This is a genomic window from Rhodococcus sp. FG69, from assembly GCF_057808915.1.
This window is the reverse complement of the sequence record NZ_JBMDIX010000022.1, coordinates 1-57671: the sequence shown is the minus strand read 5'-3', so window position 1 is coordinate 57671 and position 57671 is coordinate 1. Positions and strand designations below refer to the sequence as shown.

Sequence of the window (57671 nt, the reverse complement as noted above, 5' to 3'; positions counted from 1 at the left end):
ACCATCGTTGCGGCGATCGGGTTGTACGCCTTCTCCCTCGTCCAGTGGCCGGCGTTCAACTCGTCCAACGTCACTCGCGCACTGACGTCGCTCGGGCAGGTCGTCTGTGCGGTCGCGTTCGCAGTGGCAATCGTTCTGTATCGCCGCGGGACCTTGGAATGGCTCGCGAAGGGCCTGACGTGGCTGGGGTTGTCCGGATTCGTCACGGTCACACTCGGTTTGCCGTTGGCTGCGACCAAGTTGTACCTGTTCGGAATATCGGTCGACCAAGAGTTTCGCACCGAATACCTGACGCGACTGACGGATTCGGCCGCACTGCGCGACATGACGTACGCCGACATCCCACCGTTCTACCCAGCAGGCTGGTTCTGGATCGGCGGACGCGTCGGGAACCTACTCGGCATGGACGGCTGGGAAGTGTTCAAGCCCTTCGCAATCGGATTCCTCACAGTCACGGCGGTTGTGGCGTTCACGCTATGGAAGCAACTCGTTCGGACAGATTTGGCCGTCGCTGTCAGCGCCGTGACCACCGCACTGGTCGTCGCGTACGCATCTCCGGAGGCATACAGCGCCGTCATCGCCCTGCTCGTCGCGCCGGCTCTTCTGCTGGCGTGGGGTGCGCTGAATCGGCCGGTGTCCGTTCACCCCGATCGCTTGAATGGACCATCCAGGCCATCTGATCGTATGGATGGACCATTCAAGCAGTCTGGGGGTGCGGTCGGCGGCGAACCCCAGCGAACCACCAGCTGGGGCTGGGGCGCTGTCGTCGGTACCGGATTGTTCCTCGGACTCGCCGCGACGTTCTACACCCTGTACCTGGGGATGGCAGCGTTCGCTGTCACCCTCATGGCCGTCGTATCGGCCGTACTCTCCGTCCGCGCGCACGGGACATGGCGGGCCGCGATCCCCGTCGTCGTCCGACTCGTCGCCATCGCTGCTATCTCGGCGGTCATTGCGCTCACGGTGTGGCTTCCATACCTCGTCGACTTCGTGACAGGCACCCCGTCGACCTCCGGAACCGCACTGCACTATCTTCCCGAAGCCGGAGCAGAACTTCCCTTCCCGATGCTCGAGTTCTCACTCCTCGGCGCCCTGTGCATGGTCGGCATGCTGTGGCTTGCGGTCCGCTCCGCGACCTCGAGGCGAGCACAGGCTCTCGGACTTGGCGTCGTCGCCGTGTATCTGTGGACGCTGTTGTCGATGGCGGCCACTGTCGCCGGCACCACGCTGCTGTCGTTCCGGCTCGAAGCGGTACTGATCGTATTGTTGGGCGCGGCAGGAGTTTTCGGGTTCGTCGAGGGCTCGAAAGCCATCTACCAGGCGATCAACGAACCTGCGCGGTTCAAGGTCGCCGCAGTCGTCGTCGCAACCGTCGGCGCACTGGCGTTCGCGCAGAACATCCCTCAGGTGCTGCAAACGGAGATCACCGTCGCGTACTCGGACACAGACGGTGACGGGGTACGCGCCGACATGCGCCCACCCAGCGCCGTGTCGTACTACCGCGAAGTGGACCAGGCGATCACCGAGCAACTGGGCCGAGAACGCGACGAGACCATTGTGCTCACTGCGGACACGTCGTTCCTGAGCTACTACCCCTACTTCGGCTTCCAGGGTTTGACGTCGCACTACGCCAATCCACTCGCTCAGTTCGACCAGCGGTCGGCAGCTATCGCCGACTGGGCAGCCCTCGAAACTCCGGACGAATTGATCGAGGCACTCGACGCCAGCCAATGGCCGGCTCCCGACGCCTTCCTGTTCCGCCGCGGTGCCGATGGCTACACCCTGAGGCTGGCCGAGGACGTGTACCCGAACGATCCCAACGTGCGGCGATACACCGTCACCTTCGACGAGTCGCTGTTCGAAGATCCACGGTTCGAGGTCACCGACATTGGGCCTTTTGCGCTGGTCACCCGTCCTGCATAGGCAAATCACATAACGTTCACGTAACGTTCAACCCGATGATCACTACCGACCAGACTATTCTCGAGCAGCCGGGGACGGCCCCCTCGTCGAAAATCGGGTCCATTGCAGCACGCGTGCGCGGGGTCAACCGCGCCGACGCTGCGGCAGCCTCGGCCTTCACCGTCCTCGCCCTGTTCGTCCTGCAGGGACAGTGGCGGAACCTGTCGAACGGCTACCTCTACAACAGTGGCCAGGACCAGGCGATGTGGGAGTGGTTCTTCGCCGTTGCCGCGCATTCGGTCGTGCACCTCGAGAACCCACTGTGGAGCGATCTGCAGAACTACCCACTCGGCGTGAATCTCATGGCCAACACGGCCATGTTCGGGCTGTCGATTCCGTTGGCGCCCGTCACGCTGCTGTTCGGCCCCACCGTCACGTGGGCAATCGCGCTGACCATCGGACTCGCCGGCACCGCCTATGCCTGGTACTGGCTGTTTTCTCGGACCGTGGGCGCATCGCGCGGCGCATCCGCACTGGGCGGCGCACTGTGCGGCTTCGCGCCGGGCATGATCTCCCATGCAAACGGACACCCGAACTTCGTCGTTCTGTTCCTGCTGCCCGTCATCGCCTCGTTGGTCGTCGCCATCGCGCGCACAGGTCCGACTACCAAGAAGACCATTGCCCTCGGTCTCGTCGTCGCGCTGCAGATCATGCTCGGCGAGGAACCGCTGCTGATCTTCGCGATGGCCTTCGGGCTGTTCGCCCTCGTCTACTACGTGGGAACACCGCGAAGCTTCTGGCCCGCCGTGAAGAACTCCTGGAAGAGCCTCCCGACAGCCGCCGTTCTGGCGCTGGTTCTCGTTGCATTCCCGCTGTACTGGCAGTTCTTCGGGCCGCAAAGCTATTCGTTCCTCGAACACGGCGCAATGGGCAACGACGCCAAAGCACTCACGCAGTTCCCGACGCAATCGGTCGGCGGCGTCACGACGCCCGGCGAGAACGTCCGCATCAACGCCACCGAGGAGAACGCATACTTCGGATGGCCACTCCTGGTGCTCGCGCTCGTGGCGGCCGTGTGGCTCTGGCGCGTGGCATGCGCGCGGGCCGCCGCAGCAACGGCCGTCGCCGTCATCGTGATTTCGCTCGGATCCGAGCTGATCATCGGCAAGAAGAACACCGAGATCGAACTGCCCTGGCAATGGCTCGCCGATACGCCACTCGTCGAGTCGGTCCTGGAAACCCGTTTTGCCCTCGCCGCAGTACCAGCCCTTGCCCTACTGCTGGTGCTGGCGACAGACGCAGCGTTCAAGCGCGGGCTGCGACCGATCCCGGCAGTCTGGTCCATCGCTTTGGCCTTGGCACTCGTCCCGCTGCTTCCGACACCCCTGCAGGTAGTGGAGAGAACCGCGACGCCACAGTTCTTCGCGAGCGGTGACTGGAAGAACTACGTCGACGACGGTTCAGTGGTCACTGTTCCGTTGCCTCGCCCAGAGGATGCGCGGCCGCTGCGATGGCAAATCGAAGCCGACATGAGCTTCCCGCTCGCAGGTGGCTACTTCGTCGGACCGAGCGACACCGAGGAAAAGACAGCCAAGTACGGCGCAGTGGACCGCCCGACCGCGTTGCTCCTCGGATCCGTCCGTAACTCGGGAACAGTTCCGGAGATCACAGCCGAGCAGCAAGCCGACGCCCGCGCCGATCTCCAGTTCTGGTCCGCCGACGTCGTGGTGCTTCAACCGGGGCGCAACAGCGTCGCACTGCGCAACACCGTCAACGCCCTACTCGGCTTCGAGGCCGAGTACCACGAAGGCGTCTGGATCTGGGACGTCCGCACCCTCGTTCCCTGAACGCCTCTCAAGGGTCATTCCGCAGGCTCCACTCCCGCCCCCAAGGGTCATTCCGCAGGCTCCACTCCCGCCTCCCCTAACATGATCGAGTGCGTTCCAAACCCGAGTTGAAGACTGCTCGCATCGGTACAGCCAAGACAGTTGCCATCCTCGCCGGGTTGATCGGAGTGATCCTCGCCCTCGCGACGCCGCTTCTTCCCGTCGAGGAATCGGCCGCGACCATCTCGTGGCCGGCGGAGAGCTTCGGCAGCGTCGAGTCACCGCTGGTGTCCTACACGCCGCTGAGCCTCGAGGCGTCGATCCCGTGCACCGACGCACCGGACACCCTCGTGTCCACGCTGCCGTCCGGCGCACCGGGCGTCGAAAGCCGCGGACTCGTCGTCAAGGTCACCGACGAGCAGAACCTCCAGGTGATTCTCCGGGATCGGGTTCTGGCCGAGGCCCCTGTAACCGCTGGGTGCGTGGTCACGGTGGACAGCAATTCTGCACGCACGGTGGTGAGCGTCGACGGCGAATCCACCACCGTCGACGGCGACGTCAGGCCACAGATGGTGGGTATCTTCACCGACCTGCAGCAGGCCACCCCAGGCCTGAGCGTCACCGCCTCGATCGACTCCCGGTTCTCGTCCAGCCCAACCCTGTTCAAACTTCTCGCGATGATCGTCGGCGCCCTCGCCATCGTCATGTCGCTGTTCGCGCTGCACCGGCTCGACGGACTCGACGGTCGTCGCGCACGCGGTTTCCTTCCCGCCCGCTGGTGGAAGATCACCGGCGTCGACGCCGTCGTCCTCGGGACACTGCTGCTCTGGCACATCATCGGTGCCAACACCTCCGACGACGGCTACCTGCTCAACATGGCCAGGGTGTCCGAGAACGCCGGATACATGGCCAACTACTTCCGCTGGTTCGGAGTCCCCGAAGCACCGTTCGGAATGCCGTACTACGACATGCTCGCCGCACTGGCGAAGGTCTCCACTGCGAGCGTCTGGATGCGACTACCTGCCCTGCTCGCCGGAATCCTGTGCTGGATGGTGATCAGCCGTGAGGTCGTCCCGCGCCTCGGCCGTGCCGTCCGTTCGTCGAAGGTCGCCCTGTGGACCGGCGGCCTCGTCTTCCTCGCATTCTGGCTGCCCTACGACAACGGCCTTCGCCCGGAACCGGTCATCGCCCTCGGCGCGCTGCTGACTTGGTGCTCCATCGAGCGAGCCATCGCTACCGGCCGCCTGCTCCCCGCGGCCATCGCGCTGCTGATCGCCGCGTTCTCCCTCGCCGCCGGTCCGACCGGACTCATCAGTATCGCCGCGCTGCTGGCAGGCGCACGACCGCTCGTGCAGATCCTGATTCGACGCGCACAAACCGTCGGGTTCGCCGCCCTGATCGCACCGCTGTTGGCGTCGGGAACCGCTGTTCTGATCGCGATCTTCGCCGACCAAACCGTCGCCACCGTCCTCGAAGCGACCCGGGTGCGGTCGGCAGTCGGCCCGAACGTGGCGTGGTTCGACGAGCGAATCCGTTGGGATTCACTGATGATGATCACTCCCGACGGCTCCCTCGCCCGACGGTTCGGCGTGTTCGTGATGCTGCTGTCCGTCGCGGTATCGGTCTTCGTGATGCTGCGCAAGAACGGACGGATTCCCGGCACAGCGATCGGACCGTCCCGCCGCATTCTCGGTATCATCATCGGCGCACTGGCTTTGATGATGTTCACTCCCACCAAGTGGACGCACCACTTCGGGGTCTACGCCGGTCTCGCGGGGTCGGTCGCAGCATTGGCCGCCGTCAGCGTCACGGCCGCGACCATCCGTTCGCCGCGCAATCGGACACTGTTCACCGCTGCTGTGTTGTTCCTGACGGCGCTGGCCTTCACCGGCTCCAACGGCTGGTGGTACGTCTCCAGCTACGGCGTTCCGTGGTTCGACAAACCGCCGTCCATCGCAGGGAAGGGTTTCTCGACGCTCTTCCTCGGACTGACCGTCCTGACGCTGATGTACGCTGCGTACCAACATATTCGGATGCCGTACGTAACACCGGCCACCAAGAAGCGTAGAAGATTTGCACCCTCGGCGTTGACCATCGTCGCAGGCGGTGTCGTGCTGTTCGAGGTGCTTTCGTTGCTCAAGGGCGCGGTGGCGCAGTACCCGGCATACTCGATCGCACGCTCGAACATCGACTCCCTCACCGGAAACGCGTGCGGGCTCGCGAACGATGTACTGGTGGAGACCGATCCGAATACTTCTTTGCTGCAACCACTTTCGGGAGGCTCGGATCCCCTGGGCGCCGGCGGAAACGTCGGGTTCACACCCAACGGTGTCGCCTCCGATCTGACCGCAGACGCCGAGGAATCGACCCAGGGCGCAGCCAACTCGGTCACGCCCACCGACGGCAGCACCACCGTCTCGACAAACAACTCGGGAACCGCGGGCGGCACCGAGCCGAACGCCGGCATCAACGGCAGCACCGTGACGCTGCCGTTCGGTCTCGACCCGGCCACCACGCCCGTTCTCGGCAGCTTCGGCAGCGAAGAGCCTTCGTCGCTGACGACCGACTGGTACGGCCTCCCGGGAGACGGCGACCTGATCGCCATCGCCGCCGCAGGCCGGATCCGCTCGATCGATTCGGACGGGATCGTCACCCCCGGCCAGAGCGTCGAGGTCGAGTACGGCATCCGAGAGGGCGCCGACGTACGGGCGTTGGGACGCGTCATGCCGTCGGACATCGGTCCCGCACCGTCATGGCGGAATCTGCGCGTTCCTCTCGCGGACCTCCCAGCGGAGGCCGACGCCATTCGCATCGTCGTCGACGATTCCGATCTCGCAGGCAATCAGTGGGCCGCCGTCACGCCTCCGCGCGTTCCGAAAACAGAATCGCTGAACGACGTCGTCGGCTCGGACGCACCCGTGCTGCTCGACTGGGCCGTCGGACTCGCCTTCCCCTGCCAGCGCCCGTTCGATCACCGGTACGGCGTCGCCGAGGTGCCCGAGTACCGCATCCTCCCGGACCGCACCGGCGCCGAGTCGACCAACGCGTGGCAGGACTGGATCGGAGGTGGACCGCTCGGCTGGACCGAGCAGCTACTCGGAGCTCAGACGTTGCCGTCGTATCTGAAGAACGACTACGACCGCGATTGGGGCTCGATCGAGAGATACACACCACTCGACCCGGACGCGACGCCCGCAGAAGTGACCGTCACCGAGGAGACGCGATCGGGATTGTTCACCCCTGGACCGATCAGAAACGACTGAGCGCCCGGTTTTCATGCCTGGTTCGGTCCGACGGTCTGGACCAGGCATGTGTGCTCTTCTGATCACGCTCGCATAACATCGACAATCGTGCCCGACGCCGTGACAGATTCATCCGCCGTGCCCTCCGTTCCTCCGACGAAGGGTTCACCGGTCGATCTGCGCTCTCAGGTGCGCACGACACGACTGATCGCGATCGTCACGGGCCTTCTCGGCGCCCTGCTGGCGATCCTCACGCCGTTCCTCCCGGTCGTGCAGACCACCTCGACCATTCAGTGGCCCGAAGCCGGAGTCATCGAGGACGTCGACGCCCCTCTCGTGTCGCAGGCAGCCGTCGACTTCTCTGCGACGATCCCGTGTTCGGCCGTCGCGCAGCTGCCGCCACAGGGTGGACTGCTGCTCGCGACCGCCCCGCCCCAGGGTGAGGGTGCTGCACTCAACAGCCTGTTCGTACGCGTCGGCGAAGGCTCGGTCGACGTCCTGGACCGCAACGTGGTCGTGGCCTCCGCACCTCGGGCCGATGTCGAGGGCGCCGGGTGTAGCTCCATCGAGATCGTCTCCAACAGCGACTACACCACCGCCGAGTTCACTGGCTTGACCGACGAACAGGGCGCTGAGCGCGTCGGCCGGCTCGACGGTGACCTCCGGCCCCAGATCGTCGGACTCTTCACCGACCTCACCGGCGCGGCCCCGTCCGGCATGTCGGTCACGATCGACGTCGACTCGCGGTTCTCCTCGAGCCCGACGATTCTCAAACTGCTCGCGATGATCCTCGCGATCGTCTGCACCATCATCGCGATGGGTGCGCTCGGGCGACTCGACGGCATCGACGGTCGCGGTCACCGACGTTTCTTCCCGTCGCACTGGTGGAAGTTCACCGGCGTCGATTTCACCGTCGTCGGTGCCCTGATCGGCTGGCACTTCGTCGGAGCGAACACGTCCGACGACGGCTACCTGCTCACGATGGCACGGGCCTCCGATCAATCCGGCTACATGGCCAACTACTTCCGCTGGTTCGGCGTCCCTGAGGCCCCGTTCGGCTGGTACTACGACGTGCTGGCCGTGTTCGCGAAGATCTCCACCGCGAGCCCGTGGATGAGACTGCCCGCGCTGATCGCCGGCGTGCTCTGCTGGATGGTGATCAGCCGTGAGGTCGTCCCACGACTCGGCCGTGCCGTCCGCAAGTCGAATGTCGCCCTCTGGACGGGCGGACTGGTCTTCCTTGCGTTCTGGCTTCCGTACAACAACGGGCTTCGTCCCGAACCGATCGTGGCTCTCGGCGCGCTGCTGACCTGGTGCTCGATCGAACGCGCAATCGCAACCGGCAGGCTGCTTCCCGCAGCGTCGGCATTCTTGATCGGCGCCTTCACTCTCGCGTCTGCGCCGACGGGCCTGATGTGTGTCGCTGCGCTCCTGGCAGGTGCACGACCGATGGCACGCATAGTCGTTCGCCGCCACCGCCTCGTCGGCACCCTCCCGTTGCTGGCGCCGTTGGCTGCCGCAGGATTCCTGGTTCTGGTCGTGGTGTTCGCCGATCAGACCTACGCCACCGTCATCGAGTCGACGCGTGTGCGGACGGCAATCGGACCGAGCGAAGCGTGGTACCAAGACTTCCTGCGCTACTACTACCTCTTCGTCCAAACTGTCGACGGTTCCGTCGCGCGTCGTTTCGCGTTCCTCGTGATGCTCCTGTGCCTGTTCTCGACCCTGTTCATCCTGTTGCGTCGCAGGCGCGTCCCCGGCATTGCCAACGGACCAGCATGGCGTCTCATCGGCGTCGTGTTCGGAACGATCTTCTTCATGATGTTCAACCCGACCAAGTGGACTCACCACTTCGGGTCGTACGCAGGGATCGCGGGCGGTCTCGCAGCCCTCACCGCCGTCGCGATCTCGGCGAGCGCGCTGAGGTCGCGGCGAAACAGGACGGTATTCCTCGCCGGGCTGATGTTCGTTCTCGCACTGGCATTCTCAGGCATCAACGGATACTGGTACGTCTCCAGCTACGGCGTTCCGTGGTTCGACAAGACGGTGTCCTTGAGTGGAAATCAATCCAACACACTGTTCCTCATCCTGTTCGGCGCTGCTCTGGCGCTGGCCGGATGGCAGTACCTGCGTGAGGGCTATGCGCCTCCACAGCCTCGCGCCGGAACCGAACGCGGCAGGCGCATCAAGAAATTCGCGGCCGCTCCCCTGACCGTCATCGCCGGACTGATGGTGCTGTTCGAAATACTGTCGCTGGTCAAGGGCGCTGTGTCGCAATACCCGGCCTACTCACTCGCGCGGTCCAATATTCAATCCCTGACCGGCAATTCGTGCGGGCTCGCGAACGATGTTCTGGTGGAAGCGAATCCGAACGCAGGCGTACTCGATCCGATTCCCGCGGCCTTCGACCCCGAGACCGGCCCACTCGGTGGCGAAGACCCATCGAACTTCACCCCGAACGGCATCCCCACCGACCTCAGCGCAGACGCGGTGGAAGTCAAACCGGGACAGGGCAATACCGATCAGCAAAGCGTCGGTCCGGCATTCGAGGAAGGCCAGAGTTCGGGCACCGGCGGTGGCATCGGCGCCCAGGGCGTCAACGGCTCGACCGCGGCACTGCCCTTCGGACTCGATCCGGCCACCACCCCGGTTCTCGGCTCCTACCAGCCCGGGATCCAGGAACCGGCGTCGGCGACGTCGAGCTGGTACTCCCTTCCTGAGCGCTCGGACGACGCCCCGCTCATCGTGGTTTCGGCCGCCGGCCGCATCCTCTCGTACGACGACACCGGAGCGCTGACCTACGGACAGTCACTCCTCGTCGAGTACGGAACGCGTCAGCCCAACGGATCGGTCGACGTCAAGGGCACCTACCTGCCCCGCGACATCGGCCCGGCACCGTCATGGCGAAACCTGCGCATCCCGATCGCGGACCTGCCTGACGACGCCGACGCCGTCCGTATAGTCGCCAACGACCCGAACCTCACCGGCGACCAGTGGTTCGCATTCACGCCGCCACGAGTTCCGCAGTTGGAGAAACTGAACGATCTGATCGGCAGCGAGCAGCCAGTTCTACTGGACTGGGCTGTGGGGCTGCAGTTCCCGTGCCAGCGTCCGTTCGACCACGAGTACGGCGTCGCCGAGGTGCCGGGCTACCGCATCCTCCCCGACCGTCCCCTGGCCGTCAGCTCCACCGACACCTGGCAGGCCGGCGACAACGGTGGCCCCCTCGGCTGGAGCGAACTCCTCGCCAAGCCGGTGACGGTGCCGACGTACCTGAACCTGGACTGGGCACGCGACTGGGGCTCCCTCGAGCGCTACGACCCGTACTACCCCCAGGCCGTACCCGCGACGGTCGAGACCGGCGAAGTCACCAGGTCGGGCTTCTGGACGCCCGGGAACTTGAGGGTGTTCGACCAGTAGGTCGGTGGGTCGGCCCCCTGATCGCTTGGGTCCGCCGGCCCCTGATCGCTTGGGTCCGCCGGCCCCCTGATCGCTTGAATGGTCCATCCATACGAACAGATAGCGTGGGTGGCCCATCCAAGCGGTGGGTCGCCGGGCCGTCCGTGCTTTCGCCCTATCACCCAGCACCGACATCGCTGAACCCGTCGCGCGGCTTTCACGAGAGTTGTCCACAGCCTCAGCCGTTGTACACAGGCATTCTGTTTCCCTTGGTGGACGCCGTCGGATCGACGACACAGCGTGACACCGTCTGCCCATGAAACGAGGACAATGGGCAACACAGCGGGAGATACTCGACGGCGCGTCCATGAACGGGGTGATCACCCGGAAGGCGCTCCGGGAGTGCGGAGTATCCGACGGGTCGATCACAGCCAGGACTACCGACGACGGCAAGTGGCGTCGAATACTCCCTGGAGTCGTTCTACTGCAGAACGGTAATCCGAATGTAGTACAACAGCTTTCAGCGGCGCTCCAGTACGGGGGTGAGCAGAGCATGCTGACCGGCGGCACGGCAGTGATGCAGCATGGCTTCGATAGGGTCGGCAGCGATGTACACATTCTTGTGCCATCGACGATGCGTCGGGCATCCACGTCGTTCGTTCGCGTCGAACGGACGACACGTGTGCCCGAACCAGAGCGCCGGGCGAGGTTGCTCGTCGCACCTCTGCCTCGTGCACTCGTGGACACCGCGCGGTCATTGCGGTCGACCGAAAGTTGCATTCGCCTCTTCGCTCAGGCGATTCAGCGCGGATCGACAACTCTCGACGCAATCGTTCGCGAACTGAACGAAGGGCCGAGACAGTACGGTGCCGTCGGATGGATGGCTGCACGGCAACTCGCCGACGACGCGCACTCCGTTGCCGAAGTTCAAGCCCAGAAGCTCTATGCAACATCAGGTTTGCCCAAGATGGTGCACAATCGCGATGTGTTCGCCGCCGACGGCACCTTCCTCGCACGGCCCGACGGCTGGGTCGATCTGGTTGCGTACGGGTGGCAGATCGACTCGTTCGCATACCATCTGAGTCCGCCCGATCACGCCAAGACGATGAAATGTCGAGCGAACATGGAGCGCGCGGGAGCGGTCATGGTCTCGCACCTACCGCAGCAAATCCGGGACGACCCTCAGGGGGTGCTGGCCGACCTTCGCGCCGGCTACGAGCGCGCACTCGCCCGACCGCGCCCCAACCTGCGACTCGGGCCCGCTTGAAAGGCACACCCATGCTATCTGACCGTATGAATGGACCATTCAAGCGATCATCGGGGCCAGCGACCCACCGCTTGAAAGGCACACCCACGCTATCTGACCGTATGAATGGACCATTCAAGCGATAAGGGGCGGGCGGGCGGACAGTCAAGCGACAAGGGCGGCGGGCCTAGATCGGAAACAGGTGATGCTTCCGAGGATTCTTGAACACCTCTTTGTCCTTCAGCAGCTTCAGCGCCTTACGGAGCTCCAAGCGGGTGGACGACGGCTCGATGACGGCGTCGATGTATCCACGCTCGGCGGCGACCCAGGGGGTCGCAACGTGCTCGTTGTAGAAGTTGATGAGCTGCTGACGGACGGCGGGTGCGTTTTCGCCTGCTTCGGCCATCTGCTTGCGGCCGATGATGTTGACGGCACCTTCGGCACCCATGACCGCGATTCGTGCTGTGGGCCAAGCGAAGTTGATGTCTGCGCCGAGCTGCTTGCAACCCATGACCGCGTAACCGCCGCCGTAGGCCTTGCGGACGACGATGGTGACCTTGGGGACCGATGCCTCGATGTACGAGAACAGGAATCGGCCGCCGCGCTTGATGACGCCGACCTTCTCCTGGTCGACGCCCGGGAGGAACCCAGGAGTATCGACGAGGAACACCAGCGGAATGCTGTACGCGTCGCAGATGCGCACGAAACGCGCTGCCTTGTCGGCACTGTCGGCATCGAGTGCGCCCGAGAGGAACATCGGTTGATTGGCGACGACGCCCACTGAGGTGCCGTCGATTCGCGTCAGACCGGTGATGACGTTCGGCGCGATCTCCGACGACAGTTCGAGGAAGTCCCCGTCGTCGAACAGCCGCAGAATGATGTCGTGCATGTCGTAGCCGGCGTTGTCGGCGTCGGGCATGATCTTGTCGAGTGTCAGGTCCGACTCGGTCACCTCGGGTTCGAGCCCCGGGTTGACGATGGGCGGATCTTCCTGGCAGCTCGACGGCATGTAGCTCAGGTAGTTGCGCACCCAGTCGAACGCGGCCTTCTCGTCGACCGCAACGTGGTGCACATTGCCGTACTGGGCTTGCTTGCGTGCACTACCGAGGTCTTCGAGGCTGACTTCTTCGCCGGTGACGGACTTGATGATGTCCGGCCCGGTGACGAACATGTACGCCTCTTCGGTGGCAACGACGACATCGGTGTTGATCGGCGCGTACACCGCTCCACCCGCGCACTTGCCGAGGATCACCGAGATCTGCGGGCAGAAGCCGGACAGTGGTTCGTGGCGACGCCCGAGCTCCGCGTACCAGGCGAGTGAGGTCACCGCGTCCTGCACCCGGGCACCGCCCGAATCGTTGATACCGATGACCGGGCACCCGACCTTGATGGCGAAGTCCATGATTCCGGCGACCTTGCGCCCGAACATTTCACCGACAGTGCCACCGAACACGGTCTGGTCGTGCGAGAAGACCGCGACCGGCCGGCCGTCGACTGTTCCGTGACCGGTGACCACGCCGTCGCTGTACAACGCCGAAGCATCGTTCGGTGCACGTACCAAAGCACCGATCTCGACGAAGCTGCCCGGATCGAGCAACATATCGACACGCTCGCGGGCGCTCGGTATGCCCTTCTTGGCGCGTTTGGCGACGCCGATCTCACCCGCCGGTTCCTTGGCAAGTTCGAGGTTGGTCCGCAGGTCGGCCAACTTTTCGGCGGTGGTACCAGTCAAGATCTACTCTCCGGTTCTCAGCGACTCGATCTGATCGAGCTTTTTCGTCATGTGTGCCGCAATCCGTCCAATGTACGGCTCATCCACCACAGCGAGATGATCGCCTCCGATTTGCACGATCTCGAGATCTTTCACAACGGGCGCCCATCCGCCGTGCTCCTCGCGCGAGTCGTAGGCAGGCTCGAGTGCGATCGCGTCATCGTGGTACTTGTCGGCCATATACAACGTCACATGTCCGCCGTAGGGCTTGAGCTCCGCAGTCTGGATCGCGCGGTTGTCGAGCCACGACGTCCGCTGATGCTCGATGATGCCGCCGGGAATCTTGGCGCCACTGAGCTTGACCAGATCGGTGATGATGCGGATCTGCCCCTCGTCGTCGGCTTCGACGAGCTTGTCGTACGGAATCGGGTAGTCGACGTTGTAGGTCTTCTTGGCGAACTGCGCGTACCGCTCCCACCGGCGTCGCACTTCTTCCTTGGTGTCCGGAATCTCGACACCCGGCATGACTGTGTCCAGCAGTCCGACGTATGCCACCTCGATTCCTTCCTCCTCCATCTGCCGCGCGACCTCGTACGCCAGAATGCCGCCGAGCGACCAGCCGACGAACACATACGGCCCTTCGGGCTGAATTGCCTTGATCAGCGGAACGTACTCGGCAGCTCTGACAGAAATTGGACCCTCGACACGCTCGAGTCCGTACATCGGCGTTCCAGCCGGCAACTTACGCAGCAGCGGCTCGTACGCGACGGTCGAGCTTCCGGCCGAGTGGAAGGCGAAGACCGGCGTCGCGCTCGAACCTTCCGGTCGCGGACGCAGATTGCGCACCACACCGTCGATCTCCCCGCCTTCGAGGTGCGGACGTACCTTGTCGGCCAATTGCTCGATGGTCTCCGAGTCGAGCACGTCGTCCAAAGTGATCTCGCCGCCGGCCCGCTCGGTCAGCCGTGCAGCCAACTTCTCGGCGGTCTCGTCGTCGAGGATCGGCAGGATGTTGAAGATGCCCTTCGCCGACTCCTTGGTCACCACGGCCCACGTCGCGAACGTCATGCGCTCGGCATTGTCACGGGGTGGAACATCCGAGCCGGCGGCCTCGGCGAACGCTTCCTTGCCGCCGAGATCGGTCTGTTCGGCGACGGGTGCGGCCGACGGTACCGGCTGATACTCCGCGCTGGGCGTCGTAACCTCGGGCGATTCAACGGCTGTGTCGATCGCTTGGTCACGTGCCTGCGCACCGGCCTCGGCAGCCTGCTCGGCCGCCTTCTCGGCAGCCTGCTTGTCGGCAAGTGCCTGAACTTCGTCGCGGTTGTCGAGGGCATACCGCAGGTACTTCTCGACCTCCAACAGGTTGGCATCTCGAACGGCCTGCAACTGCACCGTGGGGATGTCGAACTCGTACTCGACGCGGTTCTTGATGCGCACGGCGCTCAACGAGTCGAGTCCCAGCTCGATCAGCGGAATCTCGGGCGGCAGATCCTCGGGCGCATAGCCCATGGACTCGGCGACGATGATCGCCAACCGGTCTTCGAGCCTCTGATTGCCATTCGGGTCCCAGCGATCGCCGAAGTCCTCGACGACGTCGGGCAACTCTGAATCCGAACCGAACTGGTCACTCCGCAGGCTCCGCTCCTGCGGCGAGCTGGACGGCTCCACCACTGCCACAACCGGTTCCGGCAACGGCTCACCCGAGGTGACCACTGCGTCGTGGAGCAGCGTGAACGACGAACCCGCATGCGCATGGATCTGGACCGACGCACCGCCGAGGTGTGAGGTCAACGTCGTCACCAAGGTGCCGGAGGCGGGAATCACGGCGTGCGTGACGGATGCACCGAGCTCGACACCGGAGAATACCTGTGCAGCAGCCGCTTTCACCAGAACATCGAGCGACTCCACGGCGGACGCGTCGACTTCCCAGACGTGACGACCGTCGGGCAACGCGACGCGAGCGCCGGGGATCCGGCCGGACCCGCTTGAACTGACCCGCGATTCGAGCCAGAACTTCTTGCGCAGGTACGCAGTTCGCGGAATCGACGCATAGTCACCGTCGTCGAACAGGGTGGTCAGATCGAGCGCGTGACCGTGAACGTACAGCTGAGCCAGCGCCGCCAGGAACGTCTCGGCCTCGTCTTCCTTACGCTTGAGCGTCGGAATCAGCGTGGAATCTGCAACACCCGCCGCCCATGCGGTTGCCGCGACCGACATCAGTGCCACCGGGTTCGGCGCAAGTTCGACGAACGTCGTATGACCATCTCCGACAGCGACATTGACAGCCTGGGTGAACCAGACCGGGTGACGCATGCCCTTGGTCCAGTAGTCGACCCCGTGGATCGCCGCATGCCCGACGCGATAGTGCGCCTCGCGATCGACCGACGAGTAGACCCCCGCAGTGAGCTTGCCCGGTTCGATACCGGCCAGTTCGGCGGCCAGCTCGCCGAGCAGCACGTCGACCGCCGCGGTGTGGCCGGCTCCCTTGACGTCGAGCAGACGAGCCATCTTGCCTGCGGCCTCGGCCATCTCGACGAGAGCCTCGACCTCAGCACGTGGCCCACCGACGGTGGTGTGCGTCGGCGCGGCATAGACGCACGGCTCGACGTTGGGGAACTGATCGGTAAGAGTCTTGACCTCGTCCGCCGTGTACTCCACGAGAGCCATCGCACCCACCGTAGCCTCGGTGACGCCCTCCTGACCCTCGGCCAGCAGTCGCGAGCGGGCGTAGATGATCCGGACTGCATCTTCCAGGTTCAGTCCGCCGGCGACGTACGCCGCGGCCACCTCACCCATCGAATGCCCGATGACCGCTGCGGGCTCGGCCCCGTGCGCGCGAAGCGTTGCAGCCAAAGCGATCTGAATGACGAAGATGCCGACCTGAGAGTTCTCGAACTCGTACGTCTGCGAGTCGTCCAGGATGATCTCCTTGATGGAGTATCCCGCCTCGTCGATCAGCAGTTCATCGACCTCGTCGACAGCAGCAGCGAAGACCTTGTTGGTCCGGTACAGCGTCGACGCCATCTTGCGGTGCTGGCTACCGAAGCCGGAGAAGACCCACACTGCACCGTTCGACGCGGGTGAGTCGGCGGAGAAGACTCCCTGGCCTGGCTTACCAGCCGCGATGGCACGCAACCCGGTGATCGCCTCGGCCCTCGTCGACGCGAGAACCACAGCGCGCGAACGACCGTGGTTGCGCTTGGCGAGCGCGCGACCGACATCCACGAGCGGCGTCGTGCTGCCTTCTTCGGTCTCCAACCAGTCGGCGAGATCCGATGCAGCGCGCTTGCGACGCGACGGAAGCGCAGCGGACACCGCCAGAACGACAGTCTCCGGTGCGGCGGGCTCCTCCTGGAGGATCGCTTCGGCCTCCGCAACCGGATCCGTCGTCTCGACCTCGGGAACGATGTGCTCCGACGAAGCCTCCGAAATACCTGCCACCAGTTCCGCAGGCTCCACGCCTGTCTGATCCGGTCGTTCCGCAGGCTCCACTCCTGCCACCTCGTCGGCGACGTACTCACGGACCACGACGTGGGCGTTGGTGCCACCGAAACCGAAACCGGACACCCCGGCCACAGCCTTTCCGGTGTAGCGCGGCCACTCGGCGCCCTCGGACACGACCTTCAGGTGCGCCTTGTCGAAGTCGATGTACGGGTTGGGGCCCACGTAGTTCAACGACGCCGGCAGTCGATTCTGCTGCATCGCCAGCACAACCTTGATCAAACCTGCTGCGCCAGCAGCAGATTCGAGGTGGCCGAAGTTGGTCTTCGCCGAACCGAGCAGCGCAGGCTTGTCCGCGTCACGGCCACGACCGACGACCCGTCCCAGCGCGTCCGCCTCGATCGGATCGCCGAGAATGGTTCCGGTGCCGTGCGCCTCGATGTAGTCCACGCCCGAGGGTGCAATGCCCGCGTCGCGGTAGGCAAACCGCAACGCCTCGGCCTGCGCATCTGGGCTGGGCGCGAGAAGTCCGTTGGACCGTCCGTCCTGGTTGACGGCAGAGCCGGCGACCACGGCGAGGATGTTGTCGCCGTCGCGCTCGGCGTCCTCGAGGCGCTTGAGCACTACGAGACCGCCGCCCTCGGAACGAATCATGCCGTCGGCGTCCGAAGAGAACGCCTTGATCTTGCCGTCGGGCGCGAGCACACCGGTCTGACCGAATCCGACAGTGATCGGCGGTGCGAGCAGCATGTTGACGCCACCGGCCACGGCGAGGTCGGATTCACCGGTGCGCAGGCTGCGCACAGCCTGATGCACGGCGACCAACGACGACGAGCATGCCGTGTCTACAGCGATGGACGGCCCGCGAAAGTCGTAGAAGTAGGAGACGCGGTTGGCGACGATGGCTGTCGACGTTCCGGTCAGTGCATACGGATGCGCATTGGGGTCGCTGACGGCGAGGAGTTGGTAGTCGTTGGACGAACTACCGATGAACACACCAACCTGGGCACCCTTGACGGAACTGGCGGGGATGCGAGCATGCTCGAGTGCCTCCCAGGTGAGCTCGAGCGCGAGCCGCTGCTGCGGGTCGACGTTGACGACCTCGTTGGGCGACATTGCGAAGAATTCGGCGTCGAACGTCTTGACGTCGTCGAGGTAGCCACCCTTGGTGACCGTTGCGTCGACGGCTGCCTTGATCGCGGGATCGGAGGTGAACTCCTCCCAACGTCCCTCGGGCAGATCGACGATGCCGTCGCGGCCCTCGCTGAGCAGGGCCCACATCTCTTCGGGAGTCGAGCCTGCGCCCGGGAAGCGGGTGGACACACCGACGATGGCGATATCGTGCGATTCGGCGTGCGCGTTTCCACGCAGGTAGAAGGCGTCGTCGACGTCGTCGGCCGGGGTGTCGGGCTCGCCTTCGATGATGATCTTCGCAAGCGAGGCAATGGTCGGGTGCTGATATACGACCGTCGCGGTCAGTGTGACACCGACGAGTTCCTCGATCTCACCGCTGAGAGCCACGGCGTCGCGGGAAGAGAGTCCGAACTCTTCCATCGGACGATCGTCGGAAATCAGATCGGCCGATTGACCCGTCGCCTCCGCCACCCAGTTCCGCAGCCAGTCACGGAGCTGGGCGACGGTCATGTCCGCGCCCTCGGCTTCGACAGGTTCGATGTTGTCAGTTTCTTGTTCAGCCATCACTCACCAAGTTACGTGTCGAAGGAGTACGGGACGCGCAGACGTCAGTCGGGCAGTTCCGCGTCAGGGAACGCGGTCTGCTGGTAGCCGCCACGGAGGGTGCCCTCGATGTAGGCGGCCTTGCACGCGCGGCGCGCGATCTTGCCGCTGGAGGTACGGGGGATCGAACCGGCCGGGACGAGCAGGACATCGCGGACCGTGACGCCGTGTCGGGCGGAGATGGCGGTGCGGACCACGTCGGCGATGGGCTGCGGATCGGCCTTGCCTGCTCCGGGCGCACGCTCGGCGACGATGACCAATTGTTCGGAGCTGTCCTCGGGATCCTTGGTCAATGCGGCTCCACTGAACTCGAAGACGATGTCGGGGAGCTGGTTGAGCGGGACGGCAAACGCAGCGACGAAGCCTGGGCGCAGGGCTTTGCTCGACTCCTGTGCCGAGAACTCCAAGTCCTGCGGGTAGTGGTTGCGGCCGTCGACGATCACGAGGTCCTTGACGCGTCCGGTGATGTAGAGCTCGCCGTCGTGGTAGACGCCGAAGTCGCCGGTACGCATCCAGTTGCCGCCCTCGGGAGCGCCTTCGGCATGCGAACCCTCGGGGTTGCGGTGTACGAGCTTGTTGTGGAAGGTCTCGGAGGTCTCGGTCTCACGACCCCAGTAGCCCTTGCCGATGTTCTCGCCGTGCAACCAGATCTCGCCGACGTGCTCGTCTGCAACCTCGGTGGCGGTCTCGGAATCGACAATGGCGGCCCACTGGCTACGCGCGACGGTTCCGGTGGACACCTGAGGGATGGCACCGGGGGCGTCGGGAGCGACAACCACGAAGTTGCCTTCGTTCAGCTCGACACGGTCGACGTAGACCACCTTGGCCTCGTCGGCGTGCTTGCTGGTCGAGACGAACAGTGTTGCCTCGGCCATGCCGTAGGACGGCTTGATGGCGGACTTCGGCAGACCGTACGGGCCGAAGGCGTCGTTGAACTTCTTCATGGATGTCGTGGTGACCGGTTCACTGCCATTGATGAGACCGATGACGTTCGACAGATCCAGGCTCTCGCCGCTCTTCGGCAAACCGCGCTGGGCGGCATGCTCGAAGGCGAAGTTCGGGGCCGCAGCGAAGGTGCCTGCTCCGTCGGAGACTGCGGCGAGTTCCTTGATCCAGCGCCACGGACGCTGCACGAACGCGCGCGGGCTCATGATGGTGATGTACTTGCCGCCGAGCGCCGGGAGGATGACGGTGAGCAGGCCCATGTCATGAAACATCGGCAACCAGGTGACGCCGCGAGAGTCATGGTTGATCTCCATGCTGTCGACCATCTGCAGGGCGTTGACGCCCACCGCGCGGTGGGTGATCTCGACACCGGCGGGCGTGCGCGTCGAACCGGAGGTGTACTGCAAGTACGCGATGTCGTCGAGGTCGGCCTTCGGCTCGACCCAGGTCTCGCCGACGCTGTCGGGAATCGCATCGACAGCGATGACACGAGGGCGCTGTGCCGCGGGGAGCGCGCGGAAGAAGTTGCGGACGCCTGCAGCGGAGCTGGTTGCGGTGAGGATGGCCGTGGGCTGGCAATCGCCGAGCACCGCGTGCAGGCGGTCGGTGTGGCCGGGCTCGTCGGGATCGAACAGCGGAACGGCGATGGTGCCTGCGTAGATCGCACCGAAGAACGCGACGACGTAATCCAGGCCCTGAGGCGCCAGTATTGCCACCCGATCACCGGGCTTCGTCACCTGCTGCAGCCGCGCTGCAACAGCACGGAGGCGCGTGCCGAACTGGGCCCACGTCAGCTCGTGTGCCTCGCCGTCGCGTTCGCGGGAGTAATCCATGAACCGATATGCCAGCGTGTCGGCATTCTTGGCAACGTTCACCTCGACGTGGCGTACGAGAGTCTTGCCCTCGCCAATGGTGATGTGGCCGTTCTCATCGATGTAGTCATCGAATGTGTGGCTCATTGTGTTCAATCTCCTCCGACGGTGTGCGTCTTGCCGCGCTCCGAAAGCTGGCACCCCGGATCAGCGAACTCGCGCACCGACATCTCTTCGACTCACGTTCGCGCCGAGCGGGGTGAATATTACTAGCTGGTAGCTATCCAAATGATCAGTTCGAGCTGTCCCCACCATGCTCCACCGTGCTCCGGCGAAACTTTGCGGCGACACGTACTTCGGTCACTCGCCTTTCAACAGCTCGATGACCGGAGCGAACGCTTCCATCTGTGTGGGGAAAACCCCGACATAGGACATCGTCGTTTTCGCGCGAACGTTACGGATCTGATCGGCGATTTCGTCGTATGTCCCGAATGCCAGATATGGGGACGTCAGAATATCCTCGACGCTCAACTTCACGTCGACGTCGACATTGGGCGGATATCCGTTGTCGAGCGCTGCAAGTGCCATTTCCGCCATCTGCTCGCGGTCGTCGGTGACGACGATGGTGGTGATGGCCCAGTTCAGCTCGATCTCGTCGAAACGATCGCCTGCAGCCTTCCGGATGAGCTCGACACGTTCGAGGGTCTTCTCCAGTGTCATTCCCGACAGCTGAAGCTTGCCCTCCTTCGTGGTGCTCGGTACGACGGAGATGATGTCCGCGTACTTGGCGGCGAGCGCCAACATGCGCGGACCGCCACCGCCGACGCAGATCGGCGGACGCGGACCCTGCCGCGGGCGTGGGCTGCCCTTGAGTCCGGTGATGGTGAAGTGCTTACCCTGGAAATTGCATTCCTTGCCACGCAGCAACGTGTCGAGGATTTCCAGACTCTCCGCCAACTTCTCGATGCGTATACCTGGCCGGTCGTACACGATCCCGGCTTTGTCGTACTCGTCGCGCATCCAGCCCGCGCCGAGTCCGAGTTCCAACCGGCCACCGGACAGTACGTCGATGGTCGCAGCGTCTTTGGCCAGAATCGCCGGGTGCCGGAAACCGTTGGCGAGAACTGCGGTACCGAGCCGAATCTTGTCGGTCGCCACTGCCAACGCACCGAGCGCCGCGATGGGACCGACCTGGTTACCCAGATGATCCGGAATCATGAAGCTGTCGTAGCCGAGTTCTTCTGCCTGCTGCGCCAGCTTGATGAACTTACGCGCTCCGCCCTCTTCTGCGTTGCCCTCCCCGCCTGCGGCGAAACGGAACTTACGCAGCGCCGTCACATGCCCTTCAGCGGGCAGATCGGGGGCCTGGGCGGAACTCATGAATAGGTCTCCTCGGTGCAGGTGCGACTGGTTTCCAGCGCCTTTCGAGCCTGGGTCAAGGCGCCACTCTATCTGCTCGCCACGTGGGAATACACTTTGCGGGGTCCACTGACAGCACCTTTGTGGCCAATACCCAGTTGCCCCGAGGGGGCCTTGTGAGAACTACATGGGTGTTCTCTAGGGGTGCGCAATCTCCGGCGCCGACGAAATCAGCCCCGCCGCCCAACCTGCGGTCCATTGGGTCGTGGTGGTCCCTGCGTCGTCGACCACGAACGTGTTGTACGACGCGTGCACCGGATTCCCCGCCGCACCGGCGAGTATCCCGATGCTCTGCGGGATGTTCCGCAGCGACAGTCCTTCCGATGGTGCCGCACAGATCAGATCGCCTGCGGCACATATCTGATTGACCTTCTCGTCGAGCGATCCGAAGCCACCCTGCCGCGGTCCGGTCATGGTGATTCCGGGCAGATCGAGACCACCCAGAGCAACCTCGGCACCGACGCCGTCCACCGGCGGTCCGATGTCGACGCCGGACGTACCGTCGCGACGTCCGTCGGCGATCAGCGTGACACCGAGGACCCTCTCCGCAGCCACCGGTCCGTTGCCCGAACCGATCTCTGCGGCGATGTCGCCCGCGATCACTGCGCCCTGCGAGAAACCGACGAGGACGTAGTTGGTCAGCGGGCAGTGATCGCTGACGCGAGCCAGCTCTGCCTTGGCGACCGCCGCGCCCTCGGTTCGACTGTTGTTGTACGACTGCTGACCGTCGGGCGGGAGCGCAATGGGGTTGGAGAACTGCGCAACGTACGGAACGGTGTACACGCTGGCCCGGCTCGGGTCGAACTGCGCCTGCAGCGGCTGGGTCACGTTCAACAGCAGAGACACCGGGTTGGCGGTCGGGTTGTATGGATCGTCTCCGGCAGCCGACTCCCAGGTGCCGGGAATCGCGATGACGGAAACATCGGCACAATCGGCGGGCTGCGACTGCGGCTGGTCGGGACCCGGCCCCGGCGGCGGGGACGGAATCTGCTGCGGTAGGCGCCCTGCCAGCAGGTACCACAGCGCGACGATGATCAGCCCGAGTACGACTACAACCGCAAGGAGTTTCGGTAGTAGTCGCCGCTTGCGCTTGGTGGAGTTGGCCATATCAGAGAACCATCAAGCCTTGCACAGTGTGTTCTGAGCCGCCGTGATGTAGACCTGTGCGGCCTCTCCTGCCTGCTCAGCGGTCATCTGAGTGCCGGAGGCGCTGGCTTCGACGCCGACATTTGCCGTCACGAACGTCGAGATCTCGTCCGCCGGAACACCCTGCGACTGTGCCGAGCAGATGTACGTAGCTGTGGAGATCGCAATCTCACCGTTGCCTGCAACGGTGACACCGTTCCTGTCCAACTCGTCGAGGAATGCCTGGCCACGATCGTCTACGGGAGCTTCGGTCGGTCCAGGGAAGCCCTCTGGAACCGGCTGTGGCTGCTCGGGCGGCGCAGTGGCCGCATCCCCCGGGCTCGTCGTCGCCGCCGCCGAGGTGGCCGACGTCTCCGTCGTCGGCTCGGCCGTCGTCGTTGCCGCGGCAGTGGTGCTCGACGTCGTCGACGGCGATCCTGTGGCTGTCGAGTCGTCGCTGCCGCACGCGACCAGAAGGCCACCGGCGGCGACGCTCAGTACTGCCAGGGACAGCGTCCGGGCAAGAGAAGTTCGCATCATCAGTCCAGTCGTTCGGCGTCGAAGGTCATCGGGGACGGTACAGCGACCCGCTGAGAACAATCTGAGCAGACTCCCAGCGGGCTTTCACGATCACGGCGCGATGGTGACCTTCCCGTCCTTCACCGTGATGATGCCGAACTGGAAGTTCTGCTGGATTCCGCCGCCGTCCATGTCGAACTGATCGCTCGTGATGTAGCCGAGTCGGCCACCTTCGTAACCCACGCTCTTCCACGCGTCGAAGATCTCACCGTTGCGGATCGCCCACGCGCCCGTCAGCGGACTCCAGTAGATATTGCCGCCCTCGAACTCGTTGAACCGGCCGCCGTCCCTGATGGGTCCGATTTCACTCGTCTTCGGGAAGCCAAGTGAACCGTTCTCCCAACCGAGTTGGCCGTACTTACCGAGAATCATTCCCTGCACCGAGTGGGTTCCGAGGTCCGGGCTGTGATACATCGCGCCGATCTCGAAGCCCTGCACCGCGCCGGGCTTGGACGGCGTGGGTACCTCGTCGAGGACCGGGTATCCGAGCGGACCACCCTCGTATCCCTGCCGTGCCCACTCGTCGAGAATTGCACCCCGAACTGCGTGCGCCCCGGTCTGCGGGGTGAAGTAGATCATTCCGTTCTGGAAAGCGTTGCCACGTCCACGACCGTCCGGAGTTCCGAACTCACCGGTCGTCGGGAAACCGAGCGCCCCTGCCGGTCCACCGGAGCCTTGGTAGTTGCCACCGATTGCGCCCGCGACGACCTGTGCACCGACGTCCGCGTTGAAGAACACGCGACCGAAGCGGAAGTCCTGGGCGCGGCCGCCGGCGACGTTGTACTCCGCCGTCAAGCAGTCGCCGAGCCACGAGTTGGCACCCGAGGCGTTGCCGATCGCGCCGGAAACGCTGCACGACGGCTTGTCCGCCTCGACACCGAGCGAGCTCGCGAGCTGCGGCCAGAGCTGCTTCAGCTCGAACTGCCAGTACTCCCACGTGTGCAGTCCCGACGGGCGGTACACGACCTGCGCGGGTATACCGAGCTTGTTGAGCTTGGTGGCAAAGGTCTGCGAGGTGAGACGAGAGAGAATTTCCAGACCCATGCCCGCGTAGTTGGAGCTGACGCCGGGGATGCCCGACGGCGGATCGTACGGTCCGGCGACGCCGTTGCCGCTCGATACGTAGAGGCTGACGCCCCGCAGCTTCTCGGCGAGTAGATAGGGGTCGTGCTGTGCCCACAGATCGTTGGTCGGCGCACCCCACATTGCCTTGGAGTTGTATCCGCCTGCATCGGCCATCGCGTACTGAATGGCCTGCGGCATACCGAGGGTGGTGGTCGTCAGCATGCCCGACAACGAACCGGCGAACTTGAAGAAACCCTCGTTGCGTGCGGCAAGGAACATGGCCGCGGTGCCGCCCATCGACAGTCCGACGACTCCGCGGGTCTGGTTGGTGCGCCAGCTCGTCTCGAGGATGGGGGGCAGTTCCTTGGTCAGGAACGTCTCCCACTGGTAGTTCTTGCCGTTGTCCTGGTCGACCCAGTCGGAGTAGAAGCTGGACTGCCCGCCGACAGGAAGAACGACGTTGACGTTCTTGTCCGCGAAGTAGGACTCGGCGTCGGTCTCGGCCGTCCACCCGTTCTCCTGGTCGGTCGCACGCAGACCGTCGAGCATCCACACGGACGGGAACACCGCCGCGGGGTTGATGTTCCAGTCGCGGGCGAGCAGGAGCTGGACCTGGATGGGAGTGCCCATCGACGGAGATTCGATCCACAGCGCGACGCGACGATCCGACAGCCAGTCCACCGCAGTGACTGTGGCCGCGGACGGTGCCTGCGTCTGAGTCGGCGCCGCGAGCGCTACCGGTGCAGCCTGAGCGACACCCGCCGCGCCGAAGGGTGAGATCAGTGCAGCGGCGATCACTGCGGCCGTTGCCGTCCGCCTGGCGGCTGCTCCAGCCGTAGAGCGCCGGCCGAATCGAGCAAGCCCAGTGCGCATGATGGTGACTCTCTTTCTTTTACTGCGTGTTCTCTCGCCAAGTGAAGATGTTTCGCAGACCTCTGTAGATGTCTTTCTACACGGCGACAACGTCGTATCGGCCAAGGCTCGCTGTGACAGGTGATGCAATTGTGAAAGAAAGCGGCTCACGCTAGTCGTTTTCCACGACCCACGCCCGAAATGCACCGATGCCGCCCTGCACAAGAGCAGAGCGGCATCGGTGAGTCTGGCAGGTTCCGGTGAAGATCAGGCGTTCAGAGCCTCGAGGATCTGACCGCGAGCCTTGAACAGCTCGGCCGACCAGTACGCCCAGCTGTGCGTTCCGTTGCTCGGGAAGCTGAAGGTCGCCGGGATTCCGAGCGTCGCCAGGCGAACCTGGAATGCGCGGCTGTTGGCAAGAGCCAACGCTTCGAGCGCCATGCCGTTGGCGGTGTTGTAGAAATCGATCGGCGCGCGCGGCTTGTCGTACTGACCGGGCAGGCCGGACGCAGCGGACACGTACAGCGACAGACCGCGAAGTTCAGGTGCGAAGACGAACGGGTCGTTGCGCAACCATGCCGGGCTCCACGGAGGTCCCCACATGGAATCGACGTTGAACCACGACTGCGACAGCATCGCGACACGAATGGCCTCACGCATGCCGGGTGCCGAGATGTTCAGGTAGCCCGAGAAAGAACCAGCGAACTTGAACTGATCGCGGTGGTACGCGGCCAGCGTCAGCGCAGCGGAGCCGCCCATCGAAATTCCGAGAACGGCATTGTTGGAGCGCGAGACGCCGTAGCCCTCGAGGAAGGCGGGCAGATCCTGGGTCAGGAACGTCTCCCACTTGTAGGTGACTTCCTGGCCGTTCAGGTTCGACGCGGCGTACCAGTCGCTGTAGAAGCTGGCCTGGCCACCGACCGGCATGACGAGCGTGACGTCGTCGCCGGCGAATTGGTCCTGGGCGTTGGTCTCGAACGTCCACGCGTTGCGATCGTCGCGAGCACGCAGTCCGTCGAGTAGGTACAGCGCAGCATTGCCGCCGCGAGCTGCCCACTGGACTTGGACCTTGATCGGACCCATCTCGGACGGGACGAACAGGTCCTCGCGTCCACCGGCGGGAGCCTTGTGCACGATCGCAGTGGGGGCTGCTACCGCTACCGCGCCACCGACGACACCGGCTGCGATGGGAACGACGAGTGCGGCTGCACCGACGCCGAGGAGGCGCTGCCGCCATCGCTGGGACAGTGTCGGCTTGCTCTTGAGGCCGGCAAATCGCATGAAATCGTGCTCTCTCTCGTCATTCTGCGGTCTCCGCGATTCGCGGCCCCCGGCATTCCAACAGGGCTGTCTTCGGCCCCGTCGGGCCGTAGTGAAGTGTGTTCGGTTTTCCCACGCCGACCGAAGAGCCGAGAGACTCTGCAGAGACGCGCACAAGGGAGGCTATTGCAACCGACTACTCCGAAGCAAAACTGTGATCTAGATCTTAGGCTTGCTTCAGGGGTGATACCAGACTGTGACCTTATCCTGCGAACCCCCCGCAGACCACCCTGTCAAACCAGTGAGTTCTCACAACCAGAGCGGAAAGCGGGGGATCTGCTGGATCTGTCAGCCGATGTTGGCGCTCAGGTCAGGCGCCATGATGTGCGCCTGCTCCTGCCAGTAGCCCCACTGATGCGTTCCGACGCTCGGGAACGCGTATGTGACATTGTTCGCACCGATACTCGCCATGCGGATCTGGAAGGCGCGGCTGTTCGCCAGCGCGATCGCCTCGAGACCCATTCCATTGGCGGTGTTGTAATAGTCGATGAAGCTACGCGGCTGATCGAGGCCACCGGGCAATCCGCTGCCTGCGAAGACCCACACACGAGTGCCGTTGTCGCGAAGGCGGGGTGCGAACACGAACGGGTCGTTGCGCAACCACGCGGAGTTCCACGGCGGCCCCCACATGGCGTCGATGTTGTAGCGGCCCGAGTCGAGGAGTGCGAGGCGCATCGCCTCACGCATACCCGGTGCCGAGATGTTCAGGTAGCCCGAGAGCGAGCCCGCATACGAGAACTGTTCCGGGTGGTAGGCAGCCAGAGTCAGTGCGGCGCTGCCGCCCATCGAGATACCGACGACGCCGTTGCGGTTCGGGTTGAAACCGAGCCTGTTCTGCAGGTTGTTGCGCAGGTCCTGGGTTAGGAATGTTTCCCACTTGTACGTCGTCTGCTGGCCGTTGAAGTTCGACGGTGCGTACCAGTCCGAGTAGAAGCTCGACATTCCGCCGACAGGCTGGACGACATTGATGTTCCACGATGCGAGGTACGCACCGGCATCGGTCTCGTGCTCCCAGCCGGAGATGTCGTTGGTGGCACGCAGGCCGTCGAGCAGGTACACGACGCGATTGGTGTTGCCGTCGGCCGCGCGCCAGATCCGGCTCTTGATCGGACCCATGCTCGAGTCGGTCCAGAAGTCCTGAGCACCCGGATCGAACGCCGCATTGGCCGTCGCACCCGTCCCGACCACTGCAAGACCGAGCGGCAGAGCCACAGCCATCACCAGAGACGTGAGTATCCGGCGGAAGCGCCCCCTGGCACTCTTGTTCGTTCTACCCAGCATGCATTTGACCTCTCAGCAGTGTCGGTGTGCCACAGAACCTGCAGCGCACCCGTTTCAGCGGTATGAACCCGGCGCGAGAGCCAGAGCAGTCACACATATCTTTCGCATACATCGACCCGAAGGCGACTTCCGTTACAGAAACGAGATATCCCATCTTGGAGACAGAACGGTATCGACGCAACTTCATGCGGAACGCCAGCGTTTCGAAACAGCAGCGATCAATTATCACCCTTCAGGATCGGCGGCTCGAGACCACATCTCTGTAATTCGTATTCGGGCACACGGTCGAAACGATATCCCGCGTAGAAAAGCGACCGCTTGATGTTTCTGATGAACAATTCCTTCGTCAGCGGCGCGCGGTACGAGGCGATCAATTCCTGCGTGTCGGGACACGAGAGCGCAACTCGCGCCTGCGTCACCCAGTCCTCGTCCATGTACCAGGGCAGGTACGGGTGCTCCCCGACCAAGCCGAGATCGGCCACCACCCAGTCCGGATACAGGTTCTTGTCGTGCCCGATTCGCCCGTTCTCGAGGCGCTCGGTGTGCGAAGCGAGCGGATAAGCCAGACCCATCTGATCGATGACTCGTACGTCGAGGCCCACGTTCATGCTCGTCATTCCCAGATTCAGGAAAAATACTGTGTGACCTGCACCGCCGGGGGGAATGGGCAACGGTGGCGGCACGACATCCCAGTAGGTGAACTGAGCGCTCGGCAACAACAGACCACCGTCCGGAGTGTTTGCGATCGTCTCCACCATCGGACGAATCCGCGGATAGTCGAGGTAGTCCGACGCCAGAATCGGATGGGCATGACCGGTATTGAGCGCATAGAACGCTCGCTCGTCGACAATTCCCGTTTTGCCGACGATCGAGCCCTCCGGCATACCCGTGGTGTTCGCAGCGAAGAACGCCCAGATCACCGTCGCGAACCACACGAAAGTCCCCACCGCGAACGCAACAATCTGCCGGATATCGGAATTCTTGGACGGAACTGTCAGCGGAATGACAGCAACGGGAAGCAACAGTGTGAACAGTGCGGGCAGAAGCGTCCTGCCGTGCATGAAATCGCCGCCGACGCGCACGGCGTACAGGAGGGACAGAATTCCGCTGACCAGTACGAAGACGACGACCGCGCTCGGGGTGCGCAACCAACGCTGCAGGTCGCCCACGGTCCGCGGCACCGGTCGAATCGTCGGACGAGCTGTCCTTCCGAGAGTGATGGCGATGCCGGCGATCAGCAGCAATACCAGCGGAAGCCACAGCATGTACGGGCCGAGCAGGTTCCAGAGGTAGTTCAGTCCCTGGGACCACTTGGCGCCACCGGCATCCTTCGACACGGCCGTGTTGGGGTACGGCAGCCCGTAGTAGCCCATTCGCCAGATCTGATAGAGAACCGGCGTGACGCCTGCGACGGCGAACACCGCCACGCGGCTGGGCCACGTCTGCGGAGCCAGAAAGATGACGACGAGCGCGAGACCGCCGATGATGACCAGTTCCGGACGGACCAGCGGCCCCAGGCCGCCCCAGAACGCCAGCAGCAACAGTTCGGGTGTGCGGACTTTCCGAGTGGCCCAGCGGACCATCAGCAGCCAGAGCGCCGCGATCCAGAAGATGACCAGGCAGGTCTCGAGCCCCGACGTCGCGAAGTCCCTGGCCGGTGGGACGGCGATGTAGACCAGCACACCGGCAGGGAGGTAGATGGCTGCGCGTCCGGTGCGGGCGCCGTTTCGGCCGAGTGCGATCCCGCGCTCTCGGGCTTCGAGGAGGGCAAATGTCCCGAACATCGCGACAACGATCGCAGCGGTCGACAGCACGAGCGCGATCGTGAGAACGACGTACTCGAGCCGGGCCTCGCTGAGCCAGCTGCCCGCGTAGACCAGGTAGGTCCAGATCGTGCTGGTGTTCGCCTCCACGCGCTCGCCGGCGTTGAACACCGGGCCGTTGCCGGCGAGGAGGTTACGGACCGTCCGCAGCACGATGAGACCGTCGTCGGCGATCCACCGGCGTTCCCACGCGCCGTATAGAAACAGCAGTGCCGATACGACGACACCGACGCCGAAGATCGATGCCGAGACTCGACTGCCGGTCAGCTCCCGCCGAGGCTCGTCCGCGATGTCATCCCGCGTCCCATGTTCACTACCCGGCGACGTAAACAGCGACACCGACTACTCCGATCCACGCGAGGGCAAGCACCTGCAACACCCTGTCGCCGAGCGCGATCTCTTCGGGTTCACCTGCTTCTCCACCATCGACGTCCACCGCGTAGCGAAGGATCGCGACCGTGAACGGGATCATCGAGATGGCGAACCAGTTGGAACCGGTCCCCGCGTCTTCTTGGAAAGCCCACAGCCCATAGCAAATCACGACGGCGGTCGCCGAGAGCGTCCAGACGAATCGGAGGTATGTCGTGGTGTAGTTCTCGAGCGACTTCCTGATCTTCGCGCCGGTCCGTTCGGCCAGCTGCAGCTCTGCGTACCGCTTGCCTGCAGCCATGAACAGCGAGCCGAATGCCATGATCAGCAAGAACCACTGCGACAGCGGAATCGACGCTGCCACGCCACCGGCGATCGCGCGAAGCAGAAATCCGGACGAGACGATGCAGATGTCCAGCACAGCCTGGTGCTTGAGACCGAAGCAGTACGCCAACTGAATTGCGATGTACACGCCGATGACCAGCGCGAGCTTCCAGTTGGCGAGGAACGAGAGTCCTATCGCCAACGCGATGCAGACGACGGCCATCGCGTAGGCGAGCTTGACCGGCAGCACCCCCGCGGCGATCGGACGGAATCGCTTGGTGGGATGAGCGCGATCGGCGTCGACGTCCAGGGCATCGTTGACGAGGTAGACGCCCGACGCGGCGAAGCAGAAGACCACGAATGCCAGACCGACCGACAGCAGCACATCGGGATCGGTCACCGAACCGGCAGCGAGCGGGGCCGCGAGCACGAGTACGTTCTTGACCCACTGACGCGGACGAAGCGCCTTGATCACACCGTCGAACAGGTTCTTCGGTGGTGCTCCGGCTGGGGGGGCTTCCTCGCTCATTTGTCTCCTTCGAACTTGCACACGGCGGCTGCGGACAGGGCGCCGAGCGCGGATCCTGCGAGTACATCTGTCGGATAGTGCACTCCGAGAACGAGCCGCGACAGCAGCATCGGAGGTACCAGGACCGCAGGCAAGGGTAGCCCGGTCAGTCGGCCGAGCAGTACGGCGGCTGCCGTCGTGGACGTGGCGTGCGAGGACGGGAAGCTCAGCTTGCTCGGGGTCGACACGTTGATCCGAACCGACGGATCGTTCGGACGCGGCCGACGCACCACCCGCTTGATGACGATCGACGCGGCATGCGAACCCACTGCGCCGACCGCGACGCCTGCCCACTGCCGCCTACGCGGGGCGTCGAGCGCTGCCCCGATACCCGCGATCGCAACCCAGCCGAGCGCGTGCTCACCGAAGTGCGACATGCCCCGCGCGATCGCTACTGCACCTGGTTGCGCACCGACCGTCGACTGGATCTTCGACAGGATGCGAACCTCGGCAGCCGATTCGGTTTGGTTCTTACGCCTCGTAACGAAAGACACGTTCCCAGGTTTCCTTACTGGTCAGGTGAGGGACGGCGTCGCGGTAGCGACCCTTGAGCTCGGGAAAACGGCGCGATAGCTCGGCGCGCAGCGCCATGGCTTCCTTGAGCAACGCGGCAGCTTTGTCGCGGTCACGTTGGCGGTAGACGACGCCTCGACCGTCGGCGGTGGTGACGGTGACGCCGTCCACCTGTGACAGCAGGAACCAGCGCGCATCGAGCGTCGGAACGTTGAGCTGCGGGCGCTCGTGATGACGGTTGTGCGCTGGCTTCGCGTTGTGAATCAGGCCGCTGGCGAGACGCTTGATCTTCGACAGCGGGTTCGTCGGCAGTCCGACGGCTCCCACTTCCTCACCCGACGGATGCGGCAGCTCGGTGGAGGAACTGACGACGACAGCGTCGGGGTAGGTCTTGCGCAATGCGTGAACCTCGCCGAGCGACGTCGGGAGGATCTCGAGGATGTGCTCGGGTCCTTCGAGGAAGTCGCGGATCGCCTTGTTCTGGATGGCGACGGTCGAGTACTCCAGGCACAGCAGGTGCTTGACGGTCGCCTTGACGGTGTCGAGCACGAGACCGCGCCCGTTGCCCGGCATGTGAAGCGCCGCAACGACGAGACGGTTACGCAGGTGGAAGTACGCCTGCCAGTCGATGGCATCGTCCTTGTCACTCCATGCCATGTGCCAGATCGCGGCACCGGGCAGCGTGACCGTCGGGTAGCCGGCTTCTCGTGCGCGCAAACCGTATTCGGCATCGTCCCACTTGATGAACAGCGGAAGTGGCTGACCGAGATCCTCCGCGACGACGCGCGGAATCATGCACATCCACCAGCCGTTGTAGTCGACGTCGATGCGCCGGTGCAACAGCTTGCTCGAACGCAACGGGTACTCGGCGAAGTCGTGGTCGTACTCGACGTTCCGAGCAGCGGTCCACATGAAGTTGCTTCGGTCGATCACTTCGCCCATGACGTGCAGGTGGCTGCGCGCTTGCAGGTTCAGCATCTGACCGCCGACGAGCGTGGGAACCTTCGCGAATCGCGACATCGCGAGCGCACGGAGAATCGAGTCCGGCTCGATCTCGATGTCGTCGTCCATGAAGAGAATGTGCTGGCACTCGGTGTTGTTCAGCGCCTCGTACATGATTCGGCTGTAGCCACCGGAGCCACCGAGGTTCGCCTGGTCGTGGATTGCGAGTATGCCCCCGAGACCTGCTTCGGCCTCGGCGAAGCCCGGCTCGTCTCGGACCTTGCGGGTGCCCTGGTCGGGCATGATGACTGCCTTGATCACGTCGAGCACGAGAGGATCCGAGCTCAGTGCGACAAGTGCCTTGACCGCGTCGGTCGGCCGGTTGAACGTCGGGATTCCGACGGCAACCGTCGCCTCACCCGGGGCCTCGACAGGTGCGTACCAACCCGCGCTCTCGAGCACCACCTCGGAGTCGGAGGTGATGTCGAACCAGATCCAGCCGCCGTCCTCGAACGGTCCGAGATCGATGTCGAACTCCTGTGCGGCGTCGCCGTCGACGGCTTCGCGGCCCTCGACGTGGATGCGCGAGCTGTCGGCTTTGGACCGATACACGTCGATGCGGCAGTGTCCGGAGACCTCGACGCGAAGGACGACCGACGTCAGGACGCTGTAGCGGCGCCAGTAACTCGCGGGGAACGCGCCGAAGTACGTGCAGAACGACACCTCGGACTCGGCACCGATGGCGAGCGATGTACGAGACAGCGAGTGTGCGCGTCGCGCATTGGTCTTCGCTTCTTCGAGGTACAGCGTTCGTACGTCGAGCGGCTCACCCGAGCGCGGCAGCAGCACACGCTGCAGCAGCGACTTACCGAGTACGGGCGCAAGGTCGGCGACACCGTCGTCGAGCAAGTGTTTGGCTGTCATTTGTCTCCCGCCAGCGAAGCGCCGGTCTCGAAATGCGGTGCGAGCGTGTTCTCGTACAGGTTCAGCGCACTGGCGATGGCCATATGCATGTCCAGGTACTGGTAGGTACCGAGACGTCCACCGAAAAGAACTCCGTTGGAGGCTGTTTCGGCCTTGGCGCGGCCGCGGTACGCCTCGAGCTTCGTGCGATCGTCCGGGGTGTTGATCGGGTAGTACGGCTCGTCGCCGCTCTTCGCGAAGCGCGAGAACTCCCGCATGATGACCGTCTTGTCGGTCGGGTACTCGCGCTCGGGGTGGAAGTGACGGAACTCGTGGATACGAATGAACGGAACGTCGCCGTCGTTGTAGTTCATCACCGGGGTGCCCTGGAAATCACCTGTCGGCAGCACCTCGGTCTCGAAATCGATTGTCCGCCAGCCCAGTTCGCCCTCGGAGTAGTCGAAGTAGCGGTCCAACGGGCCGGTGTAGACGATGGGAGCGTCGGGGCTTTCGACAACGAGCTCGGCCTTGACGTCGAACCAGTCCGTATTCAAGCGGACCTCGATGTTCTCGTTCGACGCCATCTTCTCGAGCCAGGCGGTGTAGCCGTCGACCGGCAGTCCCTCGTAGGTGTCGTTGAAATAGCGGTTGTCGAACGTGTACCGCACCGGCAGCCGGGTGATGTTGCCCGCGGGCAGGTTCTTGGGATCGGTCTGCCACTGCTTGGCGGTGTAGTCCCGGATGAACGCCTCGTACAGCGGACGGCCGATCAGCGAGATCGCCTTCTCCTCGAAATTCTGCGCATCCTTCGAGTCGAATTCGCTGGACTGCTCTTCGATGAGCGCCCGCGCCTCGGCAGGCGAGAAGTACTTGCCGAAGAACTGTGAGATCAGGCCCAGGCCCATCGGGAACTGATACGACTGGCCCTTGTGCAGCGCGAAGACGCGGTGCTGGTAGCTCGTGAAGTCGGTGAACTGGTTGACGTAGTCCCAGACCCGCTGGTTCGACGTATGGAACAGATGAGCGCCGTACTTGTGGATCTCGATGCCGGTTTCCGGCTCTGCCTCGGAATAGGCGTTTCCGCCCAGGTGGTGGCGGCGGTCGAGCACCAGGACTCGCTTACCCAGCTGGGACGCCGCGCGCTCGGCCACGGTCAGGCCGAAGAACCCCGAACCGACCACGATCAGGTCGTATCGGCCGGTCGCGGAGGGGTCGGAAGAAGCAGTCGGTTCAGTTACGGCAGTCACGGGCAACCAGGGTATACGGTGCGCGCGACCCACCCGTGCGTGGACAGTTGCCGCACGGCGTATCTACCCACTCACGACGAGGTGTCGCAACAGGTACGTGTCCATCACCCAGCCGTGCTTCGACTTGAGCGCCGCACGCACGCGTTCGATCTCGCCGATGCAGTCGTCCAGCGCCCCCGACACCAACTGTTCATCGCTTGTTCCCAGGTTGGCGCCCCAGTGGATGCCCCACGCACCGGTCCCCACCAGCTCGCGGCACGTCACGCTCCCGTCGAGCATCACCACGATGTTGTCCGCACCTGCCTCGACATCCTTCAGAAGAGCTCGACCGGTCGTGATCACGATCGGCCCACCGATCCGATTGAGCACGATCCGGTGCGCCGCCGCGAGCATCGACACACTGCTGATGCCCGGCGTGACGTCGAAGTCGATGTCGAGATTCCCGAAATCGCGGACACGCTCGACCACGCGGATGGTGCTGTCGTAGAGAGCAGGATCACCCCAGACCAGGAATCCGACGGTGGTGTCGGGCTCCAGACCCAGCAGGACGTCTTCGTACGCGCGCGCCCTGGCGTCGTGCCAGTCCAAGACTGCGGCTTCGTAGTCGGCGGGTCGTCGATCACGCTCGGGGTCGGGGACCTGGATCACCCTGGGCACACCCGGGACGTGACGACGCAGGATCTCGGCCCGCGCCTCGGCCAGGTCACCGACATCCCCGCCCTTGTCCGCGACGAGAAAGACATCGACGTCACGGAGTGTGGCGACGGCCTGGACCGTGATCTGATCCGGATGCCCACCACCGACCCCCACCAAGTGAATCTTCATCCCTGGGTGCCCCTGGGTCGTTCTGCGTCGTACAGATGCGATTCCGCTCCCGGAGTTCGGCCGACCGCAGGCCCGACGAGGATGACCGCTGCCTGACGCAGACCAGCCGACTCGACCTGGTCGGCGATATCGCGGAGGGTTCCCGTCAACACGAGCTGATCCGGCTTGCTCGCGTGGAATACGACAGCCGCCGGGCAGTCGGCGCCGTAGTGAGTCGTCAGCTCGTCGGCCAGAACCCGGACGCGGGTGATCGCGAGGTGCAGCACCAGCGTCGACCCGGTTGCTGCGAATGCCGACAGCGACTCGCCGTCAGGCATCACCGTGGAGCGCGCCTGAGTGCGCGTCAGGACGACGGACTGCGCGACCTCGGGGACGGTCAGTTCGACGCGCAGGGTGGCGGCAGCGGCTGCGTAGGCGGGCACGCCGGGCGTCACGTCCCAGGGAACACCTGCCGCGTCGAGGCGGGCGGACTGCTCCGCGAGTGCCGAATAGAGAGATGGGTCACCCGAGCACAGACGCGCGGCGTCGTCACCGCGCTCGTGGGCGCCGACGAGTTCTGCAGTGATGGCGTCGAGGTCGAGCTGTGCGGTATCGACCAGCCGAGCATTCGGAGGGCAGTGCGCCAGGATCGCCCCGTCGATGTATGTACCTGCATAGACGCAGACCGGACTACTGCGGAGGTGCTCGACGGCACGCAGCGTGAGGAGGTCGGCGGCACCCGGGCCGGCCCCGATGAAGTGGACAGTCACGAAAACGAAGCCTATGCCTCCCCCGCGACGCGCCGCACTCACAGGCAATCCCCGGTATGGCTAACTCTCAAGCTAAGGTTTAGCCTTGTGCCGGATGGGGTTGGTGTTGCTGGTGTGACTCGAATGCAGTCTCGATAGTCACATACGTCACAACAGCATCACAACTCAACGACACACAGAACTGAACGGAAGCAATTCGCGTCGCACAGTCGCAGGATGCTTCGCGGGGCGGCCGGTTACCAACAGGCAGACCCGCACCTACTACCAGGGAGTACCGCCTTGCACCGTCGAACGAAGCCGTCGATCGTTCTCGGCGCTGTCGCCTTGCTGGCCGTCGCGAGTCCCGTGGCGGTCTACAGCATCTCCGGCGACTCCGCGTCCACCGATGTTCGATCGGCCAACGAGACCACCCCTGTGACAGTGCCGACCAAGATCGTCGAGACAGCGCTGAGCTCTGCACCGGACATCGTCATTCCGCTCCAGGAATTGACGGGTCTGCCGCTGCCGGACCTGCGTCTGTCCGATCTGAAGTACCTGCCACTTCCGGACAACATCACCATTCCGCCCTTCGAGATCCCCGAGATTCCGGGCGTCACCGTGCCGTCACCGACGAGCCCGTCGGCGCAGGCACCGGTGCCCGGCCTCGAACCCACCGACGTGGCCGCCCCGGTTGCCCCGCCCGCCGGTGACGACCCGGGTGCGCCCCTCGGCGCCGTCGTCAAGGAGCTGAAGCAGGACGACCCGTTCAGCATGGTCGCCCTGACGTCGACGACCCTCGACGGAGCTGTCGCTCAGGTTCGCCGTCAGCTCGACGACGGATCCTGGGGCCCATGGATCGCGACGGAACCCATCGACACCGGTGCGAGCGACGCAGCGCCGACGGCGGAGAAGCAGGGCACCGAGCCGATCTTCGTCGGCGCCACCAAGGCCGTTCAACTGCTCCTGACGCCGCGCACGGTGGCAGCACCTGCGGTTGCCCCTGCACCTGAGGTTGCCCCGGCACCTGAGGCGGCACCGGCCCCCGCTCCGGAGCAGGAGCTCGGCTACACGCCGGCCTCCGTCTCCAAGCCGCTGCGCCAGCAGGAAACCCCTCTCGCCGAGGCAGTGTTGGACATCAGCGCTGTGCTGATCCAGCCAGGCAGCTCCCCCGCCGACTCCGTACTGTCCGACCTCGCGACTCCGGTCGCAGGCGACGCCGGACCCAAGGTCATCTCCCGCGCACAGTGGGGAGCCGACGAGTCCATCCGGTGTGCCACCCCGACATACGACGACTTCCTCGGTGGCGCAACGGTTCACCACACCGCTGGAAGCAACGACTACTCCAAGTCCGAGTCCGCCGAGATCGTGCGTGCCATCTACGCCTACCACGCTCAGACCCTCGGTTGGTGCGACGTCGGGTACAACGTGCTCGTCGACAAGTACGGCCAGATCTTCGAAGGCCGTGCAGGCGGACTCGACCGCGCCGTGCAGGGTGCTCACGCCGGCGGGTTCAACGAAAACACCATGGGCATCGCGATGATGGGTGACTACTCGTCGGAGTCCCCGTCGGACGAGACACTCGAGTCCGTCGGCAAGTTCCTAGGATGGCGTTTGGGCAAAGCAGGTCTCGACCCCGAGGGCGAAACGACCATGACGTCCGAAGGCACCGACTTCACCTTCGTCGGCCAAGGACAGAGCGTCGACCTTCCCGTGATCTTCGCGCACCGCGACGTCGGAAACACCGCATGCCCGGGAGACGGGGCATACGCGAAGATGGACGAGATCCGCGAAATCGCGGCAGCCAACCTCGGTGGCGGCAGCGTCGACACAGCACCATCGCCGAGCGAGGACACAACAGGCGAGGACCTGACGAGCGATGCAACTCCGTCGTCACCCCGCACCGATGCGAGCAACACTCCGGGACAGAACATTCCGAGCCTCGTCGACGAACTCGTGCGTCTCGCCGGCTCGAACCCGGTGGCGCAGAAGTGGTTGGCGTCCGGCGGCGAAACCGGAATACTGGGCACACCCGTCAGCGGGCTCGTTCAGGTCAAGGGCGGCGGCGAAGCCGCACAGTTCGCGAACGGCTCGATCTTCACTTCACTTGCCGGACAGGCAGTTGCGGTGATCGGCAAGATCTTCGAGCAGTTCATGGCACTCGGCGGAGAGAACGGTGAACTCGGCCTCCCCACCACTGACGAGTACCCGGTACCCGAGGGTCTGCGAACCGACTTCGAGAACGGATCGTTGATCTTCAACGAGCTCACCGGCATCGTCACCACGGTCATCAAGACCTACAACGACACCTACGAGCAGCAGATGCAGAACGGCGCAGTGGCAGCTCCCGTCGAAGCAGCTCCGGCACCGGAAGCTGCACCCGCACCTGAGCCCGCTCCGGCACCGTAACGTCTCGATTCGTCTTTTCAGGAAATGTCGCTCTGCGCGAGACGAATTCGATCGACGGGGATGATTCCTGGGCGATAGTAGAACCCCTCGGGCGAGACGGTGAGCTCGTGGTCCTCCACTCCGCTGACCTCCCACACGTCGACCGGGCCACCGGTGTTGTTCATCCGGACGAACCAGTCTCGCTCCTCGGGATCGCTCGCGAGAAAGCAACCCTGCTGCTCGGCCCGTCGGCTACCGGCGATTCCGCGGGCAGCGCCCATCTTTCGGTAGTCGAGGCCGTGCATCTGGATCGACTCACGATTGGCCACGGACGTGACATGAAAGCGGATAGGCATTCCGCAAAATTAGTTGTGTCCGGTGTGGCAGCGCCAGCGATTTACCACCAGCGTTCGAGGACCCGAGCCACTCCGTCGTCGGCGTTGGTCGTCGTGACTTCGTTCGCGGCGGCGATAGCGGCAGGGTGCGCATTGCCCATCGCGACGCCGAGGCCTGCCATCTTCAGCATCGGCACGTCGTTCGGCATGTCGCCGAAAGCGACGATATCGGCGGGGACCACGTTCAACCGTTCGGCGACGATGGCGAGTCCCGACGCCTTGCTCACGCCAGGCGCAGACAGCTCGATCAGACCGTTGTCGGTGGAGAACGTCAAATCCGCTCGGCCACCGATGAGCGGTTCCAAAGCGGCCACCATGTCGCCGCTCGACGCGCTCGCGAGCCTGATCAACAACTTGACGGCCGGAACGTCGAGCACCTCGTCCTGCGAGAGCTCGGTGTTGTCCGGGTTGAGCCACGCGTGCTCGTATCCGGGTGAGCTGACGAACTGCGGCGTCGCCGCGTCGTGAGCGCTGGCACCGACCCGCTCGGCGGCCAGTCCGCACCCGGGGAGCGCGTCGTACGCGATCTCGGCGAGCCAGTGCAGCGTCTCGCTCGACAGTGTCTGCGCATCCAGGATTCGGTCGGAGTTGCTGTCGTAGATGACCGCACCGTTGGCGCAGACACACATCGGTGCGTGACCGAGTTGATCGACGACGGGTGAGATCCACCGCGGCGGGCGTCCGGTGGACAGGACGAACGGGGTGCCATCGGCGACCAGCGACGTCACGACGCGACGGGTTCGCTCGGTGACCCTCTCGTGCACGTCGAGAAGAGTGCCGTCGACGTCGCTGGCGACAAGGCGGGGTTGGGTACGAGCGGTGTCAGACATCGTCGCCATTCTGCCTTAGGTGGAGTGCACCCCAGGAGCAGAGTGCCTCGGCGGCAGGTGCAACTCCTGCGCACACCACCCCAGGGTGGGCAACCCCTCACCCCGGGGAGACGCAGGATCACCTCGAGGGTGCCTGTCTGCACAGGCCTCGACGGACGAACGTCATACGCATGAACTTCTCCCCCTCCACAGCCGCCGTGTTCCCCCTCTCGGCCGCCCAGCGCGGGATCTTGTTCGCACAGCACCTGGCAGGCGACGTTCCGATCTCCATCGCCCAGTTCGTGGAAATCCACGGCAATCTGGACACGCGACGCCTGGTCGACGCGGCCATGACGGCCGGCCACGAATTCGGCACCGGGTACCTCCGACTCGTCGAGGTCGACGGCGTGCCCATGCAGACCGTGGACCCCGACGTCGACGAATCGATGCCGACGGTGGATCTGCGCGACGAGCCTGATCCGATCGCTGCAGCCCACGCCTGGATGCGAGCGGAGTACAGCGCGCCGATCGATCTCTTCACCGACCGTCTGGTCACGATGGCGGTGCTGCGGGTCGGCGACGAGCACGTCTACTGGTACTCGCGCATCCACCACATCGCGCTCGACGGCTACGGCGCGATGACGCTGCTGAAGCGGTGCGCGGAGCTCTACACCGGCGGCGCCGACGCATCGGCGTCCACGGCGGAACCGCTGCACGCGATCGTCGACGCCGATCGGCAGTACCGCAGCTCGGACCGGTTCAGCGCAGACCGCAACTACTGGATCGACCACCTCGCCGGATTGTCGGACCCCGTCAGCCTCGCCGGGCGTTCGGCGCCGGCCGAGGCGCATCCGCTGCTACAGCGCGGCGAACTCGACGCCATCACCGCAGCACGGCTCGAGCAGATCGCGAATGAGTTGAATTCCGGCGTCGCACCGGTGACGGTCGCTGCGTTCGGCGCCTACCTCGCGCGAGCCACCGGCAGTGTCGAGGTAACCCTGAGCCTGCCCGTCTCGGCACGTACGACGGCATCGCTGCGGAGGTCCGGCGGCATGGTCGCCAACGTGGTCCCGCTCCGCCTGCGCTGCGACGGGCACACCTCGGTTGCCGACCTCGTGCGCGACGCACAACTCGAACTCACCGGCGCCCTGCGGCGTCAACGATACCGCCAGGAGGACATCGCCCGCGACCTCGGGGTCGACGCGTCCGGTTTCGGACCGTCGGTCAACATGATGCTGTTCGACACCCGAATCATGCTCGGACCCTTCGCCGGTCGGCTCCACGTGCTGACCTCGGGGATCATCGACGACCTGTTCGTCAACGTCTACCCCGGCATCGGTGGCAGCACGATGCACATCGACTTCCAAGCAAACTCTGCCCTGTACTCCAGCACCGAACTGGCCGCGCACCACGCTGCGTTCCTGACGTTCCTGGATCGCTTTCTCACCGACCCGCACACTCCGGTCTCCCGGTTGGCGATGACCGACGGCATCCCAGTCCACCGCGGCCCCGCAGCTAGCCCGCCTCGTCTGCTGCCACAGATTCTCACCGACGCCGCGGCACTGCGACCGGACGGGATCGCCGTCGTCTCGAACTCGGGCAGCTACACCTACCGTGAACTCGACGAGCATTCGAACCGGCTCGCACGAGCACTGATCGAGCAGGGTGTTCGACCGGAAAGCGCGGTAGCGGTATCGATATCACGGTCCTACGAGTCCATCCTCGCGATGTGGGCGGTCGCCAAGACCGGGGCAGCGTTCGTGCCGATCGACCCGACCTACCCACGTGAGCGGATCGACTACCTGCTGGCGGACTCGGGCGCACGAACGATCGTCGATACCGAATACGTGAACCGGGATCTCCCCTACACGTCGGATCCAGTGACGGACTCCGATCGACACAGCACCATCGACCCCCGCAGCGCGGCCTACGTCATCTACACATCCGGGTCGACCGGAGCGCCGAAGGGCGTCGTCGTCACGCACGCCGGTATCGCCGATCTGATCTCCGACGGCATCGAACGGCTCGCACTGTCCTCGACATCCCGGATGACACATGGCTATTCACCCAGCTTCGACGCATCGCTGTCGGAACTGCTCCTGACGTTCGGTGCCGCTGCCACTGCCGTCGTGGTTCCACCCGGAGTGTTCGGCGGCGACGACCTGACGGAACTACTTCGCCGACACAGCGTCACGCATATCGACGTCACCCCTGCAGTTCTCGGCACGCTCGCGCCCACAGACCTACCCGACCTGACCCATGTAGTCGTCGGTGGCGACGCCTGCCCGCCGGAGCTTCGCGCCCGGTGGGCAGGCGACCGGCAGATGTTCAACGGGTACGGCCCCACCGAGATGACCGTCACCTCGACCTTCAGTACACCGATGACGGCCGAGAAGCCGGTCAGCATCGGTGGCCCCATTCGCGGCACCTCCGCGCTCGTCCTCGATCGGTGGCTGCAGCCCGTCCCTGCAGGCGCAACGGGCGAGTTGTATCTCTCGGGCGCGGGCATCGCACGCGGCTACCATGACCGTCCTGCAGCGACGTCGAGCCGTTTCGTCGCCAATCCCGCCGACCCCGGGGCCCGGCTGTATCGCACCGGCGACCTCGTGCGATGGGTCGGCGAGGAACTGGAATACGTCGGTCGCAGCGACTTCCAGGTCAAGATCCGCGGGTTCCGCATCGAACTGGGCGAAGTCGACGCCGCCCTGTCGAGCGCTGCCGAGTCCGAAGGTGCACCACTGGACTTCGTCATGACGGTCGGGCACACGACCGACTCCGGCGCAACAGTTCTCGTGTCGTACGTCGTACCCACTATCCGTGGTCCCCTCGTCACGTCCCGGCTGACCGCCCGCCTCACCGGCGCACTACCGGCATACATGGTTCCGTCCTCGATCATGGTTCTCGACGCGGTTCCACTGACACCCGTCGGCAAGGTCGACCGAAAGGCTTTGCCAACACCGGTCTTCGCAACACACGCGCCCTCGCGCGCACCGTCGACAGATCGCGAACGCACACTCGCGAACTTGTTCCAGCAGGTCCTCGGTGTCGACGAGGTCGGCGCGGAAGACAGCTTCTTCGCGCTCGGCGGGGACAGCATCATATCCATTCAGCTCGTCTCCCGCGGCCGGGCTGCAGGGCTGGTCTTCACTGCACGCGACGTCTTCGAGCGGAAGACTGTCGCTGGACTCGCAGAGGTTGCCGCCGATGCGGTATCGGCACCGGCACTCACCGAGCTCCCCGGGGGTGGAACAGGCACCGTCCCTACCACTCCCATCGTTGCGGACATGCTGCGCTCCGGGAACTTCCGGACCTACAGCCAGGCGGTGTTGATCACACTTCCCGAGAACATCACCGACGAGACCGTGATCGCGGCGGCTGCTCAGGTGATCGACCACCACGATGCCCTGCGGTCTCGAATCTGCGAATCCCACGAGATTTTGCCGGTCGGATCGGTCGACGCCACGACCGTGTACACGGTCGATTTCGACAGGGGTGACCTCGATGCTGCACTCGACCGCGCCGCAGACCGTCTCGACCCTGCGGCGGGCAATGTAGTCCAGTTCGTGCGGATAGGCAACAAGATGTGGATCGTCCTGCATCACGTAGCGGTGGACGGTGTGTCGTGGCGAATCCTGCTGCCGGACTTCGCTACTGCGGCCAGCGGCGGTTCCCTCCAGGAAACTGGCACGTCGCTGCGACGGTGGGCACACGGTCTCGTCGAGCACGCGCCGACCCGCATGCCGGAAGCCGAGATGTGGTCCACCATCGCCCAGATTCCCGATCCCTTGCTCGGCTCCCGTGCACTCGACCGCGAACTCGATGTCACCACAACTCGAGCAGACATCTCGGTGAACGTGCCCGCCGAGGTGACCGAAACCCTGCTGACCGTTCTCCCCGACCGATTCAACTGCGGCCCCAACGAGGGGCTGCTCACTGCGCTCGCGATGGCCGTCAGCGCCTGGCGCCAGCGGCCCACGACCGTCGTCACGCTGGAAGGCCACGGCCGGGAGCAGCAGGTCGTTCCGGGCGCTGACCTCGCTCGCACGGTCGGCTGGTTCACCACCGTCTTCCCGGTGGCATTCGACCTCATCGACATCGACATCGACGACGCGTTCGCCGGAGGGTCGGCCGCCGGCGCCGCGCTGAAAGCCGTCAAGGAAACGCTGGCGTCCATCCCGGACCACGGAATCGGTCACGGGATCCTGCGCTACCTTGCGGGCGTCGACGATATCGACATCGCGCCGCAGGTGTCGTTCAACTACCTCGGCCGGGTTCGGACCGACTCCGACTCACCCTGGATGCCGGAACGATTCAGCTCGCGCCAGGACGAGGCCATGCCGCTCCCCGCTGCGATCGACATCAACGTCATAGCCGAGATGAACGGCACGTCTTCCGAACTTGTGGCCAACTTCGCTTATGCTACAGGGCTTTTCAATTCGAACGATATCGACCAGTTCGCGTTGCTGTGGCTGCGTGCAGTGTCCGCACTTGCATCCCATGCGGCCACCGAGAACTCGGTTCGGCACTCGCCGTCGGACTTCGCCCTGGTCTCGACCACTCAGCACCAGATCGAGTCCTGGGAGAGCGAATTCCCGACTCTGACAGACATCTGGCCTCTCTCACCGCTGCAGGAGGGCCTGCTGTTCCACGCGATGTTCGACGCGGAAGGTCCGGACAGCTACGTCGTCCAGTCCGTCCTCACGCTCGCAGGCGTCGTCGATGCTTCCCGGCTGCACGACGCTGCGCAGGCACTCGTCGATCGCCACGAGAATCTCAGAGTTGCGTTCCGTGACTCCGATTCGGGACCTCGGCAACTCGTCCTCGACGGACTCGAGATCAGCTGGACGGAAACCGATCTCCGAAGCGTACCCAACGCAGAACACGCTGTAGCGGAGATCCTCGAACTCGACCGCTCGATGCGCTTCGACATGACAGATCCCCCGTTGATTCGGTTCGCGTTGATCCGCACCGCCGACGACGGCTACCGACTGTTGATGACCAACCACCACATCCTGCTCGACGGGTGGTCGACGCCGCTGCTGGTGCAGGAACTCCTGAGCCTGTATGCCGCGTTCGACGGAGTCGGCGGCCTACGCCCAGCCCGGTCGTACAGTGAATACCTGGGCTGGCTGGCCGACCAGGACCGGGCCGCCTCGAGACTGGCCTGGCGGACCGCACTCACCGGGGTGGAGTCGGCGACCTTGATCGCGCCGACCGGCCGACTGGCCGCCGACGCAGCGGCCGGTGAGAAGTCAAGACTTTTGGGAGTCGAGGTGACGGCTGCTCTGCATGGCCTCGCCCGATCGCACGGGATCACGATCAACACGGCCATCCAGACTGTGTGGGCCGTCCTGTTGGCGTCGATGACCGGCAGTACCGACGTCGTGTTCGGTGGGACGGTGTCGGGTCGCCCGCCTGCCCTACCGGGCGTGGAGGAGATGGTCGGGTTGTTCATCAACACCGTGCCCGTGCGCATCCGCCTGGACCCGCGAGAGACTCTGGCAGATCTGATGATTCGCGTGCAGCAGGAACAATCGGCCCTCCTCGACCACCAGTACATCGGACTCAGTGAAATCCACGAAGTGGCCGGGCTGCCGGAATTGTTCGACACCATCACCGTGTTCGAGTCCTACCCGGTGGACCGCGCCGCGCTGGCCCAGTCCCTCGATCTCGCCGGTATGCGGGTTCTCGACGCCGAGGGAACCGACGCCACCCCATATCCGCTGAGCCTGTTGATCATTCCAGGTGACTCCATCCAGATCACGCTCAAATATCTACTCGACGTAATCGACGACGAAAGGGCGCACACACTCGTCGACCAGTGCGTGTCACTGTTGACCCGCATCTCGGCCGAACCGGATCTACCGGTAACCGCGCTGGACGCTGCCACGTCCACCGCCATCGTGCACGGTGGGCACGGCGTGCTCCCGCGGACCCTCCCCGAGATTCTCCGCGCCACGACACAGCGCCACCCGGACCGGACGGCCGTGACGTTCCAGGGTGCCACGATGACGTATCGGGAGCTCGACGACGCATCGAACCGGTTGGCGCACGTTCTCCTCGAGCACGGGGCCGATCCGGAAGTGATTGTGGCAATTGCGATCCCGCGTTCGACCGAGTCCATCGTCGCGACGTGGGCGGTCGCCAAGACCGGTGCTGCTTTCGTGCCGATCGATCCTTCATTGCCCGCCGATCGCATCGACCGTATGCTCGTCGACTGTGGCGCCCGTATCGGTCTGACGGTGGACGGCGTTCTCCCGACCCTCGTGACCGACACGACCTGGATCGACGCCGCTGCGGTTCGGCCCGCCGTCGACTCGTCGGTGGTGGCAGTGCCGCACCTTGACAACCTGGCGTACCTGATCTTCACGTCCGGTTCGACCGGCGTCCCCAAGGCTGTCGAAGTGTCGCATCGAGGTCTGGCGAACTTCGTTGCCGCACAGACGGAAGAGTTCAGGGTCGAGGCCGACTCACGTGTGCTCCATTTCGCGTCACCGAGCTTCGACGCCTCCGTCTCGGAGGCGATGATGGCCTTCGGCAACGGCGCTGCCCTCGTCATCGCGCCCCCGACGGTGATGGCGGGCGACGACCTCACCGCACTCGTCGTCGACGAGCAGGTCTCGCACATGGTGATCACTCCGGCAGCACTGGCCACCGTCGAACCAGCCGACTGCGTGCGGGTTCTCGCGGTCGCAGGTGAGGCGGTGAGCCACGACGTCGTCGATCGGTGGTCCGAGGGACGAATCATGCTCAATCACTATGGACCGACCGAATTCACGATCTGGGCGACGGGTTCGGCTCCCCTGCATCCGAATTCACGTCCAGACATCGGAGTACCGATACTCGGTGCGTCGATCCTCGTACTCGACAGCTGGCTGCGTCCGGTCGCCGAGGGTGTTGCCGGCGAGCTGTATCTCGCGGGGCCTGCTGTGGCGCGGGGATATCGCAACCGAAGCGAGCTGACTGCGTCACGCTTCGTGGCCCACCCCAGTGAACCGGGAGCACGGATGTACCGGACCGGTGACGTCGTACGGTGGGACCAAGACACGCTGCACTACCTCGGTCGCGCCGACTTCCAGGTCAAGATCCGCGGGTTTCGCGTCGAACTCGGAGAAGTCGACGCGGTGCTCACCGAGGTACCCGGCGTCGAGTTCGCCGTTACCGTGGGCGTCCGTGGACCCTCCGGCACAACGGTTCTCGTATCCTATGTGCTACCGTCTTCCAGTACCTTCGACACAGAGATCGTGCGCGGGCACGCCACCGAACGGCTGCCCGGCTACATGGTCCCGACGCTCGTCCAGGTCCTCGACGCCATCCCTCTCACGCCGGTCGGCAAGATCGACACACGCGCGCTGCCCGCACCGGACTTCTCCGGTCGGCAACGTCGCTACCGCGCACCGCGGACATCGTTGGAATCCGTCGTCGTCGACGCCTTCGTCGACGTGCTGGCGATCAAAACGATCGGCATCGACGATTCGTTCTTCGACCTGGGGGGCAATTCGCTCATCGCCACTCGCGTCGTGTCTCGAATCAATTGCTCATCGGAATCCATTGTCGCGCTGCGTGATCTGTTCGAAGCTCCGACACCCGCCGGACTGGCAGCGAGGATCACGTCTCGCGGCGCGGACGAGAGCGATAACTCGGCGCATCCGTTCGACATGATCGTTCCACTTCGGGTGGGCTCCGACGCGTCGCCGCTGTTCTGCATACATCCGACGTCCGGCCTTGCCTGGTGCTATGCGGGTCTTGCAGCCTCGCTCGGGGACGGCAGCAGCGTGTACGGAGTTCAGTCTCCGGATCTGACGGATTCGACGAATACTCCAGCAACGCTCGACGAGATGGCGGAACTGTACGTTCGAGCGATCCGATCGGTGCAACCCCACGGGCCGTACAACCTGCTGGGGTGGTCCTTCGGTGGCTTCGTGGCGCACGGCGTCGCCGCCAGGCTGCGCGAGCAAGGCGAGGAAGTGTCGATGCTGGCGATGCTCGATTCCACCATCGAATTCACCGAACTAGCTCCGCCGCCGACGCTCGATACCGTCGAGTTCTTTCGAGAGTTCGCCCCGATGCTCGGCATCGACGACGTGCACGAAGACATCTCGATAGACGCAGCGGCACAGCTGGTCCGGGACACGATGGGAACCGACGCCGTACAGCCCGAGCACATCGAACGCCTCGCCCGGTCGTACGACAACGCGCTGCGGCTGCTGAGTGGCTACCGACCGCCCATCTACGACGGCGACGTGCTGTTCTTCAGCGCCTCGAGCGAAGACGGATCTTCCACGGCGGCAGCGAGTTGGACCCCGTTCGTCACCGGCCGCATCGACGACCATCCGGTCGACACAGTGCACGATCGAATGATGGAACCTGCTGCGGTGCAGATAATTTCATCGACTCTGCAGGAACAGCTCTCGCCCACCGACGAACGGAGAATCGCATGACCACCGAACTGTCCATCGAAGTAGCAGGGCTCCGCAAGTCGTTCGGCCCTGTCGAGGCCCTGCGCGGCATCGACTTCGCCGCCGAACGAGGGGAAGTGCTGGCCGTTCTCGGTCCGAACGGAGCAGGAAAGACCACCACCGTCGGTGTGCTCGCCACCCTCGTCACGCCCGATTCAGGGACCGCCCGCGTGGCCGGTCACGACGTCGTCTCCGAAGCCGCTGCCGTCCGAGCATCGATCATGTTGACCGGCCAACATGCGTCGCTGGACGAGACACTCACCGGCTACGAGAACCTCGTCATGTTCGCGCGCCTCATGGGATTGACGAAGCACGCAGCGAAGCGTCGGGCAGACGAGCTACTCGACGAGTTCGACCTGACAGACGCCGCGGACCGCAGGGTCGGTCGCTACTCGGGAGGGATGCGACGCCGGATCGACATCGCATGCGGGCTCGTCGTTCCCCCTCAGGTCGTCTTCCTCGACGAACCGACCACCGGGCTCGACCCACGGAGCAGGCAAGTCGTGTGGGACCTGGTGGCCGGCTTCGCGGACCAGGGCATCACCACCTTGCTCACCACGCAGTACCTGGAGGAGGCCGACGTTCTCAGCGACCGCATCGTGGTCGTCGATCACGGAACCGTTGTCGCCGAGGGCACGTCGGCCGAACTCAAAGCCCGTACCGGTGGCAGCTTCTGCGAGGTGGTTCCGCTCCATCCCCACGAACTTGCCGTCGTCGCGGATGTGCTGCAGTCGATGTGCGCGAACGAGATCGTCGTGTCCGACACCGATCGCGTGTCGATCCCGGCACCCGACGGCGCCCGGACCCTCACCGAGGTGCTCCGACGGCTCGACGACTTCGACATCGAGTTGGTCGATATCGCCTTGCGGCGCCCTTCCCTCGACGAGGTCTTCCTCTCTCTCACCGGCCGTCCCGCAGTTGTGGCGGTGGCGTCGTGACTGCGCCGGTACGTTCGAGTACGACACAGTGGTGGGTACTGACCGCGCGAACTCTGCGAAGCGCCGTTCGCGGGGGTGAGGCAGTCACAGCGATCATCGCCCCGATCGTCTTCACCGTCAGCTTCTACGTTCCGCTGCAGAAGGTGATTTCGATGTTCGGGAACGGGGTGGACAACTTCGGCCAGTTCCTGATGCCGTTGATTGTATTGCAAGCCATCGCCTTCACCGCCATTTCGGTCGCATTTCTCGCCGCAACCGACGCGGTCGACGGCATCAACAGACGATTCGCGTCGATGCCCATTGCACGTCTCGTTCCGCTGGGTTCGCGGGTGGCGTCCGGGATGGCGAAATGCGTCGTATCGTTGACGTTCGCGCTGGGATGCGGCTATGCGATCGGATTCCGATTCGCTGGAAGTACTACCGACACAGCTCTGTTCGTGGTCTTTGTCGCGCTCATCGCTGTCACTCTCATCCTCGGTGCGGACGTGATCGGCACTGCGTCCAGGAACCCCGAGGCGACCACCCAGAGCCTGATCCTGCCCCAACTGGTGCTCGGCATGCTGTCGAGTGGTTTCGCACCGCTGGAACAGTTTCCGACGTGGGTGCAACCGTTCGTCCGCAATCAACCGGTGTCCCAGTTCACGACTGCGCTGCGTGATCTGGCCGACGGCACCGCCACCGGCGCGAGCCTGACGCCGGCGCTGCTGTGGCTGCTGGCCCTGCTCGTGATCTGCACTCCCCTGTCCCTGCTGCTGAATGCGAGACGCTCATGACCACGACGGAAAACTCTGCGGCGGTGTTCGTCCCGCAAACCCTGATCCAGAACCAGAGGATGCTGCTGCATTTATTTCGCAATCCGATGTCTCTCGTGCAGTCGATTGTCTATCCGGCGTCGATGCTGGTGATCCTCGATATTGTTCTAGGCCGCCAGGTTTCCGCGTTCGCGGGCCACGATTCGCTGTACGGCACGGTGCCCATGACCGCACTGCTGAGCGCCATGCTCGGTGCGGTCGCCGGGGCGGTGACGCTCGGCCGGGAATGGGATGCAGGAATTCTCGCGAGATTCTGGGTGCTGCCGATCCACCGCGCCTCGGGTCTCGCCGCACGGGTGACGTCGGAGGGAGCGCGAATTCTTGCCACGACGACGCTCATCACCGGCCTCGGTCTGCTGCTGGGCTTCCGGTTCTCCGGCTCCCTGTTCTCCGGCTCCGTGTACTCCGTGCTCGCCTTCGTCGCGGTGCCCCTGATGTTCGGTATCGCGTTCGCCACCGCCGTCATTGCCGCGTCGTTCACGCTGGGCAAAACCTTGCTGGTCGAATCGGTCTCGCTTCTGTGCTCGCTGGCGATGTTCTTCAACCCCGGATTCGTCCCGCTCGCGGCCTATCCGACGTGGTTGCAACCGTTGGTGGAGAACCAGCCGATGAGTTGCGCTATCGAGGCGATGACAGCTCTCGCGCTCGGTGAGCCCGCCGGCGCACCGCTGCTGAAGGCCGCGGCCTGGTCGTCGGTCATCTTCGCTGTCGCCGTCGTACCTGCCTTGCGCGGGCTGCGTCGGGCGACCGTGCCGCGGTAGTCACGGGCTTCAGTAGCGTCGGGCGCTCCGCGCCAGGGACGTTGGGCGCTCCGCGTGGGCTAACTCAGCTGGTCAGCGTCTCGGTGCACACGGTGAACTTCCGCTCCGGGTGCGCGTAGCCGCCATCGGGGCAGGAATCCGCGTCCACCGCATCGAGGACGATTTCCGTCGCCCGCTCGCGTGCGGCGGTGCCGCCCTCACACGGAACTCGTTGTGCCATTTCCCCGCTGACGTCCATGCAGTCGCCGATCACCCAATCGACGTCGAGGCACAGCGCGCCTTGTTCGCCGCCGATCACGAGTTCCTCGTAGTAGTAGGTGTCGGCGTCGGACACGCATTCGGCGTTGGTGGGGGCCTTGCCGATCACTCGGTAGTTCGACGCCGGCGTGCCGCATGGTGCAGGCAGTGCGGCCGCGTCGTCCAAGGTTCCCGACGCGAGAATGCAGTCTCCGACCTCGACGTCGATTCCCAGGTTCCCGCCCAGGTCGGGTTGGAGTTGCGCCGCGGATTCGGTAGCCTCCTCGATCGCTGTGCGCGCCTGCTCGGCAGCCTGGTTCGCCGACGAGGCAGCCACGTTGGCGGCCGAGGCGACGGATGATGCCGCGGCGTCCACCGAGTCCTGCGTCGACGTGGACGTGCAGCCGGCAATCAGTACAACGGCGATTCCGGCGAATCCGCTGCAGGCATGAATACGGTTGATGTTCATTGTCGGTCCTTCTATTCCTGCGGCCGGTTGCCGCGTTCGAAGGTAGGAGTAAACGGGTGCGGAATCTGTAACAACTATTTTCCGACTGGCCGTTTAGAATGAGCAGCCGGGTTCTGGAGGTGATGGCGATGGACGGTGCGCACGCGCGCAGCTCGGAGTTCGGTGATGCGCCGATCGTCGCTGCCCTTGTCGCAGGAGATCTCTCCGCGCTCGGCGAGGCCTACGACCGGTACGCCCAACACCTGTATACCTACGCCTGCGGCATGCTGCGGGACACCGATGCCGCTGCGGACGTCGTACACGACGCTCTGCTGATTGCTTCGCAGCGCATCACGCAGCTGCGCGACCCTGACCGTTTCAGGCCGTGGTTGTACGCCATCGTCCGGTCCGAGTGCCTACGTCATCTGCGCCTGAGCAAGAGAAGTGTGCCGCTCGATGACAGCTTCGACCTCGAGGCGCCGCACGAGACCGAGTCTGCCGCCGAGGAACACGACATCCGTGCGTTGGTTGCGGCCGCTGCGGCGGGGCTGAGCCCGAAGGATCGCGAGGTGCTGGAGCTGAGCATCCGGCACGACCTGGACAACGCTCAGGTCGCGGCGGTCCTCGGCATCGGCATGAACCAGGCGAGCACGCTGACCTCCCGTGCGCGCACCCAACTCGAGCGGTCGCTGTCGGTGCTGCTGGTGGCGCAGGAACGCGGCAACGCGTGCGACGGTCTCGACGAGCTGCTCGCATCGTGGGACGGAGAGTTCACTCCGCTGTGGCGCAAGCGAATCGGCCGGCACATGGACAAGTGTGCGATCTGCAGCGGCATCAAGGATCGAAAGTTCCGGGCCGCGGTCCTACTCGGTCTTTTCCCGTTGGCGATCACCCCGTTCTGGCTACGCGATCGAATCATGGGAGCTGCGCAGGCCGACGTCGAACTCGTCGCCCTTGCCACCCGAATCGATCCACTCGATCGAGAAGGCTTCCCGACGCAAGCTCGACGCTCGCAGCGCGGGGTGTGGTTCGCCGGGGCCGGTGCAGCCTTGCTCGCCGTCGGCGCCGGGGTCGGAATTCTCGCGATCGAACCCGCAACGAGCACCCCACCGATTCCAGCGCAGTTCGACGTCGTCGACACGCCCCCGTCAATTCCGGTCCTCCCGGCTCAACCCGCGCCCATTTCCTCCGCCGACGAACCACCGAGCGCGTCTCTCGCTCCCGTAGCACCACCCCTACCCGTCACCAGCGCTCGCCCGGTGCCGGTACAACCTGTGCCGGTCGTCACCACCCCCGCTCAGCAGATAACGACCACCGTGACAGCAACGCAACCCACCAGCACTACTCAGGTCACCACCACCCTTACGACGACCACGACGACGACCGCTGACGAGACCACAACCACCACGACGACGCGCACCACCACTCGGAGTCCGGAACCTCCTCGCTGAAAAGTTGTTACTGCTCGCCTGCCCTGACACTCCTACAGGGGTAACGACGAGTGAGGAGAAAGCCCATGAACCAGATCGTCTCGAAGATCGTGTCCGTGCTTCGCAACGAGTTCGTCCAGGACCAGCACCACCTGGACGAATGCGCCGAACGACTGTTCCGGCCTTCCGATCTACACGCGCTCGCCGGATCGCAGTTCAGCTGATCTCTCAGGTTTCCTCCGTACACTAGGTGGGATGCTCATGAGACAGGACGCCGCTGCGACGGGTCGTCTACGCGGCTTTCACGCCTATCTCGACGTTGCCGTCGTCATACTCGTGCTGGTAGCCACCAATCTCATCGCGCATTTCACGACGGTATGGGCCAGCATCGCGACGGTACCGATCGCCGCGATAGTTCTTGTTGCCCTCACCCGACGTCGGGGGCTCGGCTGGGCCGAACTCGGCCTGTCACCGAAACAGTGGAAGACCGGTTCGATCTACGCGCTCGCCGCCGTCGGCCTGGTCGTCACCGTCGTTGCGATCGGCGCGCTTCTGCCGATCACGAGGCCGTTCTTCATGGCCGACAGGTATGCAACGGTCTCGGCCGCCCTGGTTGCGTCGATGATCGTCATTCCGCTGCAGACCGTCATACCCGAGGAACTCGCGTTCCGCGGTGTACTGCACGGCACCTTGGGCCGCATCTACGGCGCGCGCGGAGTGTTCGCAGCCGGTTCGCTGCTGTTCGGGCTGTGGCACATCGCGAGTTCCCTGGGCCTGACCGCAGGCAACGTCGGATTGAGCAACTTCCTCGGCGGTGGCCTGTTCGGTCAGATCGTCGGCATCGTGGCTGCAGTGCTGGCGACGGCTGCAGCAGGCCTCGTCTTCACCTGGCTCCGCAACCGCAGCGGCTCCCTCATCGCGCCCATTGCACTGCACTGGTCGCTCAACGGCATCGGTGCCCTCGCGGCGGCGCTGGTGTGGCACGCGTCGACGTCGTAGCCGCTCATTGCCGTTTGCGACCGGGTGGCCGGGGTGGCCGGGGTGCGATCGACCCGGCGCGCAGGTTCCAGCGAACGCGCAGGTTGCAACGCGCGCGTGGGCTGGAAGGTGCGCGCTCAGCTCGCCAAGTGACCGAATCAGACATTCGGTCACCCTGAGGCCCAGCAGACAACAAACCAACAAACTCAGCCCAGCGACCACTCGTCGGGAGCGAAGAGCTCGCAGTGGATTCGAGCCGGGTCGATCGCTCGCTCGGTGAGGTGCGCACGGACCGCCTGGACGAATCCGCCGCTCCCGCACAGGTAGATCTGTGCGTCCGCAGGCAATGCAACGTCGGATAGGTCCATCCGGCCCAGATGTGCCGTCGCGTCCTGATCCGATTGTTCGTACCACAGCTCGAGAGTTGCGTTCGGTACAGCGTCGACCAGCTGCCGTTGACGCTTCTTCAGTGGATGGGTACTCGGCGAGCCATCCGCGTGCAGAACGATCACCTCGCAGCCCGATCCCGCATGGAGCAGGTGCTCCAGAATGCCGATCATCGGGGTGATCCCGATGCCAGCCGAGATCAACACCACTGGTTCCGAGCCGATTTCGGCGGTCGGCAGGTCGCCGAACGGGATGCTGACATCGAGCACGTCGCCGGGGCGCACGTTGTCTGCGATCCACGTCGAGACCTCACCGGCAGGGCAACCCCCGGTAGCCGCAACGGGTTTGACCGCGAAAGTCAGTTCGTTGTCCGCAACCACCGTGACGAGGCTGTATTGACGAATCTGCCTGGCACCGTCCGGCAGGGTTGTTCCGACGGACACGTATCGACCCGGCTGATCCTGATCGCTGAGGTGCCAGTCTGCGATCACGCCGATCACGACCGCGCCCGACGGGTCCTCCACCCGCCGCGACACCGTGGCCCGGTGAAAGACCTGCCCAGCGTCGACCCCGGCATCCTCGTAGAGCCGACGTTCCAGATCGATGAGAGTGTCGGCCATCATCCAGTAGACGCGGTCCCATGCCGAAGCGACCTCCGCAGTTACGGTCTCGGCGCCGAGTACTTCGACGATGGCGGCGAAGAGGTGATCGTGCACGATCGAGTACTGATCCGGGGTGATGCCCAACGACACGTGGCGGTGCCCGATCCTCGTCAGCATTTGGGCGGGATGAGGCAGATCGGGATCGACCAGATGGGAGGCAAACGTTGCGATCGACGCCGCCAGCGCTCGCTGCTGCGCGCCTTGCGCCTGATTGCCGCGGTTGAAGAGATTGCGCAGCAACTCGGGGCGGGCTTGAAACATGCGGGCATAGAAGACGCTCGCGATGGTGTCGATGTTCGCGCCGACCAGCGGCAGAGTCGCCCGAATCATGTCGGCGTGCTCGGGTTCGAGATCGGTGTCGAGGTCTGCTGGATAGTAAATGGACATGGCTGTTCCCTTCGTTGGAGCTGGTGGAGCCCGTCAGGGCTGCGGAGCGGTCGCGATCGTCAGCTGTAGGAACGGCGATGCGGCCAGGTCGTCGATCGTGTACCGATCGAGTTCGGAGTAGAACGCTGCGTGGGCATCGGCCAGCGCACGGCGCAGCCTGCACGCAGCGAGGAGGGGGCACGGTTGTCCGCCGGTGCAGTCGACTACCTCGCGGTCACCTTCGAGCCGGCGGATCAGCTGCCCCACCTGTATCGACCGTCCGGTGTCGGTGAGAAAGAGTCCACCGCGGCGACCGCGAACCGCACGAACGCAGTCGAGTCCGACCAACCGAGTTATTGCCTTGGCGACATGATGTTCCGATGCGTTGACCTGCGTGGCGATGGAACCGGTCGTCAATCGCCTGTCGGGCCCGGCTGCGGCCAGCAACATCATCGCCCGAAGGGCCAGATCGCTGAAGCGAGTCAGTTGCATGGAACCGACGGTAGTTTAATGCGCATCGGCAATGCGACTTTTAGCCTGGTGTGCTCGAACACCACGTTTCGTGCGGTTTTTGTACCAGCACCGATGCGGGTTGGGCGGCCGCCGATCGGGGACGCGCTCGTTCCAGCGAGCGCGCAAGTTGCAACGCGTGCGTGGGCTGCAACCTGCGCGTCCAGCTCGCGAAGTGACCGAATCAGACATTCGGTCACTTGGGGTGCGCCACAAACTCGGCGCGTCGGGGTACCCCTATTCCGCCTTCTTGGCCTCACGCGCGGCGGCTCGGGCAGCGACGTCAACCGCGTCGAGCTTGTCGGCTTCAGCCAGCGTCGGCGCGCTTCCACCGAGCCGGGCGGGCACCCAGTAGGCACCGGGCTCGTGCTCGTACCCTTCCTGCAATCTCAGCAGCATCTCTTTCATGGTCGCGTGCAGCTTCTCGGTGAGCACATCCGGCGGGCCTACCGGATCGATGGGCGCACCGACGGCGATCGAGATCGGAGTCTTGGTTCGTCCGAGCCGCTTCGGGAATCCCTTCGTCCACACCCGCTGCGCACCCCAGATGACCGTCGGGATGATGGGAACGCCCGCCTCGATGGCCATGCGCGCCGCACCGGACTTGAATTCCTTGATCTCGAAGCTTCGACTGATGGTGGCCTCGGGGTACACACCGACGAGCTCGCCTTTGCGCAGAACCGACACAGCTGCCTTGTAGGACTCTGCGCCCGCGCCGCGATCGACGGGAATGTGCTTCAACGACCGCATGATGGGGCCGGAGATCTTGTTGTCGAAGACCTCCTTCTTTGCCATGAATCGGATGTACCGCTTGACCCTTCGCGGGGGCAATCCGGCGTAGGTGAAGTCGAGGTAACCGGTGTGGTTGACGGCGATGACCGCTCCCCCACTTGCGGGGATGTTCTCCTCGCCCTCGACCTGGAATTTCAGGCCCTCGAAGGCGAATACCACACGGGCGATGCCGATGACAGATCGATAGACGGGTTCCACAGTCGGCTAGCGTAGTCGCAAAAGGCGTATCGGGGAGATGACCAAGTGGGGAAGGTCCGTAACTACATGAGTTCGCGTCGCAGTATCGCTTTCACGGGTGTGGGACTGCTGGGGGCAGTTCTGACGCTCACCGCGTGCGGGGGAGACGGCCAGCAGGGAATCCCCACCGATTCACCGTCCACACCGACGACTACTACGACGACGACCACAGAGCCGCCGGCCACCACCACTCCAGGACCCACCGTCGGCGACGTGCCAGGTAACCCGCAGGCGGCGACGGCGCTTCGGGCGTTCCTCACCGATCTCACCGCGGGGGGCGTCACCGCGGTGACGCCCCGGTGTTGGACGGTGCCGCCGAGCGAGCTTCCGGTGCGATACGCAGACGTACCCGCCATCCTCGACGCAGCCGCCCGGCCAGGCCTCGACGGGCAGTACGCAGTCACCTGGACCGGACCGGTGTCGACCGTCACGGTCAAGCGCAGCGAGATCGCCTCCGGCTACGCCTGCCCGCAGGTCTATCCGACGGGTACCCAGCCGGTGTACTCGGACGTCGACGCCACCTATGCCGTGGAGCGCTACCTACGCCGATTCACCGGCGCACCGGTCAGCGCGGACGACCTGGAGGGCGACTACCCGCTCGTGTGCTCCCAGCGCGCCATCTGGGACCCGCAGGGAACAGGTGTCCCGACGGTTCCGCCGCTGGCGAACAATCCTGGCCGGCTCACCGGGTCGGCGTCGTACAACCCGGCCAGCGTCTACGTCGCGTCGACGAACGGGGTGTACAAGACCGTCTACGCCGACGTCACCAACGTCTCCGGATTCGAGCAGAACCAAGTGTTCACCCTCACCATCGGGGACGACGGATACTGCATCGGAGATGTGGCCTGACCTGACGGTTCCCGCTACTTCAGTTCGGCGAGGACGGTGCCCTGGGTGATGGCGGAGCCTGGTTGCACG

Annotated in this window: 36 protein-coding genes (1 of these 36 running past the window's edge); 14 read left to right on the top strand and 22 right to left on the bottom strand. The window is 64.5% G+C overall.

Translation table 11 applies throughout. From position 1 onward, the window contains the following. The 5 genes from ACODSO_RS17865 to ACODSO_RS17845 all read left to right on the top strand — a co-directional run. Positions 1 to 1923 carry the 3' portion of a galactan 5-O-arabinofuranosyltransferase gene (locus ACODSO_RS17865; RefSeq protein ID WP_489038114.1) on the top strand. Its footprint begins 54 nt before the window's first position, so the window shows 1923 of its 1977 coding nt (coding positions 55-1977); its start codon lies beyond the left edge, outside the window; it ends in the stop codon at positions 1921 to 1923. A 35-nt stretch (positions 1924 to 1958) separates the two neighbouring features. Beyond that, positions 1959 to 3749, top strand: a complete 1791-nt coding sequence (locus ACODSO_RS17860; RefSeq protein ID WP_489038113.1) for a glycosyl transferase — start codon at positions 1959 to 1961, stop codon at positions 3747 to 3749. Positions 3750 to 3838: 89 nt separating this feature from the next. Beyond that, positions 3839 to 6991 carry an arabinosyltransferase domain-containing protein gene (locus tag ACODSO_RS17855; protein ID WP_489038112.1) on the top strand — a complete coding sequence of 1051 codons (3153 nt, stop codon included), beginning with the start codon at positions 3839 to 3841 and terminating at the stop codon, positions 6989 to 6991. Between the two features lie 87 nt (positions 6992 to 7078). Beyond that, complete coding sequence (locus ACODSO_RS17850) at positions 7079 to 10390, top strand: arabinosyltransferase domain-containing protein (RefSeq protein ID WP_489038111.1); 3312 nt, start codon at positions 7079 to 7081, stop codon at positions 10388 to 10390. A gap of 295 nt (positions 10391 to 10685) precedes the next feature. Next, positions 10686 to 11636, top strand: a complete 951-nt coding sequence (locus ACODSO_RS17845) for a hypothetical protein (protein ID WP_489038110.1) — start codon at positions 10686 to 10688, stop codon at positions 11634 to 11636. Positions 11637 to 11802: 166 nt separating this feature from the next. Here ACODSO_RS17845 and ACODSO_RS17840 read toward each other — a convergent pair whose 3' ends face one another. From ACODSO_RS17840 to ACODSO_RS17765, 16 genes are all read right to left on the bottom strand, one after another. Beyond that, positions 11803 to 13347: an acyl-CoA carboxylase subunit beta gene (locus ACODSO_RS17840; protein ID WP_489038109.1), complete on the bottom strand. Its 1545-nt coding sequence runs from the start codon at positions 13345 to 13347 to the stop codon at positions 11803 to 11805. A 3-nt stretch (positions 13348 to 13350) separates the two neighbouring features. Continuing rightward, the gene (gene pks13, locus ACODSO_RS17835) at positions 13351 to 18468 is read right to left on the bottom strand and encodes a polyketide synthase Pks13 (RefSeq protein WP_489038108.1); all 5118 of its coding nucleotides are present in this window, start codon (positions 18466 to 18468) and stop codon (positions 13351 to 13353) included. Between the two features lie 44 nt (positions 18469 to 18512). Then, positions 18513 to 20411, bottom strand: a complete 1899-nt coding sequence (gene fadD32, locus ACODSO_RS17830) for a long-chain-fatty-acid--AMP ligase FadD32 (protein ID WP_489038107.1) — start codon at positions 20409 to 20411, stop codon at positions 18513 to 18515. Between the two features lie 213 nt (positions 20412 to 20624). Then, a complete protein-coding gene (locus ACODSO_RS17825) occupies positions 20625 to 21644 on the bottom strand; it encodes an LLM class F420-dependent oxidoreductase (protein ID WP_489038106.1) in 1020 nt (339 codons plus the stop codon). Between the two features lie 177 nt (positions 21645 to 21821). Further along, entirely contained in the window at positions 21822 to 22790 is a 969-nt protein-coding gene (locus ACODSO_RS17820) for a cutinase family protein (protein WP_489038105.1), read from the bottom strand. 12 nt (positions 22791 to 22802) lie between these two features. Continuing rightward, positions 22803 to 23345 (bottom strand): DUF732 domain-containing protein, encoded by a 543-nt coding sequence (locus ACODSO_RS17815; RefSeq protein ID WP_489038152.1) that lies wholly within the window; start codon positions 23343 to 23345, stop codon positions 22803 to 22805. A gap of 93 nt (positions 23346 to 23438) precedes the next feature. Next, positions 23439 to 25325 carry an alpha/beta hydrolase-fold protein gene (locus ACODSO_RS17810; protein WP_489038104.1) on the bottom strand — a complete coding sequence of 629 codons (1887 nt, stop codon included), beginning with the start codon at positions 25323 to 25325 and terminating at the stop codon, positions 23439 to 23441. A gap of 246 nt (positions 25326 to 25571) precedes the next feature. Continuing rightward, positions 25572 to 26585, bottom strand: coding sequence for an alpha/beta hydrolase (locus tag ACODSO_RS17805; protein WP_489038103.1), 1014 nt, complete (start codon positions 26583 to 26585; stop codon positions 25572 to 25574). Positions 26586 to 26912: 327 nt separating this feature from the next. Continuing rightward, positions 26913 to 27905: an alpha/beta hydrolase gene (locus tag ACODSO_RS17800; RefSeq protein WP_489038102.1), complete on the bottom strand. Its 993-nt coding sequence runs from the start codon at positions 27903 to 27905 to the stop codon at positions 26913 to 26915. 218 nt (positions 27906 to 28123) lie between these two features. Then, complete coding sequence (locus ACODSO_RS17795) at positions 28124 to 30019, bottom strand: arabinofuranosyltransferase AftB family protein (protein WP_489038151.1); 1896 nt, start codon at positions 30017 to 30019, stop codon at positions 28124 to 28126. Positions 30020 to 30041: 22 nt separating this feature from the next. Then, entirely contained in the window at positions 30042 to 30950 is a 909-nt protein-coding gene (locus ACODSO_RS17790) for a decaprenyl-phosphate phosphoribosyltransferase (RefSeq protein ID WP_489038101.1), read from the bottom strand. Continuing rightward, entirely contained in the window at positions 30947 to 31429 is a 483-nt protein-coding gene (locus ACODSO_RS17785; RefSeq protein WP_442971373.1) for a phosphatase PAP2 family protein, read from the bottom strand. The genes ACODSO_RS17790 and ACODSO_RS17785 overlap by 4 nt, the downstream gene beginning before the upstream one ends. A 31-nt stretch (positions 31430 to 31460) precedes the next feature. Next, positions 31461 to 33368 (bottom strand): glycosyltransferase, encoded by a 1908-nt coding sequence (locus ACODSO_RS17780; RefSeq protein WP_489038100.1) that lies wholly within the window; start codon positions 33366 to 33368, stop codon positions 31461 to 31463. After that, the gene (gene glf / locus ACODSO_RS17775; RefSeq protein ID WP_489038099.1) at positions 33365 to 34594 is read right to left on the bottom strand and encodes a UDP-galactopyranose mutase; all 1230 of its coding nucleotides are present in this window, start codon (positions 34592 to 34594) and stop codon (positions 33365 to 33367) included. The genes ACODSO_RS17780 and glf overlap by 4 nt, the downstream gene beginning before the upstream one ends. A gap of 63 nt (positions 34595 to 34657) precedes the next feature. Continuing rightward, positions 34658 to 35419 (bottom strand): precorrin-6A synthase (deacetylating), encoded by a 762-nt coding sequence (cobF, locus tag ACODSO_RS17770; RefSeq protein WP_489038098.1) that lies wholly within the window; start codon positions 35417 to 35419, stop codon positions 34658 to 34660. Further along, positions 35416 to 36168, bottom strand: a complete 753-nt coding sequence (locus ACODSO_RS17765; protein WP_489038097.1) for a cobalt-precorrin-4/precorrin-4 C(11)-methyltransferase — start codon at positions 36166 to 36168, stop codon at positions 35416 to 35418. The genes cobF and ACODSO_RS17765 overlap by 4 nt, the downstream gene beginning before the upstream one ends. A 279-nt stretch (positions 36169 to 36447) precedes the next feature. Here ACODSO_RS17765 and ACODSO_RS17760 point away from each other — a divergent pair, with 279 nt between their 5' ends. Next, positions 36448 to 38553 (top strand): N-acetylmuramoyl-L-alanine amidase, encoded by a 2106-nt coding sequence (locus ACODSO_RS17760; protein WP_489038096.1) that lies wholly within the window; start codon positions 36448 to 36450, stop codon positions 38551 to 38553. Between the two features lie 17 nt (positions 38554 to 38570). Here ACODSO_RS17760 and ACODSO_RS17755 read toward each other — a convergent pair whose 3' ends face one another. Further along, positions 38571 to 38888, bottom strand: a complete 318-nt coding sequence (locus ACODSO_RS17755) for a hypothetical protein (protein ID WP_489038095.1) — start codon at positions 38886 to 38888, stop codon at positions 38571 to 38573. Between the two features lie 41 nt (positions 38889 to 38929). Further along, positions 38930 to 39757, bottom strand: a complete 828-nt coding sequence (locus ACODSO_RS17750) for an HAD family hydrolase (protein WP_489038094.1) — start codon at positions 39755 to 39757, stop codon at positions 38930 to 38932. Between the two features lie 170 nt (positions 39758 to 39927). Between ACODSO_RS17750 and ACODSO_RS17745 the strand changes: the two genes are divergently transcribed. The 4 genes from ACODSO_RS17745 to ACODSO_RS17730 are packed head-to-tail and all read left to right on the top strand — an operon-like array spanning position 39928 to position 50706. Then, entirely contained in the window at positions 39928 to 48177 is an 8250-nt protein-coding gene (locus ACODSO_RS17745) for an amino acid adenylation domain-containing protein (protein ID WP_489038093.1), read from the top strand. Beyond that, positions 48174 to 49133, top strand: coding sequence for an ATP-binding cassette domain-containing protein (locus ACODSO_RS17740; RefSeq protein ID WP_489038092.1), 960 nt, complete (start codon positions 48174 to 48176; stop codon positions 49131 to 49133). Before ACODSO_RS17745 ends, ACODSO_RS17740 begins: the two co-directional genes overlap by 4 nt. Then, positions 49130 to 49906: an ABC transporter permease gene (locus ACODSO_RS17735; protein WP_489038091.1), complete on the top strand. Its 777-nt coding sequence runs from the start codon at positions 49130 to 49132 to the stop codon at positions 49904 to 49906. The genes ACODSO_RS17740 and ACODSO_RS17735 overlap by 4 nt, the downstream gene beginning before the upstream one ends. Further along, positions 49903 to 50706: an ABC transporter permease gene (locus ACODSO_RS17730; protein ID WP_489038090.1), complete on the top strand. Its 804-nt coding sequence runs from the start codon at positions 49903 to 49905 to the stop codon at positions 50704 to 50706. Before ACODSO_RS17735 ends, ACODSO_RS17730 begins: the two co-directional genes overlap by 4 nt. A 64-nt stretch (positions 50707 to 50770) precedes the next feature. Here ACODSO_RS17730 and lppU read toward each other — a convergent pair whose 3' ends face one another. Further along, positions 50771 to 51412: an LppU family putative lipoprotein gene (gene lppU, locus ACODSO_RS17725; RefSeq protein WP_489038089.1), complete on the bottom strand. Its 642-nt coding sequence runs from the start codon at positions 51410 to 51412 to the stop codon at positions 50771 to 50773. A 98-nt stretch (positions 51413 to 51510) separates the two neighbouring features. Here lppU and ACODSO_RS17720 point away from each other — a divergent pair, with 98 nt between their 5' ends. From ACODSO_RS17720 to ACODSO_RS17710, 3 genes are all read left to right on the top strand, one after another. Continuing rightward, a complete protein-coding gene (locus ACODSO_RS17720) occupies positions 51511 to 52842 on the top strand; it encodes an RNA polymerase sigma factor (protein ID WP_489038088.1) in 1332 nt (443 codons plus the stop codon). A 65-nt stretch (positions 52843 to 52907) separates the two neighbouring features. Continuing rightward, a complete protein-coding gene (locus ACODSO_RS17715; RefSeq protein ID WP_489038087.1) occupies positions 52908 to 53045 on the top strand; it encodes a hypothetical protein in 138 nt (45 codons plus the stop codon). A gap of 31 nt (positions 53046 to 53076) precedes the next feature. Then, a complete protein-coding gene (locus ACODSO_RS17710) occupies positions 53077 to 53820 on the top strand; it encodes a CPBP family intramembrane glutamic endopeptidase (protein ID WP_489038085.1) in 744 nt (247 codons plus the stop codon). Positions 53821 to 54005: 185 nt separating this feature from the next. Here ACODSO_RS17710 and ACODSO_RS17705 read toward each other — a convergent pair whose 3' ends face one another. From ACODSO_RS17705 to ACODSO_RS17695, 3 genes are all read right to left on the bottom strand, one after another. Beyond that, the gene (locus tag ACODSO_RS17705) at positions 54006 to 55235 is read right to left on the bottom strand and encodes a globin domain-containing protein (RefSeq protein ID WP_489038084.1); all 1230 of its coding nucleotides are present in this window, start codon (positions 55233 to 55235) and stop codon (positions 54006 to 54008) included. A gap of 33 nt (positions 55236 to 55268) precedes the next feature. Next, positions 55269 to 55706: an RrF2 family transcriptional regulator gene (locus ACODSO_RS17700; RefSeq protein ID WP_489038083.1), complete on the bottom strand. Its 438-nt coding sequence runs from the start codon at positions 55704 to 55706 to the stop codon at positions 55269 to 55271. 255 nt (positions 55707 to 55961) lie between these two features. Next, positions 55962 to 56714, bottom strand: coding sequence for a lysophospholipid acyltransferase family protein (locus tag ACODSO_RS17695; RefSeq protein ID WP_489038082.1), 753 nt, complete (start codon positions 56712 to 56714; stop codon positions 55962 to 55964). A 66-nt stretch (positions 56715 to 56780) separates the two neighbouring features. Between ACODSO_RS17695 and ACODSO_RS17690 the strand changes: the two genes are divergently transcribed. Beyond that, the gene (locus ACODSO_RS17690; protein WP_489038081.1) at positions 56781 to 57602 is read left to right on the top strand and encodes a hypothetical protein; all 822 of its coding nucleotides are present in this window, start codon (positions 56781 to 56783) and stop codon (positions 57600 to 57602) included. The last annotated feature ends 69 nt before the right edge of the window (positions 57603 to 57671 follow it).

Coding starts and splice junctions, on each gene's coding strand:
- ACODSO_RS17860 (WP_489038113.1), top strand. CDS start 1,959: ATGATCACTACCGACCAGACTATTCTCGAGCAGCCGGGGACGGCCCCC.
- ACODSO_RS17845 (WP_489038110.1), top strand. CDS start 10,686: ATGAAACGAGGACAATGGGCAACACAGCGGGAGATACTCGACGGCGCG.
- pks13 (WP_489038108.1), bottom strand. CDS start 18,468: ATGGCTGAACAAGAAACTGACAACATCGAACCTGTCGAAGCCGAGGGC.
- fadD32 (WP_489038107.1), bottom strand. CDS start 20,411: ATGAGCCACACATTCGATGACTACATCGATGAGAACGGCCACATCACC.
- ACODSO_RS17825 (WP_489038106.1), bottom strand. CDS start 21,644: ATGAGTTCCGCCCAGGCCCCCGATCTGCCCGCTGAAGGGCATGTGACG.
- ACODSO_RS17820 (WP_489038105.1), bottom strand. CDS start 22,790: ATGGCCAACTCCACCAAGCGCAAGCGGCGACTACTACCGAAACTCCTT.
- ACODSO_RS17815 (WP_489038152.1), bottom strand. CDS start 23,345: ATGCGAACTTCTCTTGCCCGGACGCTGTCCCTGGCAGTACTGAGCGTC.
- ACODSO_RS17810 (WP_489038104.1), bottom strand. CDS start 25,325: ATGCGCACTGGGCTTGCTCGATTCGGCCGGCGCTCTACGGCTGGAGCA.
- ACODSO_RS17805 (WP_489038103.1), bottom strand. CDS start 26,585: ATGCGATTTGCCGGCCTCAAGAGCAAGCCGACACTGTCCCAGCGATGG.
- ACODSO_RS17800 (WP_489038102.1), bottom strand. CDS start 27,905: ATGCTGGGTAGAACGAACAAGAGTGCCAGGGGGCGCTTCCGCCGGATA.
- ACODSO_RS17790 (WP_489038101.1), bottom strand. CDS start 30,950: ATGAGCGAGGAAGCCCCCCCAGCCGGAGCACCACCGAAGAACCTGTTC.
- ACODSO_RS17780 (WP_489038100.1), bottom strand. CDS start 33,368: ATGACAGCCAAACACTTGCTCGACGACGGTGTCGCCGACCTTGCGCCC.
- cobF (WP_489038098.1), bottom strand. CDS start 35,419: ATGAAGATTCACTTGGTGGGGGTCGGTGGTGGGCATCCGGATCAGATC.
- ACODSO_RS17755 (WP_489038095.1), bottom strand. CDS start 38,888: ATGCCTATCCGCTTTCATGTCACGTCCGTGGCCAATCGTGAGTCGATC.
- ACODSO_RS17750 (WP_489038094.1), bottom strand. CDS start 39,757: ATGTCTGACACCGCTCGTACCCAACCCCGCCTTGTCGCCAGCGACGTC.
- ACODSO_RS17745 (WP_489038093.1), top strand. CDS start 39,928: ATGAACTTCTCCCCCTCCACAGCCGCCGTGTTCCCCCTCTCGGCCGCC.
- ACODSO_RS17740 (WP_489038092.1), top strand. CDS start 48,174: ATGACCACCGAACTGTCCATCGAAGTAGCAGGGCTCCGCAAGTCGTTC.
- ACODSO_RS17730 (WP_489038090.1), top strand. CDS start 49,903: ATGACCACGACGGAAAACTCTGCGGCGGTGTTCGTCCCGCAAACCCTG.
- lppU (WP_489038089.1), bottom strand. CDS start 51,412: ATGAACATCAACCGTATTCATGCCTGCAGCGGATTCGCCGGAATCGCC.
- ACODSO_RS17720 (WP_489038088.1), top strand. CDS start 51,511: ATGAGCAGCCGGGTTCTGGAGGTGATGGCGATGGACGGTGCGCACGCG.
- ACODSO_RS17715 (WP_489038087.1), top strand. CDS start 52,908: ATGAACCAGATCGTCTCGAAGATCGTGTCCGTGCTTCGCAACGAGTTC.
- ACODSO_RS17710 (WP_489038085.1), top strand. CDS start 53,077: ATGCTCATGAGACAGGACGCCGCTGCGACGGGTCGTCTACGCGGCTTT.
- ACODSO_RS17705 (WP_489038084.1), bottom strand. CDS start 55,235: ATGTCCATTTACTATCCAGCAGACCTCGACACCGATCTCGAACCCGAG.
- ACODSO_RS17700 (WP_489038083.1), bottom strand. CDS start 55,706: ATGCAACTGACTCGCTTCAGCGATCTGGCCCTTCGGGCGATGATGTTG.
- ACODSO_RS17690 (WP_489038081.1), top strand. CDS start 56,781: ATGAGTTCGCGTCGCAGTATCGCTTTCACGGGTGTGGGACTGCTGGGG.